This window comes from Streptomyces sp. NPDC088354 (assembly GCF_044753585.1).
Taxonomy (GTDB): domain Bacteria; phylum Actinomycetota; class Actinomycetes; order Streptomycetales; family Streptomycetaceae; genus Actinacidiphila.
Genome location: NZ_JBIVNJ010000030.1, coordinates 56,673 through 106,641, shown reverse-complemented (window position 1 = coordinate 106,641; position 49,969 = coordinate 56,673). Strand labels below are relative to the sequence as shown.

At 69.5% G+C, this 49,969-nt stretch carries 41 protein-coding genes, 1 tRNA gene and 2 pseudogenes (1 of these 44 running past the window's edge); 17 read left to right on the top strand and 27 right to left on the bottom strand.

Annotation, left to right across the window (positions count from 1 at the left end; genetic code table 11):
• Positions 1 to 692 precede the first annotated feature (692 nt).
• Positions 693 to 989 carry a hypothetical protein gene (locus ACIP98_RS31720; protein ID WP_401979160.1) on the bottom strand — a complete coding sequence of 99 codons (297 nt, stop codon included), beginning with the start codon at positions 987 to 989 and terminating at the stop codon, positions 693 to 695.
• Positions 990 to 1,051: 62 nt separating this feature from the next.
• Between ACIP98_RS31720 and ACIP98_RS31715 the strand changes: the two are divergent.
• Positions 1,052 to 2,173 (top strand): annotated as a pseudogene (locus tag ACIP98_RS31715) (IS630 family transposase).
• A gap of 148 nt (positions 2,174 to 2,321) precedes the next feature.
• Here ACIP98_RS31715 and ACIP98_RS31710 read toward each other — a convergent pair.
• From ACIP98_RS31710 to ACIP98_RS31690, 5 genes are all read right to left on the bottom strand, one after another.
• Positions 2,322 to 2,858, bottom strand: a complete 537-nt coding sequence (locus ACIP98_RS31710; protein ID WP_319663631.1) for a DinB family protein — start codon at positions 2,856 to 2,858, stop codon at positions 2,322 to 2,324.
• Positions 2,859 to 3,131: 273 nt separating this feature from the next.
• Positions 3,132 to 3,962, bottom strand: a complete 831-nt coding sequence (locus ACIP98_RS31705) for an oxidoreductase (RefSeq protein WP_401979158.1) — start codon at positions 3,960 to 3,962, stop codon at positions 3,132 to 3,134.
• A 15-nt stretch (positions 3,963 to 3,977) separates the two neighbouring features.
• Positions 3,978 to 4,112, bottom strand: a complete 135-nt coding sequence (locus tag ACIP98_RS31700; protein ID WP_401979156.1) for a hypothetical protein — start codon at positions 4,110 to 4,112, stop codon at positions 3,978 to 3,980.
• Positions 4,061 to 4,855, bottom strand: coding sequence for an NmrA family NAD(P)-binding protein (locus ACIP98_RS31695; RefSeq protein WP_401979154.1), 795 nt, complete (start codon positions 4,853 to 4,855; stop codon positions 4,061 to 4,063). The genes ACIP98_RS31700 and ACIP98_RS31695 overlap by 52 nt, the downstream gene beginning before the upstream one ends.
• Before the next feature lie 305 nt (positions 4,856 to 5,160).
• Complete coding sequence (locus ACIP98_RS31690) at positions 5,161 to 5,430, bottom strand: hypothetical protein (RefSeq protein WP_401979153.1); 270 nt, start codon at positions 5,428 to 5,430, stop codon at positions 5,161 to 5,163.
• Between the two features lie 111 nt (positions 5,431 to 5,541).
• Between ACIP98_RS31690 and ACIP98_RS31685 the strand changes: the two genes are divergently transcribed.
• Both ACIP98_RS31685 and ACIP98_RS31680 read left to right on the top strand, forming a co-directional pair.
• The gene (locus tag ACIP98_RS31685; protein WP_401979151.1) at positions 5,542 to 6,168 is read left to right on the top strand and encodes a TetR/AcrR family transcriptional regulator; all 627 of its coding nucleotides are present in this window, start codon (positions 5,542 to 5,544) and stop codon (positions 6,166 to 6,168) included.
• A 464-nt stretch (positions 6,169 to 6,632) separates the two neighbouring features.
• Positions 6,633 to 7,475 carry a phosphotransferase family protein gene (locus ACIP98_RS31680; RefSeq protein WP_401979150.1) on the top strand — a complete coding sequence of 281 codons (843 nt, stop codon included), beginning with the start codon at positions 6,633 to 6,635 and terminating at the stop codon, positions 7,473 to 7,475.
• Positions 7,476 to 7,828: 353 nt separating this feature from the next.
• On the opposite strand, the gene ACIP98_RS31675 is transcribed toward ACIP98_RS31680, so the two are convergent.
• The 4 genes from ACIP98_RS31675 to ACIP98_RS31660 form a co-directional block, all read right to left on the bottom strand.
• Positions 7,829 to 9,280: a GH1 family beta-glucosidase gene (locus ACIP98_RS31675; RefSeq protein ID WP_319663624.1), complete on the bottom strand. Its 1,452-nt coding sequence runs from the start codon at positions 9,278 to 9,280 to the stop codon at positions 7,829 to 7,831.
• A 444-nt stretch (positions 9,281 to 9,724) separates the two neighbouring features.
• On the bottom strand, positions 9,725 to 10,639 hold the full coding sequence (locus ACIP98_RS31670) for a carbohydrate ABC transporter permease (protein ID WP_319662285.1): 915 nt from the start codon (positions 10,637 to 10,639) through the stop codon (positions 9,725 to 9,727).
• 15 nt (positions 10,640 to 10,654) lie between these two features.
• Positions 10,655 to 11,659 carry a sugar ABC transporter permease gene (locus tag ACIP98_RS31665; protein WP_319662286.1) on the bottom strand — a complete coding sequence of 335 codons (1,005 nt, stop codon included), beginning with the start codon at positions 11,657 to 11,659 and terminating at the stop codon, positions 10,655 to 10,657.
• Between the two features lie 198 nt (positions 11,660 to 11,857).
• On the bottom strand, positions 11,858 to 13,186 hold the full coding sequence (locus ACIP98_RS31660; protein ID WP_319662287.1) for an extracellular solute-binding protein: 1,329 nt from the start codon (positions 13,184 to 13,186) through the stop codon (positions 11,858 to 11,860).
• Between the two features lie 466 nt (positions 13,187 to 13,652).
• Here ACIP98_RS31660 and ACIP98_RS31655 point away from each other — a divergent pair, with 466 nt between their 5' ends.
• Positions 13,653 to 14,720: a LacI family DNA-binding transcriptional regulator gene (locus ACIP98_RS31655; protein WP_319662288.1), complete on the top strand. Its 1,068-nt coding sequence runs from the start codon at positions 13,653 to 13,655 to the stop codon at positions 14,718 to 14,720.
• 623 nt (positions 14,721 to 15,343) lie between these two features.
• On the opposite strand, the gene ACIP98_RS31650 is transcribed toward ACIP98_RS31655, so the two are convergent.
• Both ACIP98_RS31650 and ACIP98_RS31645 read right to left on the bottom strand, forming a co-directional pair.
• The gene (locus ACIP98_RS31650; RefSeq protein WP_401979147.1) at positions 15,344 to 15,697 is read right to left on the bottom strand and encodes a hypothetical protein; all 354 of its coding nucleotides are present in this window, start codon (positions 15,695 to 15,697) and stop codon (positions 15,344 to 15,346) included.
• 269 nt (positions 15,698 to 15,966) lie between these two features.
• Positions 15,967 to 16,989 carry a helix-turn-helix domain-containing protein gene (locus ACIP98_RS31645; RefSeq protein ID WP_401979146.1) on the bottom strand — a complete coding sequence of 341 codons (1,023 nt, stop codon included), beginning with the start codon at positions 16,987 to 16,989 and terminating at the stop codon, positions 15,967 to 15,969.
• Positions 16,990 to 17,206: 217 nt separating this feature from the next.
• On the opposite strand from ACIP98_RS31645, the pseudogene ACIP98_RS31640 reads away from it, so the two are divergent.
• Positions 17,207 to 18,052 (top strand): annotated as a pseudogene (locus ACIP98_RS31640) (IS5/IS1182 family transposase).
• Between the two features lie 262 nt (positions 18,053 to 18,314).
• Here the strand turns inward: ACIP98_RS31640 and ACIP98_RS31635 are convergent.
• The 3 genes from ACIP98_RS31635 to ACIP98_RS31625 all read right to left on the bottom strand — a co-directional run bounded on the left by ACIP98_RS31635 (position 18,315) and on the right by ACIP98_RS31625 (position 21,139).
• Positions 18,315 to 18,569 (bottom strand): hypothetical protein, encoded by a 255-nt coding sequence (locus ACIP98_RS31635; RefSeq protein WP_401979144.1) that lies wholly within the window; start codon positions 18,567 to 18,569, stop codon positions 18,315 to 18,317.
• 380 nt (positions 18,570 to 18,949) lie between these two features.
• On the bottom strand, positions 18,950 to 20,056 hold the full coding sequence (locus ACIP98_RS31630; protein WP_401979143.1) for a trypsin-like serine peptidase: 1,107 nt from the start codon (positions 20,054 to 20,056) through the stop codon (positions 18,950 to 18,952).
• An 810-nt stretch (positions 20,057 to 20,866) separates the two neighbouring features.
• Positions 20,867 to 21,139 (bottom strand): hypothetical protein, encoded by a 273-nt coding sequence (locus tag ACIP98_RS31625; protein ID WP_401979142.1) that lies wholly within the window; start codon positions 21,137 to 21,139, stop codon positions 20,867 to 20,869.
• A 151-nt stretch (positions 21,140 to 21,290) separates the two neighbouring features.
• Between ACIP98_RS31625 and ACIP98_RS31620 the strand changes: the two genes are divergently transcribed.
• Positions 21,291 to 21,764, top strand: coding sequence for a hypothetical protein (locus ACIP98_RS31620; RefSeq protein ID WP_401979141.1), 474 nt, complete (start codon positions 21,291 to 21,293; stop codon positions 21,762 to 21,764).
• Positions 21,765 to 21,955: 191 nt separating this feature from the next.
• Positions 21,956 to 22,033: transfer RNA gene (locus tag ACIP98_RS31615), tRNA-Met, on the top strand.
• Between the two features lie 622 nt (positions 22,034 to 22,655).
• Here the strand turns inward: ACIP98_RS31615 and ACIP98_RS31610 are convergent.
• Entirely contained in the window at positions 22,656 to 23,870 is a 1,215-nt protein-coding gene (locus ACIP98_RS31610) for an FAD-dependent oxidoreductase (RefSeq protein ID WP_401979139.1), read from the bottom strand.
• Positions 23,871 to 23,934: 64 nt separating this feature from the next.
• Here ACIP98_RS31610 and ACIP98_RS31605 point away from each other — a divergent pair, with 64 nt between their 5' ends.
• On the top strand, positions 23,935 to 24,540 hold the full coding sequence (locus tag ACIP98_RS31605) for a PadR family transcriptional regulator (RefSeq protein ID WP_401979137.1): 606 nt from the start codon (positions 23,935 to 23,937) through the stop codon (positions 24,538 to 24,540).
• A gap of 402 nt (positions 24,541 to 24,942) precedes the next feature.
• Here ACIP98_RS31605 and ACIP98_RS31600 read toward each other — a convergent pair whose 3' ends face one another.
• The 7 genes from ACIP98_RS31600 to ACIP98_RS31570 form a co-directional block, all read right to left on the bottom strand.
• Entirely contained in the window at positions 24,943 to 25,365 is a 423-nt protein-coding gene (locus ACIP98_RS31600) for a peptidoglycan-binding protein (protein ID WP_401979135.1), read from the bottom strand.
• A 220-nt stretch (positions 25,366 to 25,585) separates the two neighbouring features.
• On the bottom strand, positions 25,586 to 26,149 hold the full coding sequence (locus ACIP98_RS31595) for a hypothetical protein (protein ID WP_319662298.1): 564 nt from the start codon (positions 26,147 to 26,149) through the stop codon (positions 25,586 to 25,588).
• 34 nt (positions 26,150 to 26,183) lie between these two features.
• Entirely contained in the window at positions 26,184 to 26,630 is a 447-nt protein-coding gene (locus ACIP98_RS31590; RefSeq protein ID WP_319662299.1) for a hypothetical protein, read from the bottom strand.
• A 142-nt stretch (positions 26,631 to 26,772) separates the two neighbouring features.
• Positions 26,773 to 27,483 carry a class I SAM-dependent methyltransferase gene (locus ACIP98_RS31585; protein WP_319662300.1) on the bottom strand — a complete coding sequence of 237 codons (711 nt, stop codon included), beginning with the start codon at positions 27,481 to 27,483 and terminating at the stop codon, positions 26,773 to 26,775.
• A 116-nt stretch (positions 27,484 to 27,599) separates the two neighbouring features.
• Positions 27,600 to 28,385 carry a GNAT family N-acetyltransferase gene (locus ACIP98_RS31580; protein ID WP_401979133.1) on the bottom strand — a complete coding sequence of 262 codons (786 nt, stop codon included), beginning with the start codon at positions 28,383 to 28,385 and terminating at the stop codon, positions 27,600 to 27,602.
• 131 nt (positions 28,386 to 28,516) lie between these two features.
• On the bottom strand, positions 28,517 to 29,185 hold the full coding sequence (locus ACIP98_RS31575; protein ID WP_319662302.1) for a hemerythrin domain-containing protein: 669 nt from the start codon (positions 29,183 to 29,185) through the stop codon (positions 28,517 to 28,519).
• 490 nt (positions 29,186 to 29,675) lie between these two features.
• Entirely contained in the window at positions 29,676 to 30,542 is an 867-nt protein-coding gene (locus tag ACIP98_RS31570) for an oxidoreductase (RefSeq protein WP_319662303.1), read from the bottom strand.
• Positions 30,543 to 30,844: 302 nt separating this feature from the next.
• Here ACIP98_RS31570 and ACIP98_RS31565 point away from each other — a divergent pair, with 302 nt between their 5' ends.
• Positions 30,845 to 31,960, top strand: coding sequence for a hypothetical protein (locus tag ACIP98_RS31565; RefSeq protein WP_319662304.1), 1,116 nt, complete (start codon positions 30,845 to 30,847; stop codon positions 31,958 to 31,960).
• Between the two features lie 295 nt (positions 31,961 to 32,255).
• Here the strand turns inward: ACIP98_RS31565 and ACIP98_RS31560 are convergent, their stop codons facing one another.
• Both ACIP98_RS31560 and ACIP98_RS31555 read right to left on the bottom strand, forming a co-directional pair.
• Positions 32,256 to 32,924, bottom strand: a complete 669-nt coding sequence (locus ACIP98_RS31560) for a DUF2238 domain-containing protein (RefSeq protein WP_401979132.1) — start codon at positions 32,922 to 32,924, stop codon at positions 32,256 to 32,258.
• Between the two features lie 172 nt (positions 32,925 to 33,096).
• Positions 33,097 to 35,568 carry a phosphatidylserine/phosphatidylglycerophosphate/cardiolipin synthase family protein gene (locus ACIP98_RS31555; protein WP_401979130.1) on the bottom strand — a complete coding sequence of 824 codons (2,472 nt, stop codon included), beginning with the start codon at positions 35,566 to 35,568 and terminating at the stop codon, positions 33,097 to 33,099.
• A 415-nt stretch (positions 35,569 to 35,983) separates the two neighbouring features.
• Here ACIP98_RS31555 and ACIP98_RS31550 point away from each other — a divergent pair, with 415 nt between their 5' ends.
• The 7 genes from ACIP98_RS31550 to ACIP98_RS31520 all read left to right on the top strand — a co-directional run bounded on the left by ACIP98_RS31550 (position 35,984) and on the right by ACIP98_RS31520 (position 46,954).
• Positions 35,984 to 38,569, top strand: coding sequence for a hypothetical protein (locus ACIP98_RS31550; RefSeq protein ID WP_401979129.1), 2,586 nt, complete (start codon positions 35,984 to 35,986; stop codon positions 38,567 to 38,569).
• Positions 38,570 to 38,600: 31 nt separating this feature from the next.
• Entirely contained in the window at positions 38,601 to 39,833 is a 1,233-nt protein-coding gene (locus ACIP98_RS31545; RefSeq protein ID WP_401979128.1) for an SGNH/GDSL hydrolase family protein, read from the top strand.
• A 657-nt stretch (positions 39,834 to 40,490) separates the two neighbouring features.
• Positions 40,491 to 41,408 (top strand): sugar ABC transporter permease, encoded by a 918-nt coding sequence (locus ACIP98_RS31540; protein WP_319662309.1) that lies wholly within the window; start codon positions 40,491 to 40,493, stop codon positions 41,406 to 41,408.
• Between the two features lie 2 nt (positions 41,409 to 41,410).
• Complete coding sequence (locus ACIP98_RS31535) at positions 41,411 to 42,349, top strand: carbohydrate ABC transporter permease (RefSeq protein WP_319662310.1); 939 nt, start codon at positions 41,411 to 41,413, stop codon at positions 42,347 to 42,349.
• A 113-nt stretch (positions 42,350 to 42,462) separates the two neighbouring features.
• Complete coding sequence (locus ACIP98_RS31530; RefSeq protein WP_319662311.1) at positions 42,463 to 43,806, top strand: sugar ABC transporter substrate-binding protein; 1,344 nt, start codon at positions 42,463 to 42,465, stop codon at positions 43,804 to 43,806.
• Between the two features lie 218 nt (positions 43,807 to 44,024).
• Complete coding sequence (locus ACIP98_RS31525) at positions 44,025 to 45,017, top strand: LacI family DNA-binding transcriptional regulator (protein ID WP_319662481.1); 993 nt, start codon at positions 44,025 to 44,027, stop codon at positions 45,015 to 45,017.
• Between the two features lie 188 nt (positions 45,018 to 45,205).
• Positions 45,206 to 46,954, top strand: coding sequence for a beta-galactosidase family protein (locus ACIP98_RS31520; protein ID WP_401979126.1), 1,749 nt, complete (start codon positions 45,206 to 45,208; stop codon positions 46,952 to 46,954).
• 196 nt (positions 46,955 to 47,150) lie between these two features.
• On the opposite strand, the gene ACIP98_RS31515 is transcribed toward ACIP98_RS31520, so the two are convergent.
• Both ACIP98_RS31515 and ACIP98_RS31510 read right to left on the bottom strand, forming a co-directional pair.
• A complete protein-coding gene (locus tag ACIP98_RS31515; protein WP_319662482.1) occupies positions 47,151 to 48,020 on the bottom strand; it encodes a serine hydrolase in 870 nt (289 codons plus the stop codon).
• Between the two features lie 499 nt (positions 48,021 to 48,519).
• A complete protein-coding gene (locus ACIP98_RS31510) occupies positions 48,520 to 49,791 on the bottom strand; it encodes an MFS transporter (RefSeq protein WP_401979124.1) in 1,272 nt (423 codons plus the stop codon).
• Between the two features lie 59 nt (positions 49,792 to 49,850).
• On the opposite strand from ACIP98_RS31510, the gene ACIP98_RS31505 reads away from it, so the two are divergent.
• Positions 49,851 to 49,969: the start of an ArsR/SmtB family transcription factor gene (locus ACIP98_RS31505; protein ID WP_401979123.1), read on the top strand. The gene runs 871 nt beyond the window's last position; the window shows 119 of its 990 coding nt (coding positions 1-119); the start codon lies at positions 49,851 to 49,853; its stop codon lies off the right edge, out of view.

Below are 49,969 nucleotides of genomic sequence, written 5' to 3'. Positions count from 1 at the left end.
GAGCGTAGAGAACTCCATGATCACGCAGGCCCGTGCCCGTGCCGCATCCAGACCATCTCCCAGACGCACAGCGGCCACCTATTGCCGGTCGGTCTTACCCGACCAACAACTAGCCGGTCGGTCGACTACCAAGGTAGACGACCGGTCGATTAACGTCAAAGTCCTGGATCGGGAGGACCCCACCCGATCGCGACCCCGGGCCGGGGGGTAGGGGATGCCGGAAACCGGTGCAGCACGCCCGCTCGGCGACTTCTCACGCCGGTCCGGCCGGCCCGGCGGTGCGTGGCCACGGGCACAGCGCAAGCCGGTGACGTCTGCGAGGAGCCCGTGACCTGCGACGGTGAGCGGACCCTTGCTCCTCACCGGTGATCAGTGGCCACTCACCGACCCCAGATGATGCTGCTGGATTGTGACTTTGACCCCTGATTTCGGTGAGTGAATCGGTGAGTGCCACCGGGCTCCCAGCGCCCATCAGCCCGGAAGCCGACATCAACACACCTCGGCATCCGTCCGCCACCCCCGCCGTTCCTGCCGCCTTCGCTGAAGCAGGCACGCCTGAGCAGGACGTGTCCGTCCCGCACCGGCAGCGGCCACACCGCCGGAGACAGCAGTCACGGCCAGACACCGGACTCGCCCGCACTCCACGGCCCACATTCCCAGGCCACGGGCACAGCCCGGCCGGTGACGCCCGCTCAGCCGGTCATGCCACAGCTTCGGCCCGCCCCGGACAGCCTGCAACCGTCCGATGCAATCCGGCACGGGAATGCCGACTGCCTCCTCGGCCGGGGCGCCCAATACATCGTGATCGTCAAGGACAACCAGAAGAACTCGCCCGCGACCACGGGAAGACCGATGTCGTGCACCATGTCCGAGACACCACCTTCGCCGAGGACGCCGCCCAGAGGCGGACCGGCAACGCGCGTCGCGCGATGGCCGTCTGGCGCAGCATCGCCATCGGAGCCCGCCCACGCGGACAGCGTGAAGAACATCGAGGCCGGCCTCCGCCGACGGCTGGATATGGGCGACGTCCGATCCGACCGCTGCAGGTGCGGTGGCCGAGCCTGTCCGCGTGCGCAGACTGACCGACCAGGAAGGGCAGAAGCTGCAGCAGATCGTGCGCCGGGGCAGCACCAGCTCGGTGCGCAATCGGCGCGCGATGATGCTGCTGGCCTCGGCCGGTGGGAACCGCGTGCCGGTGATCGCCCAGCTGGTGCAGGCCGACGAGGACACCGTGCGCGATGTGATCCACCGCTTCAACGAGATCGGCCTGGCCTGCCTGGACCCCAAGTGGGCGGGAGGCCGTCCCCGCCGACTCAGCTCTGACCACGAGGAGTCGTCATCCAGACGGCCACCACCCGCCCCACCAAGCTCGGCCAGCCCTTCACCCGCTGGTCACTGCGCAAGCTCGCCGCTTACCTGCGCAAGGTCCACGGCAGGGTGATCCGCATCGGCCGCGAGAGCTTACGCGGCCTGCTCGCCCGCCGCGGTGTCACCTTCCAGCGCACCACGACCTGGAAGGAATCCCCCGACCCCGAGCGCGACACCAAGCTCGACCGCATCGAGCACGTCCTTGACCGCTTCCCCCGACCGCGTCTTCGCCTTCGACGAGTTCGGCCCACTGGGAATCCGGCCCACCGGCGGCAGCTGCTGGGCCGAACAGACCCGGCCCGACCGGGTGCCGGCGACCTACCACCGCACCCACGCCGTGCGGTACTTCCAGGGCTGCTACTCGGTCGGCGACGAGACCCTACGGGGCGTCAACCGGCGCAAGAAGGGCGCCGGGAACACGCTGGCCGCGCTGAAGTCGATCCGCGCCGCCCGTCCCGACGGTGCTCCGGTCTACGTGATCCTGGACAACCTGTCCGCCCACAAGGGCGCCGACATCCGTCGCTGGGCGAAGAAGCACAAGGTCGAGTTGTGCTTCACCCCGGCGTACGCCTCGTGGGCCAACCCCATCGAAGCCCACTTCGGACCGCTGCGGCAGTTCGCCGTCGCCAACTCGAACTACCCCAACCACACCGTGCAGACCCAGGCGTTGCACGCCTACCTGCGGTGGCGCAACGCCAACGCCCGCCACCGCGACATCCTGGCCGCCGAACGCAGGGAACGCGCCCGCATCCGCAGCGAGAAAGGTATCCGCTGGGGCGGTCGGCCCCTCGCCACGGCGGTGTGACCGCCGGAGATATGTGGCCAGGGGCGGTCGCAGGACCCCTGGTGACCAGCCTGTACCCACGGGTGGTTGGCTATCTTGCCGCTGGTCGGTACGGTAGCGATTCGTCGCATGCCGGGCCGAGGCACGCTTCGTGGGGCGCAGCGGTCGGCTACTCGCCGGTGGCGCCATCGATGGCCTCGCGGAGGAGATCCGCATGGCCGACGTGGCGGGCGTACTCCTCGATCACGTGTTCAAGGACGAACCGCACATCGGTGTCACCGAACTCCTGATTCGGCACGATGCGCGCGAGGTCGACGGTCACCTTCGCGAACACCTGCCGCGACTCCTCGCACGCCTTCAGGTAGTCCTCGTGGACGTCCCTGGCCGGCGTAGCGTCCGACTCGTCGTACCACTCGCCACCGTCAGCGGTGACGTAGGTCTGATAAGGGAAGAAGCGAGGCGTCGTGCCCGCCAACGTCCGCTGGAACCAGGCACGCTCAACCCCCTGCAGATGGCGCATGAGCCCCAGCAGGGTCAACGCCGACGACCGCACAGGACGCAGCCGCAGTTGTGCATCCGAGAGGCCCTCGCACTTCCACAAGAAGGTCGCTCGGTGGTAGTCGAGATTCGAGGCGATCACCTCCAGCCACGGGCCCGATACTGCGCGCTCAGGCCGGACGATCTTCTGGACCACAATGTCGCTCACGCTGGCTCCTCCTTACGGGTCATCAGGCTTGGTCGAGTCCGTACGTGCCCACGATCCGAGGACTGGGCGGCGTCTTTACTGGCGCCTCGCGAGCACGTCCGCCCAAGAAGACCTCTGTTCGTATCGGAACTCATCGCTCGATGCCGCGACGGGAGTGGCCATCCACGCCTGCGAGTGGCCAGGTATCGCTGCAAGTCAGGGCGGCCTCAACGACCCGGCGAACCTATGCGGTCAGAGCACTACGCCGGAGCCCTGACCGTACAGGGCGCAGCCTTATGCGTGATCGGTGGAGAGGGCGACGTGACGCCAGGCGTCCATCTCCTTGCGGAAGGTGTCCAGTTTGGCGTCGAAGGCGTGCAGGGTGTCTACGCCGAGCGGAAGGCGCAGGGGCGGTTCGGGGGTGGCGGCGATCTCGACGATGGCGTGGGCGGCCTTGGCCGGGTCGCCGGGCTGGGCGTGGTTCAGGCTCGCGGCGGCCGCGCGCATCGCACCGACGGTGGGCGCGTAGTCGTCGATCGCGTCGGGTCCGGTGTGCAGGCTGGCGGGATCGAGGAAGTCGGTGCGGAAGAAACCCGGTTCCACGAGTGTCACGTGGATGCCCAAGGGTGCCAGTTCGGTGTGGAGGGTCTCGGTGAAGCCTTCGACGGCGAACTTGGTGGAGGCGTAGATGCCCCAGCCCGGCGCGGTGGCGAAGCCCACGATGGAGCTGATGTTGATCACGTGGCCGGCGCGCTGGCGCCGCAGTACCGGCAGTACGGCGCGCTGTACGGCCAGCGGGCCGAACACGTTGGTCTCGTACACCGCGCGGACCGCGGCGTCCTCGGACTCTTCGACGGCGGCGAGCAGGCCGGTGCCGGCGTTGTTGACCAGGACGTCGATCCGGCCGAACCTGCCGACCGCGTCGTCGACGGCCGCTTGGATGCTTCGCGGGTCGGTCACGTCCAGCGGCGCGGTGAGCAGTGCGTCGCCGGCGTCGGGAAACCGCTCGCGGACGGTTTCGGGGTTCCTGGCGGTCGCGACCACCTGGTGGCCGGCGGCGAGGGCGGCACGGGTGATTTCCCGGCCGAAGCCCCGCGACGATCCTGTGATGAACCAGACGCTCATGGTGTTCTCCGGTATTCAGGCGGTGGGCAGGGTGAAGGCAGCGCGGTTCTGGGCGATGAAACCCTCGACGTCGAGGGGGTCACTGCCGCCGATCGTCCTCACCAGGTCGTTGGTGCCGGCGAAGACGCCGTTGCGGTAGTCGACGGCCACGGCGAGCAGGTGCTGGACGAGGTGGTCCGGCGGGCGCCGCGCCCGTGCAGGATGGCGGCGAATTCGTCGAGTTCGACGGGGACGTAGGTGACTTGGCACTCCAGCGCCTTCGACATCTTCTCGGCGATCTCGTAGTGGTCGAGCTCCTCGGCTCCGTGCAGCGGGTAGATCTGGCCGGCGTGGGGGGCGGGGTCTTCCAGGATGGCCGCGATCACCTTCGCCTGGTCGCTCTCCGCGATGGGGGCGTGGCGTCCGTCGGCGAACGGCAGGCGCAGTTCGCCGGTGCCGTCGGCCCAGGTGTCGACCAGCCACTGGGCGAAGAAGGTCGGGCGGATGTGGGTGACCGGGACCGGGGCCCGGTCCAGGACGCGTTCGGCGACCCAGTGCTGGCGGGCGGCGTTGCTGGCGGTGTCGCGGCGGGCGGATATCTGCGACATGTTCACGATCGCCTGGACCCCGTTCTCCTCCGCCGCCCGGGCCACGTTCACGGTCGCGTCCATCAGGCCGGGGCGGATCGGATAGGTGAAGTAGAGGGCGTCGATCCCCTTGGCCGCCCGGGCCAGAGAGTCCAGGTCCAGGACGTCGCCTTCCACGACGTCCGCCCCGAGGTCGGCGAGCCGCTCGGCGCGTGCGTCGAGGCCGCGGACGAGTGCGCGGACGCGGTGACCGCGCCGGAGCAGGAGTTCGGTGGTGCGGCCGCCGGTCTTGCCGGTGGCCCCGATCACGAGGAGGTTGCGTTCCATGAGGGAGATCTCCGTTTCTTCAGGGGCTGACGGGAACCGCGGCGCCGGTCCTTTCGGGGCCGATGCCGCAGATGACGGGGGCGCTTCCGCCCCCGTCAGGAGGCCGTGATCGCTTGCGCTCCGGCCCCCCAGTGGCTGCGGCCGTGCGGTCAGGGGTGTGCGGCGGGACCGGAGGGCGAGCAGCGCGGCGGCTGCGGCGACCCCGGCGCCGGGCCCGGGCCGGCCCGGGCAGGGCCGAACCCGGCGGCCGCGGGCTGGGGGTGACAGCAACCGGGGCCACACCCACGCACTGCCGACCTGCCGGCTCATGTCGCGCACGGCGCTGCCCGGGGTGGGGCGTTGGGGTGCGAGGGCGGCAGAACCCACCAGACGCCCACGGTACTCACGCGCGGGAACGACCGGCCGATCCCGGCCAGGGCGACGTCCACGGCGAAGGAGTCGAGCTGCGCCGTGCAGGCGGCGGCACCCGGCACCGTCATGACGCTCCGGCGCCGCGGACGGCCCTCCTCCGCGGCTGCCACGGCCGGGCCGGCGGGCCGCGCGGCGGCTGCCTGCGGTGAAGCCTGTGCGGACACGTCGTCCACCCCTTTCCCTAAATGGGCTTGCCAGCCCTTTTTTGGGCCGGACCTCATGGAACACCACACGAAAGAGGCTGTCAAGCCCCTTTTTCGTGGTAGGGTCGGCCCATGACTGCGAGCAGCGAAGCGTCGGCCCGGAAGCTGACCCCCAAGGGTCTGGCCACGCGCGAACGCATCATCAAGGCGGCCGCGGATCTGATCTACGAGCACGGCGTGCAGAACACCAACAACGAGCAGATCCGCGCCGCCACCGGGGTCAGCGGTTCCCAGCTGACCCGGCACTTCCCCACCAAGGAGTCCCTGGTGCGTGCGGTGCTCGCCTGGCAGGCCGACACCATCGTCGCCCGCCATCAGGTCCCCGCTCTGGGCGGGCTGGACAGCTTCGCCGCGCTGCGCCGCTGGGCCGACTCCTACATCGCCTCGCAGGACATGGTGCGCGGCGGGTGCACGTTCGGCTCCCTGGCCGCCGAAGTCGTCAAGGCCACCCCCTCCCACCGCGACGCGGTGGCCGACGGCTTCGAGCGATGGCAGGAGCTGTTCCGCAACGGTCTGAGCGCGATGCGCGAGCGCGGCGAGCTGCGGCCGGAGGCCGACCCGGTCGCTCTCGCCCACCTGCTCACGGCCGCATTCCAGGGCGGAGCCCTACTGGACCAGGCAGTCGACGACGTCACGCCGCTGCGCGACGCACTCCACGGAGCCCTGGCCTACATCGAGTCGTTCGCCGTGCAGGGGTGAGCGGCCCGGCAGCGGTCCGGCACCCGGCGGCAACCGGTGGGATCGCACGCTGCCCCCGGGGGCCGGGGCTCCGGCGTACGCGGCGGGCGTTTGTTTCCCGGTCGGCCGAGCCCGGCGAGCGGGGCAACCGGGCGGTCCGCGCGGCGGGCGTCCGTGCCGCAGCCGGGCGGCGAGGCTGTTCGCACCGGCCGGCCGCAGCGCCCCGATGACAAGGTCGCACCACGCGGCCATCGCGCGGTGCCGGTCCGGTGTCGCGAACGCGGCGGCACACCTGCGTGGACGTCGACGATTGCGGCGCGGACGCCTCCCGTCACGGCCGGGTATCCTCCTCGACCCGGCCGCCCCAGGAATCGCCCCCCTCTCCTGCCAGGCCCCCCGGGCGGCAGAGCCGCTGCTCGGTCGCCGGCGGGCGGGTGCGTACCGGGGCCCGGTGAACGGGCAGACCATCGGAAGGGAATGACGGCGTGGGCCACGAAGTACCCGCGGACCTGCTGGAGATCGTCGACGCACTCCTGCCGGGCACCCGGCTGGACCGGGCCCGGCTGGCAGCCGACGGCAACATCCACCACGTCGTGCTGCTGCCCGGCATCGCGGCCGTGCGGATCAGCCGGCGACCGTCCGGGGCGCAGGCACTGCCGCGGCGCACGGAACTGCTGCGGGCCATCGGGGCCGCCGGCCTGCCGTTCGCCGTGCCGCAGCCGCTCACAGCGGTCACCGACTTCGACGGGCGCGCCGCCGTCGCCGTGTCCTGGATCGACGGCACGGCATGGCCCGAGGGCGAAGGCGACCCGCGGCAGATCGGCGAACTCCTGCGCGCCCTGCGCGAAGTACCGCTGACGGCCGGGCTGCGCCGCGCCCTGGCCGCCGGCCAGGAGCCGGCCCCGGTACGGGGCTGGGCCGCCGTCCTGGCCGAGGACGTCATCCCCCGCCTGCCCGCACGCTGGCGCGACGAAGGCCGCCGGCGCCTGGACCACGCGATGGCCCTGGACCCCGTCCCGGGCGCGCTCGTGCACGGCGACCTCGGCGGCTCCAACGTCCACTGGGGCCCCGACGGGAAGCTGATCGGTGTCCTGGACTGGGATGCGGCCCTGGCCTTCGACCCCGCCGTCGACGCGGCCTGCATGGCCTGGCACGGCTGGGACACCCTCCGCCGCGCCGTCGACCCCGACACCTACCGGCGCGCCCGCATCTGGGACCAGACCTTCGGCATCGGGCACCTCATCGCGGTCCTGCCCGGCACATCCCTGGCGAACGTGGACAGCTACGTCGACCACATCGTGCCCTGGCTCGAACACCACCCCCACTGAACGGACGTGGACGGCCCCGACCCGCCCGGCCCCCTGTGCGGCGCCGCGCTCGAGGGCGTTCTTGGGGACCGGCCGGCTGGAGGGCGGTGTCGGCCGCCAGCCACTGCCGGCCTCGCCCGCTTCCCGGCCGACCCACGCCCACACCTACCGCGCTTCGCAGCGCGGTCGCCCTCGGTCAGGTCACCAGTGACGCCACCCCATGACGCACCAGCAGTCCCCGGGAACGGCGATGCGCGATCCCCCGCCCCGGGCATCAGCCACTGCCGGGCCGGCCGCGGGTCCGGGAACAGGCAGGGGCGCCGCCGCACGAAGGCGGCGGCGCCCCTTTCGGGCCGGACGGGTCCGGGCCCGGGTCAGGCGTCGGTGGCCGGCAGCGCGTTCTGGCGGATCACGCCCGCGTACCAGTGGGCGCTCGCCTTCGGGATGCGGCGCTGGGTGGCGTAGTCGACGTAGATGGTGCCGAACCGCTTGGAGTAGCCGTAGGACCACTCGAAGTTGTCCAGCAGGGACCACAGGAAGTAGCCGCGCACGTCCGCGCCGTCGGCGACGGCCTGGCGGACCGCGTCCAGGTGGGCGTGCAGGTAGGCGATGCGCTGCGGGTCGTTGACCACGCCCTCGGGCGAGGCGTAGTCGTCGAAGGCCGCACCGTTCTCGGTGACCATCAGCGGCAGTTCGGGGTGCGAGGCCGCCAGGTCGGTGAGCAGGGTGTGCAGCCCGCTGGGGTCGATGGCCCAGTTCATCGCCGTGAGGTTGTCGTTGGCCAGGTGGAAGGCGATGTGCTCCGAGCCCGTCCACGGCGAGTGGTCGCTCGCGCCGTGGCCGTCGTTCTTGGTGGTGCCGGCGCCGTCGGCGGGCAGCGAGACCACCGTCGGGGAGTAGTAGTTGACGCCCAGGACGTCGATCGGGCGGGAGATCTCCGCCAGGTCGCCGTCGTGCACCAGACGGTCCCAGTCGACCAGGTGCCGGGTGTCCTGGCGCAGGTCCTCGGGGTAGACGCCGTCCAGGATCGGGGAGGTGAAGATCCGGTTGCCGACGGCGTCGATCCGGCGGGCGGCCTCGGCGTCACCGGCACTGTCGGTCAGCGGCCGCACCTGGTGCAGATTGAGCGTGATCGAGGTCTGCGCGGACGCCGGCAGCGCCGCACGCAGCGCACCGATCGCCAGCCCGTGCCCCAGGTTCAGGTGATGCGCCGCGCGCAGCGTGGCGGCCGGGTCGGTACGGCCCGGGGCGTGAACGCCCGAACCGTAGCCCAGGAACGCCGAGCACCACGGCTCGTTCAAAGTCGTCCACACCCCGACCCGGTCACCCAGCGCGCCGGCCATGATGCCCGCGTACTCCGCGAAACGCAGGGCGGTGTCACGGTGCGGCCAGCCCCCGGCGTCCTCCAGCTCCTGCGGCAGGTCCCAGTGGTACAAGGTCGCGACGGGGGTGATGCCCGCCTCCAGCAGCTCGTCGGTCAGCCGCCGGTAGAAGTCCAGACCCCGCTCGACGGCCGGCCCGCGGCCGGTGGGCTGCACCCGCGACCAGGAGACGGAAAAACGATAGGCCTGCAGGCCCAGGTCCTTCATCAAAGCGACGTCGTCACGGTAACGGTGGTAGTGATCGGCGGCGATGTCACCGGTGTCACCGTTGCGGACCTTCCCCGGCGTGTGACTGAAGGTGTCCCAGATCGAAGGGGTCCGGCCGTCCTCGGCAGCGGCGCCCTCGACCTGGTACGCGGCAGTGGCCGCTCCCCAGATGAAACCGGGCGGGAAAGAAGTGGCCGAGGCCGGCCGGGGGCTCGCCTCGGGTCGTACGGCGGTCATCGTGAGAACGCTCCCAAAATATCGGCTGAACGAACCGGACAGCAGGATCCGGCCCAAAGGAAGGACAACAAGCGACAAACAGCCCCGAGGAGTGCACCCCGGACGGCGAGTACAGGCCCGCCGGGCGAAGACCCGCCCCCGAAGGAGACGAGCCCCAGCGGGCGGATGCGGGCCCCGAAGGAGACGGGGCCCCGGGGCGGGCGGGGCGGGTACGGGTGCCGGGCGGGTGCCCGCCGCCCGGAACGGTCCGTCCGGGGCCCGGGGTCATCGGTGGGCCGGCCGCACCGGGCCGGACCGTCCGGCCGGCCGGCCGCGCCGCCCGCGGCCGGCGGATGCGGGCCGGGTGCAGCGGCAGGCGGCCCGGCCCACCACCCACCGGGCCGGCGGGGCCCGGTGCGCACCGGGCCCCGCCCCCCGGGGGCGCACCGGGCGGAACCGGCGGGGTCAGCCCTTCACGGCGCCCGCCATGATGCCCCCGACGATCTGCTTGCCGAAGATCACGAACACCAGGAGCAGCGGCAGCGTGCTGATCAGCGCGCCGGCCATGACGATGCTCTGGTCGGGCGTGTAGGAGGCGCTGAGCTGGCCGAGGGCCACCTGGATGGTGGGGTTTTGCTGGTTCAGCGCGAGGAAGGGCCAAAAGAAGTCGTTCCACGCCTGCACGAAGGTCAGCATGCCCAGCACCATCATCGCGGGCCTGGCCACCGGCAGCACCACGCTGCGCACGATGCGCAGGTTGTTCGCACCGTCGACCTTGGCGGCCTCGACGAGTTCGTAGGGCAGCGCCTCGATGAGGTACTGGCGCATGAAGAACACACCGAAGGCACCGACCAGGGTCGGGAAGATCACCGACTCCAGCTTCCCGCCCCAGCCGATGTCCGACATCATCATGAACAGCGGCACCACGCTGAGCTGCGGCGGGATCGTCAACGTCGCGATCACCGCGGTCATCAGGACACCGCGCCCGCGAAAACGCATCTTGGCGAACGCGTAACCGGCCAGCGTGCAGAAGAACAGCGTGGCAGCCGTGATGCAGCCGGACACCACGATGCTGTTGACGATCGCCTTGCCCAGGTTCGCCTGCTCCCAGGCCGCCTGCAGGTTGCTCCACAGCCGGCCGCCCGGCAGCAGCGGCGGCGGGGTGTCCAGCACTCGCTGCTGGTCGTGCGAGGCCGCCACCAGCGTCCAGTAGAGGGGGAAGATCGAGCCCAGGCCGACAACGACGAGCGCGGCGTAGGTCAACGGGCCGGCCTTGAGCTGCTGGCCCGCGCCGAGCCGCAGCCGGCTGCGGCCCCTGCCCTGCGGCGAGTCGGCAGGAAGGAGATCGGTTGCGGTGCTGAGGGGACTGGTCGTGGTCATCGAATTCCGCTCCCGTCAGGCCGCGCGTCCGCGCACGAACCGGCCGACGATCCAGTTGATCAGAGCAATGAGCAGCAGCAGGACGAGCATCGCCCAGGCCACGGCCGCGGCCGGACCCAAGTGCCCCAGCTTCCAGCCGTAATTGAACAAGTAGATGCTGAGGGTCTCGTACTGGTGCTCGTTGCCGCCGATGGACCCGAGCGTGCCGCCCTGCAGCAGCAACGGCTCACCGAACAACTGCATCGAACCGATCGTGGAGATCACGATCGTGAACAGGATCGTCGGGCGCAGCGAGGGAATGGTCACCTTGCGGAACTGCTGCCACCGCGAGGCACCGTCGATCGAGGCCGCCTCGAACAGATCGGCCGGCACCGCCTGCATCGCCGCGAGATAGATCAGCGTGTTGTAGCCGGTCCACCGCCAGATCACGATCACCGAAATGGCGATCTTCGAGGTCCACTCGCCGTTGCCCCAGTCGGTGTTGCCGAACCCGACGAAGTGCAGCACCCAGTTCAGCAGACCCCCGTCGGCCCGGAAGACCAGCGCGAACACCAGCGCCGCGGTCGCCACCGACGTGGCGTACGGGGTCAGGATCACCGTTCGCCACACCGTGCTGGCCCGCAGCTTGTAGTTGAGCAGGTGCGCCAGGCCCAGGGCGACCAGCAACTGCGGGACGGTGGAGATCACACCGATCACGAAGGTGTTGGCGACCGCCGTCCAGAACTCGGAGTCCTGGAGGATCTTGGTGAAGTTGTCGAAGCCCACCCACTGGGACTGGCTCAGACTCGTCATCTCCACCCGGTGCAGGGCGATCCACCCGGTGTACAGCAGGGGGTAGAGCCCGAAGGCACCGAAGATCAGGAAGAACGGCGCGATGTACGCGTACGGCGAGGCCGCGTCGTCGAAACGCCACAGCCGGCTGCGCCATGCCTGCCGGCTGCCCGACACGGCGCCGGAGCCGGGTCCGGGGTTGCCGGGCGGCGGGCTGTAGGCATCCGGGGTGGGGGTCGTTGTTGCCACGGAGGAGGTCCTTGTCTGGGGTTCGACCGGGTGGGTACGGGACCGGCGTCGCATCCTCGCGCCGGGCGCCGTCGCCGGCCCGGGCGACCCCGGGCCGGCGCGACGGACCCCGCCACAGCAGGCCCCCGCCGCCCCGGCCCCGAACGGGTGCCCGGACCGGTGCGGGCGGCCGTCACCGCCGCCCGCACCGAAGGTAGGTCAGCCGATCGCCTTGTCGATCGTGTCGGTCGCGGCCTTCCACGCGTCGTCGGGCTTGGTGCCCCGCTGCTCCATGTTGTTGATCTGCGTGGAGATCGTGTCCTTGATCACGCCGTCCTTCGGGCCGAGCACCGCCTCGGGGATCGACTTGGCCTCCTCGGCGTAGATCTGCCCGATCGGCGCGTCACTGAAGTACGGCAGCGTCGCGTTCTTCACGTCCGGGAGCTCGTAGGCCTTCTGGTTCGACGGGAAGATACCGGCCGCCTTGAACACCGCCGCCTGCTGCTCCGGCGCCGTCAGCCACTTGACGAGGTCGGTGGCCTCCTTGACGTGCTTGCCGCCCTTGGGAACCGCCAGGAACGACCCGCCCCAGTTCGCCGCGGTGCTGCCCGGCGCACGGGAGATGTCCCACTTGCCCTTGTAGGCGTCACCGGAGTTGTTCGAGATCTGGTTGGCCATCCACGCCGGGCACGCCACCGTCGCCACCGAACCCTTGCGCAGCGCCGCCGTCCAGGCATCGGTGAACTGAGGCAGGCCCTGGCTCAGCTTCTTCTGCGCGGCCTCGGCGGCCAGGTTCCAGCCCTGCTGCACGGCCGCGCTGTCCTTGTAGACCGCGTTGCCGTCCGCGTCGTAGTACTGCTTGGCGTCCGAGCTGACCACCGCGTTGTACATCGCGCTCGCGGAGTCCATGAAGAACGTCCCCGCCGGGGCCTTCGCCTTGTACTGCTCACCGAGCTTGAGGTAGTCCTCCCAGCCACCCGCGACCGCCTTCGCCACGGCCTCGCGGTCCGAGGGCAGACCCGCCTGGGCGAACAGGTCCTTGCGGTAGCACAGCGACATCGGACCGATGTCGGTACCCGCACCGATGACCGCGCCGTCCTTCGTCGTGGCCTGCTTCTCCTTCCACGACACCCAGTCGTTCACATCGATCGACTTGCTCAGATCGGCGAACTTGTCCGCCTGGGTGTCCACGACCTCCTTGATCCGGCCGACCTCGACACCCGTGACGTCCCCCAGACCGCTGCCCGTGTTCAGCTGCTGCAGAAGCTTCGGGTAGTAGTCCTGCTCGTTGGCCGTGACTTCTTCCTTCACCGTGATGTTCGGGTGAAGCTTGTGGTACTGGTCGAACAGGCCGGCCTCCTTGTAGCCGAACTGCCCGAAGTCAGCCACGGTGAGAGTGATCCCGCCGCCGGAGCCGGCAGCATCCGAGCCACCGTCGTCGCTACTGCTGCTGCATCCCGTCAGCACGAGCGCCGAGGCCGCCAGGACCGACCCGGTCACCACCGCCACACTGCGGCCGCGACCGCAGCCGGTGCCAGTTATGCGCATTTCCACTACTCCTTGTTCCAGTGGGGGAACGGACCTCAGGAAACGGACCGCCAGCGCTCGACAGCCCGCACCCCTCCCCCCACCGCCGCACAGCACCCGCACCCCACACGAAAATCCGTGCAAAAGCTCAGGTCACACCACGTGCGATCCGCAATCGGAGGAAAGGCCTTCGGTTCTACGGAGCCGCGCGGGGCGCCCCCGGCAAACCGTGGGACCGCTCCCATGCGGCATGCCGGAAGACTCGTTGCTCACCCGCCCCGATGTCAAGACTTGAAGACGACGTCGTTGCGTAAGCGTGTCCAACACGTCACGGCCACGTGTTGCGCCACCACCGCGTGATGCACAATCCTCGCAGGTCACGACGGACGCGCCACAGCGGCAGGCCGCCACCGGACCCCCGGGAACACCCCTACCCGATTCCCGGGCCACAATGAAGCAGCCCACGCGCACCGCCGGAAGGTGAAAGATGACCCCCGCCCCGCAGCCACCCGGGCCCACCACCCGCACCAGACGCCCGACCCTGGACGCGGTCGCCGCCCGGGCCGGCGTCGGACGCGGCACCGTCTCCCGCGTCATCAACGGCTCGTCCCACGTCAGTCCCCAGGCCCGCGCCGCCGTCGAACGCGCCATCGCCGAACTCGCCTACGTTCCCAACCGCGCCGCCCGCTCCCTGGTCACCCGCCGCACCGACTCCATCGCCCTGGTCATCCCCGAATCCGAAACCCGGCTGTTCTCCGAGCCCTATTTCTCCGCCATCATCCGCGGTGTCAGCGCCGGCCTCACCGACGCCGACATGCAACTCCTCCTCGTCCTCGCCCGCGACGAGCACGAACGCAACCGCCTCGCGAGCTACCTCACCGCACAACGCGTCGACGGGGCCCTCATGGTCGCCGTCCACCGCGACGACACCCTCCCCGACCTCCTCACCGAACGCGGCATCCCCACCGTCCTCGCCGGACGCCGCACCCCCGACGAACCCCTCCCCCACGTCCACGCCGACAACGAAGGCGGAGCCCACGCCGCCGTCCAACACCTCATCGACCAAGGCCGCCGCACCATCGCCACCATCACCGGCCCCCTCGACATGGAAGCCGCCCAAGCCCGCCTGACCGGCTACCGCACAGCCCTCCACCACGCCGGCATCACCGTCGACGAACACCTCATCGCCCACGGCGACTTCACCGAACAACGCGGCCAGACCGCCATGCACGAACTACTCAACCGCCGCCCTCACCTCGACGCCGTCTTCGCCGCCTCCGACGTCACCGCCACCGGCGCCATCCTCGCCCTCCGCACCACCGGCCATCACATCCCCCACGACATCGCCATCATCGGCTTCGACGACTCCACCATCGCCCGCCACACCGACCCGCCCCTCACCACCATTCGCCAACCCACCCAACACATGGGCCACACCATGGCCACCCTCCTCCTCCACCACATCAACCAAACCCACACCACCACCCCCAACCACACCACCCCCAACCACCACGTCACCCTCCCCACCCAACTCATCATCCGCCACACCACATAAACCCGCCCAAACCGCCCACCTCGGCAACCCACGCACCACCACCCCGCGCGACACAGGCCTCCGCCCGCCGATGCCGAGTCGCCCCGCCGGCGGGGAATGACGCCGGCATCACGCAGCCACACCCACGACGGAGACCATCACGCTCCGAACACCCGCGAACGACCATCGCGGACGGGACCGAGGACTGGGCAGCAGCAGTTCGACGATGGCGCACTGGATCAGGCGATCCCGTTCGAAGCAGGCGTGCACGTGACGGTCCGCACAACACCTCCCCGCTGGCGCAAAGGATCGACAGGCTTCCGTCGCCGCCACGGACCTCGCCTCCCGGCGACCGATCCCAGAGCCTGTCGCATCGCCCGGGATGCCGCAGCCCGAATCGCTCACGGACAGGGCGGGGCTTCGCCGAAGCAGCAGTATTCGCCGACAGGACTCCCGAGCCCCCCGCCTGGCCGGCCGTCATCCACGACCCCGGATTCACCGCTGTCCGGTGCGCCGCCACCCTCCCTGTCACCATTGCCGGAGGGCGCGGGTGAGTGCAGGAGTGCCCGGCGGGCAGACCCGGCCGCACACCTCCCGCGCCCCTCGCAAACGGAACTTGCAGAGCGACGGGGCCTACACACGAATCAGCGGGAACTCGGACGGCCGGGTCTGCCGGTCGTCCTCACCACCAGCCGCGACTGGGGTCCGAACGGGGCGCTGCTGCCCGAGTTGACCTCGCTGTTCCCCGAGACCGAGGTCATCCGCCGCGCTACCTCCTGGACGCTGACATGGCCTATGGGACCGGGAGGACGGCCGGGCCGGAATGGTTCGAGGAGGGTCTTCGCGGCCCGGGCGAGGCCGATGACATTGCTCTTGGCCGTCTCCAGGGCCATGTCGTCGATCAGTTGCATCAGCCCGATCTGGTGATCGATAAACAGCACGACCGCGTTCTCTGGCGTGAGGCTGTCACAGGGGCCGGCGTTCGGCGTGTACGGCACGGGACACTCTTCGTGGTCCGTGCGCGGAGACGAACAAGCGACGGCCGACACCTGCGTCACGACGCGTAAGACACCGGAGTCGCCGGAGTCGCACACCGCCTGTCCCGACTTCCTGGAGCGCCTGCGGCGCGCCGGCCTCGGCCTCCGCGACCCAGCGGCGCCGCGGTGTCGAGGTCAACGACACGGGCCTCTCCCTGACGTGCCGAGCATCCGGGCTGCCGCCGTAGCGGGTCGGCGCGGGGACGGATCCGCTGACGCGTCAAAGCCGCTCATCGATGGGCAGCACTACGCAGTTTTTCCAAGTATGCAGTCGGCGTGGTTCCATACATTTTCTTGAAGGTCCGAGTGAAATGACTTGCGTCAGAGAAATGCCATTTTGCTGCAAGTTCGCCGAAGCTGACCGTGGCGCTGGATTCGATTATTTCCCTCTGCGCTTCTTCGGTGCGCCGTCGCCGGACATAACTCATTACGGAGTCGTCACCCGCAGTGAAGCACCGATGCAGCGTCCTCGTCGAGACACCCAAAATCTGTGCGACCATCAGGGGACTCAGATCGCGCTCCTCCAGGTTCTCATCGATCACCTTCTTGGCCGCTATGACGAGAACGTCTCCCCGATCCGTTATCCCCTGTGCGGCATTGGCGGAAATCACTCCTCGCAGAAGCCCTATTGTCGCGTCTGCGACTGCCGCTTTCCCCGACATGGAAATAACTGAAGAGGCGTGATCATTTACCATTTCAAGGTATGCGATCAGAAGCTTGACTTCTGGATTTGACCTGGTCGCCACGAGCGGCCCTCCACTCAACTGCAGAGGACTTACGCGACTTCGCGGTACAGTTACCCAGCGATAAGCGGTTCCGGGGTCGTACCAGAAACGCCAGCGCTTGCGCGAGTCGCGAACACACATCTCCCCGGGATTTATGGTGATCTTGCTGTTCTCGCCCTCGAATTGAACCTGCCCCGACAGGACATAGTGGACGACCACCGGGTCACTCTCATCCCCGTTGCCGGATGTCCCACTCACGGCGCCGGAACGATGTTCCGCATGCACTACGTCGTTAAATCTTTGCCCATGCGCGTCAAATCGGAATCCGCGCCACAGCGACTGTGGTGACAGAGTAAGATCTGTTACGTGATTCAGGATATTGGAACTCCAGGCACGAGCCAGCCTCTGCATTTCCGGAGCGGGCCCAGGCGGAATTCGCGCAGATGCAAGCAGATGTGAGTGGTGCGACACGCCGTATTCACCGGCCCCCCCTTCACCCGTACCCACCTTCGGGAATTCGCTTGGCATGACTTACTCTTTCCGGTTGAACGCTGCACGTTGCACGTATCGTGTGCCCTTTTTGCCGAGTCACCGACAGGGCCCGACTGAATTCGCTTTTCGCCGTTCCGTCATTCTACAGAACCCCAGGAGCACGGGAAGGATTTTGCGGCCATATTGACACTCCTGTCCCATTTTCGTGGCACGGATGTTCCATTGCCTTGTCGCGCAATTCTCTCCGGGCGATATGTCCTATTGTAACGGTTGGTGCAATGGGGTGGATCGGCCCCGATGGCCTTGCTCTGGGCAAGCGTTGAGTGCTCGATACACCGAGGGAGCTCAGCGTGGATCGTTTCGGATGAGTTGTGGAACCGCTGCAGCCGCTGCCGCCGCAGCGCGAGGGGCCTTCCGGTACCCGGACAGCAAGCTGTCGGCCGACCGGGAGGCACTGGGCCGCATTGCGCACACCAGCACCTGAGGGACGCCGGCGTCTGGCATCGGCTGCAGGAGGTCCTGCTGGTCGGGCTGCACGAGGCTTCCCGGCTGGGCTGATCGCGGTGTGTGGCCGACTCCTCCCACGTCAGGGCACCAGAAGGGGATGCTCACAGGCCCCTCGCCAGTCAACCGGGCCGAGCTGGATCGGTGTACCACCTGACGCCGACGAACACCGCACCGCGCTCGTGGTCCTGCTGACCGGCGGCAACCGCAGCGACGTCACTCGACTGCTGCCCCTGCTCGACGCGGTCCCGCCGGTCCGTGGCCGGGCCAGCCCTGTCGCATGCCGGACTCGATGTGCACCGACCGGCGATACGACCACGACTTCTATCGCTACCAGGTCCGTCGCTCGCGGAATCATGCCCGCGATCGCCCGCCGCGGGGCCGCCACGGCACAGGATGGTCCCACCCGTAGGTGGTCGACTGGACCTTTGCTTGGCTCCACGGCTTCCGAGGCCTTCGCATCCGGTGGGAACACAGAGCTGACATCCACGAAGCGTTCCTCAAGCTCGCTAGTTGCCTCATCACCTCCCGACAGATGGGTCTTCTTCACCTGTCCGAAAGCCGGCCGCTCACCAACAGGCATCCGACAGAATAGGCCTGTGATCCGCAGCGGCCTTGAAGCCGCTCTCGCCCGGGACGACAGCCCCTCCGGACGAGCCGCCCGCCTCACGCTTCAGGCCGGCGCGGACTTCGAGCTGTCGTCCGAAGGGCATCAGTCCATCTCCACCCGGCGATTCCGGCACTCCTGGGCATTCAGGCACCAGATCTGCTCAAGACCGGTGTCACCCCGCGACCGGGACTGGCCGAAGCCGTTGACACCCTCCGAGCCGCCGGCGTTTACCTCTCACACTTCAGGGTCAGCGGGATTCGTGCCGGTTCAACACCCGGAGGCCATCCACACCGGAAACGATGAGAGCAATCCCCACCAGGCCGAGGAAGACACCGAAAACAGTTTGCCCGGCGGAAGAACGATCCACCAGCACGATCATCATCTGGACCACCAACAGGATTCCAGCGACGAGGCCCAGGACGCCCGTCCACCGATTTCTGGGAACAAACCGCCACCAGGGCCCGTCCACTGAGCGCCCCCAAGGACGCTTGCTCTCGGTCATACCAGCCTCCACAGTGCACGTTTACAAGCGTACGCATATCGTTTCCCGCCTTCGCCTCCTCATGCACCGTCCAACCGGACACAGCGATCACACGAAGACCGCCCAGAGCAGGGCGATGCGGGGGCAAACTTTGGGCGCGTCGGCCCGTTCGCAGCGCCTGGGACGGGACCAGCCGCTGCGTGACGTTGCCTCAGCGAAGTCATCCACGCAAAGGGGCGCCAACGGCTCGTGTTCAGACAGGATGCGATCTGCCGATGGCGTGCCGCTCGGCCTTGCGGGCGGCGCGGCGCCGTTCGGCTGCGGTGGCGGCAGGCTTCTGGGGCCCGCCCACTGCGCGGGTTGCGGCGGCGCGCGAGAAACCTCCTTTTCAGGGGCGGGTCTTAGCGCGACTGTGCCCAGTTGTAGAGGCGGTGCGCGCTGTCACCGAGGCGTGTGGCGTAGAGCGTGGGGGTCTGCCCGCCCGCGAGTTCCTGGTCGGAGGTGGTGATGCCGACGACGGTGCCGGTGCCGGTGCGGGTGTCGAAGTGGGCCAGGTGGGGCCCGCCGCTCGAGCCGGAGGACATGTCGCAGGTCTCACCCCACAGCAGGGGGACCACCGGGCCGGGGTGGCTCGGGCCTGCGCAGTGGATCATGCGGGACCCGACGTATGTGTCACTGGGGACGTTGAGTCCGTAGTTCGGGTACCCGAAGGTGTGGACGAACTCGTCCTGGACGGGCCGGCCGAACCCGATGTGCTGGCTTCCGGTGATGTCTGCGATCGGATTCCCTTCGGCAGTGGGGTTCGCCACGAGGAATCCCGTGTCGTAGCCGGCGGCTGCGACGTCCGACGATTCCGTGGTGTCCGGATCGGCGTTCCAGCGGGATGAGGTGGCCATGGTCCTGACGGTGAAGCCGCCGAGCGGTTTCGTTCCGTTGCGATAGCCGGGCACGAAGTAGAAGTTGTGGTTCCAGGTGTCGTCGGCGGAAGGAGACCCGACGCTTCTCAGGCAGTGCGCCGCCGTGATGACGGTACTGCGATTGGCGCCGGCGACGACCGTCGCGGTGCAGCTCCCGTCGTAGCCGTCGTCGAAGGTGAAGAACAGGCGGCCGACGTTCCTGTCCACCGCCCCGCCGTGTGTCCACACGCTCCCGGAGTCCGGCGTGTTCGCGGGAAGCGGCCGCGAGTCGTCCGGCGTGTTGTCGTCCTCGGGCACGGGGGTGATCTCGGGGACCATGGCCCCTGCCAGCTTCATGCGCTCGGGGGTCCAGTACACGCTGATCCGAGCGCGCTCTCGTGCGGTCGTGGCGCCCACGTGGGTGGTGGTGTCCTGTCGGGCAGCGCCGCCAACGGTGGAGGACAGGTTGCGCGGTGCGGCATCGGCAGCCGCGGTCGGCGTAACCAGTGCGACGACGGCTGCCGACACCGCGACGGTCGCGCCGACCGCGTAGCGGAGGTTTCTACGGGTGCTGTACGGGTGACCGCATAGGCGATGAGGAGGTGTACGCATGCGCGGGACGGTAGTCACGCGATGTCAGGTAGCGGTCAGGAAGATGTGCGCAGGCGATGTTTGTACGTCTGGTGAGCCCCGCCGGCCACAGGGTGACGGAGTGCGCGTCCTGCTCTCGGTACATCGCTTCATCCGCGGTGCGCGCTCCGCACGGGCGATCGTCAAGAGTTGTGGGTACGGCCCCCCGGTTCGGACGCGGTGACGCCGGCTAGTGCGACCAGGGCTTTTCACACAGCTGCGGGGCGGAGTGGTCGAGGTACGGCTCGATCGGCCGACCGGCTCGTGGGTCATGAGTGGCGCCACGGAGGCGGAACGTGTGGGCGAGGAGCTCGGGTCCATCGTCGGCATGCGCCCGTGCCCGGTGTGGTGCGGACCGGGCCGGGCCGGGCCGGGCCGGGCGGGATACTGCCGCGAAAGATGCTGGGCTCGGCGCGCTGTTGGGCATGAGGATCCCGGGCCGGACGACATCCACGAGCAACGGCCGGAGCATCAGCCATTGCGCTTGGGGCACCACTTCGGCGGCAGTCTCCGGGCGCGGCTGTTCGGCAAGCCACAGACTGGCCGTTCCCCACCGAGCATCGAATCATCGGGGCGGCGAACCGCGGTTTCCGTATACGGCTGGATCAGGTCCGCGTGAGGCAACCAGCCGGATGCTCCAGTCCCGGCCGCCCACCCTGTGGGCCGCCCACCCCGATCGAACGGCTCCGGCGCCCTTCAGGTCTCGCGGGCCTTCGAGCCGGCCCGGCCCCGAGGGAAGCCGCCCAGCAGCCTGTTCGGCCGTGCTGTTCCCCCTCCGTCTCAAAGCCGTACTCATCCGTCATGTTCCAGGCCCAGCAAGGACGCCCATTCCTGCATGAGCTTGTTGATCATCTGTGCTGTCTGATCGGGATCAATGATCATCTGCAGGTGATCGCCCTCGATCATGGCGACCGGCCGGTCCCAGAGCGCGGCCTGTCCACGTTCGGCCCTGGGGGCGGACTCTGGGAAACGAGTCGTCGGGGTGAGGGTGGTCAGGCTCGACACCGACAGGCCAACCCCGTCACCGCCGAGTCGCCCCTGGACCGGCTCGTCGACACCAGCCACGAGGTGATGGTGAACAGGCCCGGTTGCCGTCCCAACGAGCACCACAGGACTCGACCGACAAGGGCCACCGGAATCCGTCGTCCCGGCTTCCCCTTCCGGCTTTTGGGCGGCACGGGCCGGCTTGTCAGAGGCATCCACTAGCTTGCTGACCATGGGAAACTCAGGCGGATCATTGGCGACCCGGTCCCCAGGGGAACTGCAGCAGCTCATGCGGGAAGCCGGGTTCACGGGCATCGACGGCACGGAGGCGATGGCGGAGGGCTGGCAGGTGATGGACTTCGCCGGCGCCGGACGGCGCAGCCTGTCAACCCTCGTGCAGAGAACGGGGACGCCGGCGGTCATGGTGTCCTTCCTCGACAGCGATGTGGGGTTCATCGAGGCCCTCACACCGGACGGCAACAGCTGGAACGGCCTCCTGAACCGCGACATGGCGAAAGGCTACGAGATACCCCTGGAGCACTTCCCCATCGAACCTGCCGTGGCAGGCGCACTCTCGTGGTCGGCCGCTGCCGGGCTGACGCCCGATGAGGAAGCAGTCCGGCAGACGCTCACCGGATCGGCTCTGTTCGCGGAAGAGCTCTCCTCAGCACTCTGGGTTGCTCTCGGACTGCCCGGCGCTACCTAGCCTCTCAGGCCAGGACCTGGGGAATGGCGTGAACTTACCCTGGGGAATGACGCGATCGTCCGCGGTAGCCGACGCGGGCACCCGGCCCGAGCGCAGGAGAGGGCAATGTCGGCAGAAACGCGGTACAGCTAGGAACCTTCGCGGTAAATCCCAGCGCAGCCCGCCCGAGGAGCGTAAGCTGAGTGCACCGACGCGGGGTGGAGCAGCTCGGTAGCTCGCTGGGCTCATAACCCAGAGGTCGCGTGGTTCAAATCCCGCCCCCGCTACCAAGATCCGGCCCCGGCCCGACGGCACGTCGAGCAGGGGCCGGAGTCGTGTGCAGGCCGCTTGAGCCGACGCAGGCTCCGAGGACGGGGTTCCTCGCCTCGTCAGCGCCAGGATCACGGAGAGCCTGCCAGAGGCGGAGTAAAGGCGTCGACAAGGACCCGTACCTGCAGCAGGGTTCCGTCGGTGGTGGCACCTGGCACCTTCGCCATGGCCCGAACCACAAGTGCCTGAGCTCACGCAGGCCCCCCGCGGAGACTCTTCGCTCCACGGGTACGGGCCGGAACGTCGGTGAGGTCCCGTTCCCTCGGACGCCGGATCCTGGGCCTGGAATGGGTCCTCGAACAGGAACTGCGCGGACTCATGGCGTCGCCCGGAGGGTCAGACGCCAAAGGATCAACTGACGTCTCCGAGGCCGCCGAGACGCGACTCGAGATCCTCTCATCGAGGCCGATACTCAGCCGCCCACCGGTCCACCGGTGAAACCGCCGACGTCGGCCTCCACGAGGCGAAGGACGAGCAGCGCCGGGCGGTCACGGGCAGGTCGCCGCCGGCGGCGGCCACGTCGTGCCTGGCAGGTATGTCGTGGACCGCGGTCGGCGGGCGGATCGATCCTGTGTCCGGCTGTCACGCCACCGGGGCGTCGAATTCGATCGGGTACCGGAACTGCCAGGCGTTCTTCTCGGGCTTCATCAGCTTGAACATCGCCGGCAGCAGCGCGTCGCGGATGACCCGCGCGACCGGGCCCGCCGCCTTGCGGGCGTTGGTACGGGCGGTCTCCTTGATGATCCGCTCCACCCGGGGCCTGCGCAGCTCCTCGTAGCGGGTCAGCGCCTGAGGCAATGGCAGGTCGCGCAGGCAGCGGGCGAGTTCGACGGCGCTCTCCGCGGCGAGTGAGGCGCCCTGGCCGGAGCTGGAGGAGGGCGCATGGGCCGCGTCCCCCGTCAGGACCATCCGGCCGCGGCTCCAGCGCACCGAGCGCGGCATGCTCTCGGTGCTGCCGGCGAAGAGCATCGCCTTGGGGTCGGTGGCCGCCAGCATCGCCTCGGCGGGCGTGGCGTCGCCCTCGCAGACCTTCGCCAGGTGTGCCAGCCAGTACGCGCCGCCGCGCTCGCGCTGCTCGTTGACCGAGAGCGGCCGCGTCACCGGCAGGTTGATGAACCACAGGCCCGTGCCGTCGGCGAAAACCTGCCAGGCGAAGAAGCACCGCTTGCCGAAGGCCATGTGCATCATGCCGTCGGTGGGCGAGACGCCGGCGTCGGCGACCATCGCGCCGAACCCGGCCGTGCCCGCGAACTGCGGCACGCCCGCCGTCGGCTCGATCAGCCGGCGCACCGTGGAACGCAACCCGTCCGCGCCGATCAGCACGTCCGCGGTCGCCGTGCTGCCGTTCTCGAAGTGTGCGGTGACACCGTCGGCGTCCTCGCTCGCGTCGACGATGCGCCTGCCGTAGACGGTGGTCACGCCCCGCTCCCCGGCCGCCTCACGCAAGGTGCGAAACAGCTCCGCGCGGATCACGAAGCGTGTCGGATCGATACCGGGCAGCGTGCCGAACTCGGCCAGCCTCTTGCCGTTCCAGCTCTGCAGCACGATGCCGTTCATCTCGGTGCTGACCGCGCGGATCGCATCACCCACGCCGATCGCGTCGAACGCCTGGAATCCGTTCGGCGCCAGTCCCATGCCGCCGCCGACCTCCTCGGCCGGGCCGTCGTACGCCTCGAAGACCGTCGCCTCGATGCCCGCCCGCTGCAGCGCCATCGCGGTGACCGGACCGGCGATGCCGCCGCCGATGACCAGTGCGGAGCGAACCTTGCCGTTCGTCGTGCCAGTCGAGTTCGTCATGACGGAATAGTCTCACTGTAACTAGTTGCGCGTCAACTAGTTCGACGGTGGGTAGCATCGGGTCATGAGTACCGCGCCCCGCAGCTCCCCCTTGGCCCTGACCGTCCTGGCCCTGCTGCACTACAAGCCGCTGCACCCCTACGGCGTCCAGCGCCTGCTGAAGGAATGGGGCAAGGACCAGGTCGTCAACGTCGGCCAGCGGGCCGGGCTCTACCGGACCATGGACCGCCTGCTCACCGCCGGACTGATCGCCGTCCGCGAGACCGGCCGGGACGCCCAGTACCCCGAGCGCACCGTCTACGAGGTCACCGACGCGGGCAGCCGGACAGCACACCGCTGGCTCGACGAGATGCTCTCCACGCCGAAGCAGGAGTTCCCCGAGTTCCCCGCCGCCCTGTCGCTGCTCATGATGCTCACGCCGGAGGCGCTGCGGGACGCGCTCGGCCGCCGCGCCGAGGCGCTGGAGGCCGCCCTCGCCCAGCACGACGCGGACCTCGCCCGGGAGGCGGACAGCGGGCTGCCACGCATCGCGACGCTGGAGCTCGGATACGTGCGGGCGATGACGGCGGCCGAACTGGCCTGGGTCCGGGGCGTGCTGGCCGATTTCGCCGACGGGCGCCTGGCCTGGTCACCCGAGGAACTGCTCGCACACGCGGGCGAAGACGGATGACCGGCCTGCCGGCCGTCACCGGCGGACCGGCACACCCGTGCGCGGCGGCCGCAGCCGCGGCAGGCCGTCACCGCGCAGGAGGGTACCGGCTCCACCTGATCGGCGATTCCACACCACCAGGCGCGCGGGAAAGGCGGAAGGCCCCCGCTCCCCGTGGGAGTGAGGGCCTTCGGCGCGCCGCAGAGCGGTTGGCGTCAGGGGCGATAGCCCCGCCACCTGAAGCGGTCGGACTCATCGCCGACGCAGTACGGGCCGGCGTGGACGGCATGACCGTGGCGTTTCCGCAGGGGCCCGTCCGGGTGGTGCGCCGGCCGTGAGGGGGCGCCGGCACCGAACCGGCCCGGCACGCCCCTCACACCCTCGCGCCGCCGGGTCGTGACGTTTCGACCCGGGCGCCGTCGATCAGCTCCAGCCGTCGTGCGACCACTTCTGGCGGCCGTTGACGGTACCCGCGTGCAGCATCTTGCCGCGCGTCTCGGTGCCGTATCCGCCGTCCTGCGCGGCGCCGATGGTCTTCTGGACCGACAGCAGCGCGGTCCTGGTCGCCGGGCCGAAGTCCCCGTCGAGCGACAGGCTCTTTCCGTAGCAGCGATTCATCGAGTACTGCAGCGCGCGGACCGCTTCGCTGTTGTCGCCCTGCTCGAGAAAACACTTCGAGCTTCCGGACGACGTGCCGGGCACTTCGAGCCACAGCCCGCTCACGCCCGTGGCTTCCACATCACTGGTGCAGATCGGCACCGAGACCGCGGCAGCGGTCGTAGGGCCGACAGCGACGACACCGCCGGCGGCCAGCACCAACGCCGCCGCAGGTAAGGCGAATCGCATCGGCCCAGTCTGGTCGAGGTCATCAGACTCCACACAAGGGGTGCACGCTCAAGCGATCGACGCGGCACGCTATTACGCGAACCGAAGCCCAGGGCACCACCTCACCTGCATTTGGCGTGCCTTGATGCCCGAGCGGCAGGCTTCGAGGCCAACGGTCCCACAGCGTCACTGCGCGACCGGGCGGGACACCTCCGGCGGCGCCGGCCCGTCCCCCGGCCGCTCAGGACTGCTGGGCGACGTCCTTCACCGAGGACGGCCCCAACTGCTTGGCGCTGGCGTACTCCGGCATCGTCATCGGCTTGTCGAACAGGAAGAACGACTGGTTCGTGCCGACCGTGAACTCCATGTACGCGCCCGTCGTCGCGTCGAAGCCGTAGTAGGCATTGCACGTGGAACCCGACGTGTACGTGCCGTCCATTCCCGGCTGCGCGAGGACCGCGACGCCGTCGGAGCGGGACTCCACCCTCTCCGTCGGAGTGAGCATCTTGCACCGCGGCACCGGCAGGCCCTTCATGATGAAGTACCCGTACTCGCCCTTGGCGTTCTGAATGTAGACATAGGAAAGCTTCCCCCGCTTCCCCCACGTCTTGATCCACTGGTTGATCGCCTCACGGGTCGGCGAGTACTCCATCCGGCCCGCCGGTTGCTCGGCCACCAGGTGGTCATAGTTGTCCTGCTTGGCCTGGTTCTCCTTGTCCTGGCTGGACTCGGTGCAGGACGTCAGCGCCAGGCCCACGACGAGCGCGACGAGTGCGGCCAGAATGATGCGTGCGGACTTCTTCATGCGGTGCTGCCCTCTTCCCGGGACGAGACGCGGATCAGTTGGCGCACGTCGTGCGCTTTGCGGCGACATCCAGCCGGTACGGCAGATCCTTGTCGCGGAACGGTGCCCGGTGTTCCTGGGCGGCCTTGGAGTTGTAGGTGTTCACCGACTCGATCCGGGTGGCCCTCAGCGCGGTGATCGACTGGTCGATCTGCGTCGCGCGGGTCTCAGAAGCGGTCTTGCGTTCCTCCTGGAGCACCTGGATCGTCCCCTCGGCGTCCTGCACCGCCGCGCACAGATCGAAGAACTCCTCGTACGTCGTCTGACGGAACTCACCCGAACCGACGGTGTTGTCCCGCTGCTCCTCCGCCCCCCGGAACGGAGCGGTGACCCACGCCGCGCCACCGAACGCGAACACCCCTATGAGGTACAGCACCGCCAGGCCGATGACGCCGCCGACAGCCCATGTCCCCCACCGTGCCCCCTCGCGGATCTTCCCCATGGCCCTCCCCCTCCCAGCCGGCACCCCGGCGTGGAACCACTTGTGAAGGAGGACACAGCACCCGGCGAAACGGTTCCGCCCGCGCCAGCGTCAGGGGCATCGGCACAGTCCCGCCCCGTCCACCTCGATCCGGGGCCGGTCGTCACGCCTTGCGGGCCAGGACCAGACGACAATGAGGGGCGCCGTCCGGGCGGCGTCCGAACTCGGGCACCGCGGCGGTCCGCACGGCGAAACCGGCCGCGGACAGTTCGGCGCGCACCGCGCGAAGCGGGAATGTGCGGTAGTACATGACGAATCGCGGCCGCCAGACCGCGTTCCGGACCCGCATCGCCGCGTCGAACCCGGCGGGCACCCAGTAGCCGCGGGAGGCGATCCGGGGCGGTGCGAAGACCGGGAAGGCAAACAGCCCGCCGGGCCGAAGAGCCTGGTGCACCCCGGCGAACAGGGCCGGCCGCTCGGAGGCCAGGAAATGCCCGAAGGCACCGAAGCTGACGGCCAGGTCGAACTCCGCGCCGAAGACCGCGGTGCGCGCGTCGGCACGTATCCACTCCGCGTCCGGGTGAGCACGGCGCGCCTGCGCGAGCATGCCGGCGCTGAAGTCCACGCCCGCGACCCGGCCCCCGCACAGCGGCTGCAGAACGCGCAGACCCGCTCCCGTTCCGCAACACACGTCCAACCCGTCACCGAAAGGCCCGTACGGGCGGAGCGCCGCGGCCGTCGCGTCGAGGATGCGGTCCGAGGTACGGAACGGCGTGTGGTCGAACCTCGGGGCGAGCAGGTCGTAGCCACGCTCGACGGACGACAGTGCCTGCACGGCCAGGTCACGCAACGAAGGTCCCTCGGGTGAGAACACCCCGCCAGAATAGAGCCGTTGAGCCGGCGCGCCGACGTGGCCGCAGCCCCGCGGCGGCACGACTTCCTCGAATCGGCGTAGGGCCGCCTCGTACGACTGGGGCAGGGCGACGGCGGCTACGCGCCCTGCGCGGGGATCAGGTACGTCCAGGTCTCCGCGGGACGAAAGCCCAGCGATTCGTACAAGGGACGGGACATGGGCGAGGTCTGGGTGAAGGCGTGGCGGGCTCCCGATGCGACGGCGTGCCGCAGGCGTGCCGCGACGAGGGCACGGTAGTAGCCATTGCGCCGGTGCTCGGGCGAGACCGCTCCATTGAACAACCCCACGTGGTCACCTACGAGCACATTGAGTCCGGTGGCCACGGCCTCACCTTGCCGGTCGAGTACGAACCCGGTCGCATTGGGGGCGTCCAGCAGCGCCGGCAGGGAGAGCGCGCCGGCGATGTCCCGTGGCATCCCGAACGCGGCGACCAGCACACCCGCCATGAGCTCGCTCTCCTCCCCCGACACCGTGCGGACCGCGGTGCCCTCCGGGACGACGTCGGGAAGTGTGGCCACTTCGGCATCCCACAGAAGCAGGGGAAGCGCGGCGGTCGACACGTCACCGAAACCGCGGGCGAGTTCCATCAGTTCCTCGTCGACCTCCCCACGGAACCGGACGGACCACGGCAATCCCTCTGCCGACAGTTCCTTGGCGAAAGCCTCCGCAACACCCAAATCCCGCTCATAGTCGACATACACGGCATTGAGTGTGGCGACGGGAAGAGTCGTGAAAACCGATCGCGTACCGTCGGGCGCCTGCCTCGCATACGCTCCCGGTATGTGCGCCGCCAACTGGGACATGGTGCCGTGGAAAGCCGTTGTCGCGGCATCCGCCGCGAAATCACGATCCATTTGCGTCATTTTATGATGATAAGGGGCGGGCTCCGTAAAGTGCCGAGCTGTCCGATATCCGAGACCTGGGTGCTGTCCCGCATCGTCGACGTCGTGCACGCGCTCACGTGGTCACTTTCTCGGCCACGCCTACCCGCGATTCAGAAACCGCCGGCCCCATAGATCTTCCTGGCGTGCGACGCGAAGGCCCGCGGTCCCAGCAGGGGCATGATGATGCGCGGCACGAGGGGAGCGCCGGCCAGCATCAGCGTGACGACCGCAGGTTCGGCAAGAGAAGCCAGCATGCCGAACACGATGGGCAGCTTCTTCTTGGGAAGGCCGTTGATGGCGTGGTCTCCCAGCTCGTGCCACTCGGCCGCGGTGACGTACCGGTCGACCATGGGCAGCACCTCCGCCTCCTCGACGGCAAGGTGCGCTGTCAGTGCCTCACCGAGCGCCCGCAGCGCCGCGGCGAGCTGGTCGCGGTCGGATGCGGCGGCATTCCTTCTCCACCGCGCAAGGCCGGCGGAGCATGTGGCGATCAGTGCGTCGATCCGAGTGTGTTGCTCTTCCATGAGCGCCAGTTTCGGGGCCACGTCCTGCGTCGCCCGCGCCATGAGCTTCGGCCACAGCAGTTCGTCCTCGCCCTTGTGATGCAGATGCAAGAACTCCTTGATCAACTCGATGTGGTCTGCCACGTCGGCCGCCCTGGCAGTGTCGCCAGGGGACACGGCCAGGACGAGGCCGGGCATCTTGCCGTAGGCCCTGCGGAAGGCCTCATGGACGACGAGCATGTCGCGGATGTCGGCACGGCCGTGGGGGTTGGTCATTGTCTTCCTTCGGGTGTCGGCGTCGTCCGGTCGGCCTGCATGGCGCCGGGAGACACGCCCAGGTCGACCGCAACCGGATGCCGGACTTCAGGGGATGACAGCGCTCGGCGTCGAGGAGATCGGGACGGGGTGCGGACCTCCTCCGAGCCGCACGACAGGGCGCGATTGCGCGCGATGCCTGCACGCTTCTGGGATGTGGGGGCGGGCTCGGTGCGCACCATCGCCTCTCCGCCCCTCCACCGCTCAGGCACCTGCCGCCCGGCCGCGCGAGGGGCGCAAAATGTGCGGACGGAAAGTGGAGCAGGCCGCGGGCACGCCGGTCCTCCCCACCACGACGGCCGTGGCCTTCCTTCCATGGGGCCTCGGCGACTCCGATCACGGCCGCTTCCGCGACCGCGTAGTACATCTCCGCCGATGCAGCGGGCTGCATCCCGCGAGCTGTTCCGCGTGAGGGACAACGCGGCCCGCTGCGGTCAGTGCCCGCGCCTGGTCACGAAAAGTCTGTCGAGCGGCTCAGTGCGTCCCAGGTGACCATGTCGGACAGCAGGGCCTGGTGGTGCTCGCGCATGGCGTCCACCGCATCACCGCCGAGTACGAGACGGAGGGGCGGGTGCTCGGCGTCGAGCACCTCGAGAATGGCCGCCGCGGCCTTCGCGGGGTCACCCGGTTCATTGCCCTCCACTCCGGCGACCATCTGGCGGAGGCCACCCGAAGTCGCCGCGTATGCCGGGTTCTCGGGAGCCAGGACCATATTCTTGGTGATCTTGGTGCGGAACATGCCGGGTTCCACGATCAGTACCCGAATGCCCAGAGGCGCCAGCTCACTCGACAACGACTCGCTGAGGGCCTCAACCGCGTGCTTCGACGCGTCGTAGCCGCCCAGCCCCGGGTGGGTCATCCGGCCACCCTGGGAGCTCATCTGCACGATCGTCCCGCTGCCCTGCTCGCGCATCATGGGGACCACCGCCTTGGTGACCTCCGCCATACCGAAGAAGTTGACCTCCATCAGCGATCGCAACTGGTCCATCGAGGTTTCCTCGACGGCGCCGAGCATGGTGAACCCGGCGTTGTTCACCAGGACGTCGATGCGGCCGAAGACGGCCTGTGTCGCCTTCACCGCGGCCTGGACGGATGCCGGATCCGTCACGTCGAGCGCCACCGATCCGACCCGGTCGCCGCCGGCCTGCTCGAGGTCGGCGAGCGCTTCCGGACGGCGCGCGGTGGCCATGACCCGGTCGCCGGCGGCCAGCGCCGCCAGCGCGATCTCCCGGCCGAATCCGGTCGAGCAGCCCGTGATCAGCCAGACGCGGCCGTGCGTGTCGTTCGTCATTCCCATGCCTTTCGAAGGGGTGTTCACCGCGTCAATCGTTGTCGCGGCGCCCAGCGCCGTCCAACATCGACTACCTGTCGCAGGTGCAGGCTCTGCCTGTGACCCCCGACTCCGGCATTCGAGAGCCCCGTGCCATGACGCCGGCACCGCAGGTCACACCACCTGGCGGCGGCGCCGGGGTGAACGGCCGGGGCCGCCGGAGCGACGGCTGGGCGGTGTTGTCTCGCGGACGTCACGGTTGGGCAACCACCGGGTCGGCGGAGCCGGAAACGGGGCGTGCCGGGCCGCACCATGGGTGCCGGGCGGGATGGCAAGCGAGGGGACGGGCAATGGAATTCACAGTTGAGCGGACGCTGAGACGGCGCGGCCGACAGTTCTTCGTCGTGGGGACGATCCTGATGGCAGGCGCCTTGGTGTGGCTGGCCGCCATCGCGCCGAACGGCCGGGTGACATCGGGCAACGACGCCGGCGACAGTTGGATGGCCGCGTTGTTCGTCCTGTTCATGTCCGTGGTCGCGGCCCTGCGAGGGTTGCACGACCTGCGGAAGGCGAAGCGGCCCTTCCGGCTGCGGATCGACGGGTTCGGCATCACGCTGCACGACGCCGAGCTCGCCTGGGAGCAGATCGACGCCGTCTCCCTCTGGCACGTCTCCAACGCCGGCGAGAACGTCGACGAGCACATCGCGCCGCCGAAGGTTCGGCTGGCCCTGTGGACCGCGCCGGGGGTGACGCTCCCCCGCAAGGCCGACATCAGCTGGGGCGACGACCGGACCCGCTACACCCTCGTGCACTGCAGGGACCTGGACCAGAGCGTCGCCGAACTGACCACCGCACTCGCCGAGTACGCGGGCGCCCGCTTCGAGACGGCGCCGCGCTCGGTGCGCCCGCCGATCCCGGTGACCGTGTCGGGACCGGAGCGGAGCGTGCCGGGCGGCGAACAGGTCTTCGTCGACGCGCGTCAGGCCGGCACCTGGACGCTGGTGTGGGCCGCGGCGGCCGTGGTCCTCGCCTACTCCTTCTGGCAGTTGATCAGCAGCCTCACCTCGGGTCTCGGGTCCCTCGTCGCGATCTGTGCGCTGTTCGGCGCCGTTGCCTGCTTGCCCCTCGCGGGCCGGTCCCTCTTCCGATGGCTCCGGCCGTTGCGCCTGCGGATCGGTCCCTCCGGTATCGGCATGCGCCAAGTCACGGAGGACGAGCAGTACTTCCGCTGGGCACAGATCGCGGCCGTGTCGGTCGGCCCCCTGTACCCGGGCAGCAAGGACACGCGGCCCTGGCTCGTGGTGTGGCCGCTGCCCGGCACCGCTCTGGACCTCCCGCACAGCTACCTGCTCGACGGCCACCAGGCCTACGCCCTGGTCCGGCTGGACCGCCTGCCCGGAGGCCCGGATGCGGTGGTCCCGGTCATCCGGGCGTACGCGGGAGAGCGCTACGCCGAAACGGCCTGACGGCGGCAATCCCCGGAGGTCGGGATGCGGTGGGGCCCGTCACCTTCCCCGACCCCACCGACCCGGCGGTCGTCGACGCTCGCTGCTGGGCCGGAGGGCGGGAGAGTGGAGTGGCCGTCGACCGCCGCCGGCGCGCCCCCAGGCCCGCGGGCCGAGTGCGACTCCGCACGGAGACCGGCCTGTTCCGCAGGGCCCGGGGCACGGCGACGGCGTCGGCCCACGATCTCGGGCCGGGCGACCCGGCGTGACGGATCACGAAACGTGGGGGACGGCGTGCCGCTTACTCCACCGCCGTTCACGCTTCAGCAACCGGTGCCCTGGCCTCGCGCGGCGCGAGAGTGTCCAACTGACGGTCGTGCACCCTGCTGAGCAGCAGCAGCGACAGGACAGCGCCGACGAGGGCACAGAACATGTCCCACTGGGTGTCCCAGACGTCCCCCTGGGTGGCGAGGAACGAGTCCGCGGCGTCGCCGCCGATCAGCGAGGCCCACCATTCCAGTAGTTCGAAGAACGCGCTGAACGCCAGACAGGCGCACACGGTGAGCGGCGCGAGCCACCGGCTGCCGCGCAGCGGGGAGGTTCGGGCGAGGATCTCGCGGACCAGCACGGCCGGCACGAAACCCTGCATCAGGTGCCCGATCCGGTCGTACGGGTTGCGCGACAGGCCCAGACTGTCGCGCAGCCAGTCCCCCAACGGCACCTGGGCGTAGGTGTAGTGACCGCCCACGGACAGGACCAGGGCGTGCAGGGCCAGCAGGACGCACAGCAGTCCGGTCAGCGGGAACCGGCGCCGCGTGGCGACCGCCAGCGGCAGTCCGATCATGATCCAGAAGGTTTCCAGTACCCAGGTGCCGCGTTCACGAGGATGAATTCCGGAGACCACCAGTACGGCGAGCGCGAACGTGAAGGCGGCGACCGGCAGGACCGGTCGGGCGCGCCGGACGGGGGCGGTGACGTCTGTCATGCGCCCAGCGTCGCAGTACCGGTACGGGAGCGCATGAGTACGGCTACTCAACCGCATCAAGCCGACGCGCGCTCCGGACAGGGCGCGACTGCCCCGTCGCGCGCCGGGCGCCCCCCGGCGGGGACGCCCGGCGGCACGGCGCAGGCGGCGGGGCAGGGCCACGCAGTACGGGCTACGCGTTGCGGAACGCGTCGCGCAGCCGCAGCTCGTTGTGCAGGTTCTGGTCGTAGTCGTCGGAGTACGTCAGGGCGAGCCGGCCACTGGGCGCGACCGCCACGGCCGGGCCGCCCTGGCCTCCTCCGGTGACCACGTTCATACGGGTGGCGGCGAGCCGGCCGGTGGTCGTGCCGTCCGCGTTGAAGCCGCGCGCCCACACGTCGTCGAAGCCGTCGACGAACGTCTCCTTCCACGCCACCACGAAGGTGCCGTCGTCGGCCGCCGCCACATCGGCGTCGGCCTGCGCGCCGATGGGCCGGTCGGCGTCGACGTAGGGGCCACTGGCGGTGCCGTCGGGGGTGGTGCGCTGCTCGGCGGCGAGCGCCGTGCCCGTGGCGGACCAGATCCGGTGGTACACGCGCTGCGGACGGACCGGCGTGCCGGTCCCGGTGGTGTACTCGTCGGTCCACGCGGCGACCGGTCGTCCGTCGGCGGTCAGCGCCACGGCGGGCTTGGTCTGCTGGCCGTCGGTGAGGGTGTTGGCCACCCGGCGGGTCAGCTCGAACGTCCCGGTCGGGGTGAGTTCGGCGAGGCCGATGTTGAGCCCGCCGTTGCCGTCGGCGTCCTCCTCCCAGACGATCGCGGCGTTGCCCGACGCGTCGATCGCCACATCGGGCCGCCGGTTGGAACCTGCCGCTCCGGCGTTGATCGTGCTGACCTGCACGTCGCGGTAGCGCTGAGTGCCCGCGGCGTCCCAGCTGCCGGCGAATACCTGGTTGAGCGTCGCGCCGTCGGCGCTGCTCTCCCAGGCCACGGCATAACTGCCGTCGCCGGACACCGCGACCGTCGGACGGAGCTGGTCCCCGTCACCGGAGGCGTGCGGGCGGGGCAGGGTGGTCACCGTACCGGCCGGCGTCACCTTGCGGACGGCGATGTCGCCGTACTTGTTGCCGTCGTCGTCGACCGTCCACACCACGACCGCGTTGCCGTTGTCGTCCACGCCCACGTCGGGCTTCTGGTGCGACCACGTGGCGTTGCCCGCCGTCCCGCTGTTGCTGAGCTTCTTCTCGTCCCACAGCGGCACGCCGTCCTTGTACATACGGATGTACACGTCGGTGCCCAGTTCGGGGTCCGAGGCGTCGTGCCGGTCGCCGCTCTCGTACACCACGGCGGTGTAGGTGGCACCGGAGGTGCCACCCGAGGCGACGGCGCTGTAGTGCTGGTCGCCGTCGGCGGTCACGTTGACCCGCGAGTAGTGCTGGGCGGTACGGCCGTACTTGGCGGTGTCGATGTCGACGAGACCGGCCCGCACACTGGTGAAGTTGGCGACGTACGCCTGGTAGATCGCCGGGTCGTCGATGCGCAGCAGCGTCTCGTCGTTGCGGGCCAGGGAGCCCTGGGTCCAGTTGTGCGAGCCGGTGTACACGTGCTGGACCTGCGTGCCGTCTGCCGTCTTCCACTCGGTCAGCAGGTACTTGGAGTGGACGGTTCCGCGGTTGCACGACGCCCCGGCGGCGGGCTTGTACCGGCAGCCGCCGGGCCGCGCCCCGTACGCGGGGATGTCGAGCCCGGTGAGCTCGTTGATGCCGCGGTTGTCCCCGCCGTCGCTGAAGTCACGGCTGTTCGTGTCGATCGCGCAGCCGTCGGCCTTCTTGCGTTCCAGGGACGCGTAGATCGCCGGGCGGGTGGCGCGCTGGTCGAGCTCGGCGGAGGAGATCCGGATGCGTCCCTCGCGGCTGCAGTCCACCTGGTCGATGAAGGAGGCCAGGATGTCGGAGTTCCCGTAGTGCGCGGCGTCGGACGCGGTGTCGCGGGGAAAGAAGAACGCCTCCACGGACGCGGCGGGATTCCCGGTCGCGTAGGTGTACTTGGTGTGGAGCGAGTCGCCGGCGTGCTTGATCTGGTCGGCCTGGTGCGCGCGGTAGCGGTCGGCCAAGGTGGCGTCGTCGGACACCACGATCGCGTTGTTGACCTCGCCGTCCTGTCCGCCGGCCATGTTCTGCGAGGTCTGCCAGACGACGTTCTTGCGGCCGTCGGACAGCGAGTCCAGCACCATGTACTTGTCGTGATCGATCGCCGACTCGTTCCCTGGGCCGTTGCCGAGGCAGCTGTGGTCGCACACCGTCAGTGTGCTGTTCCCGGTGAGCCGGGAGGCGAAGTTGCTCAGGGCCCCGGAGACACTGCCCTCCACGACGACCTTCACGGTGATGCCACGCGCCTGTGCGGCGATCAGCTTGTCCTGGATGGTCGCGGAGTTGAGCCAGAACATCCCCATCCGGATGGTGCCCGAGTCGGCGAGGTCGATGAGGCCGGCGGCGCCGTCGGAGATGGTGGTGTCGTACGCCCCGTTGGGCGTGGGGTAGTTGAAGTACGCGGTGAGGTTCCCCGCCGTGACGACCTCGGCGGATGCCGGAGCCGGAGTGAACAGGGAAAGCCCCAGCACGGCGGGAAGCAGCGCGGTCGCGGCGCCGCGTATGCGTCTGAGCATGTGACATCCAGGTGTTGCCGAAGTGACGGAACGGCGAACTCTAACGCGCCACTTGCCCGGTCACAGCGGTTCCCGGCCACTCATGATCTCCGCCGCCGGGGGCGCTACGACGCGGCCCGCCCGCGCCTCGGCCGCGCCCTGCGGTCCGTCGCCGGACTTGCGCATGCACCGGACCCGCGGGCCGGTCCCCCGTCCCTTGACGTCGCGGGCGGCTGCCCGGCTGATGGTGGGTGTCGACGGAGCCCGGTAGGGCCTCGCCCGAGCGGGCCGGCCAAAGGTCCGATCTCCTCACGGAAAAGACGGACGAGATCTAGGAAGCAGGGGGGTTGTCCCGTACATTCATGGGACGTCTGGCCCACCTCTGTCGCCCGCCGTCTGGAGAACTGTCATGCGCAGGGCTGTTGTTGCATGTCTTGTGGCCGTCGCCGCCGCCTTCGGTGTGTCCAGCGCCGGTCCGGTCGAGGCCGCTTCGCACACCGATGTGCTGCACGTCGCGCCCGACGGGCACGGGACCGCCTGCACGGCGCTCAGTCCGTGCACGCTGGACACCGCGCGGGACCGGGCCAGGCCGCTGGTTCCCGGTGCCACGGGGGACGTCGTCGTCGAACTGCGGGGCGGCACCTACCGGCTCACCGGCCCTTTCCGACTCGGGCCCCAGGACTCCGGACGGCCCGGCCACCCGGTGGTGTACCGGGCGGCCGCCGGACAGACCCCGGTGCTCACCGGCGCCGTCAAGGTCACCGGGTTCAGCAAGGTCGACGCGGGCAGGAACATCTACCGCGCCAAGGTGCCCGCGGGCACGGCCGCCCGCGAACTGTTCGTCAACGGGGTGCGGGCCGAACGCGACCGGGGCCCACGCGACCCGTCCGGGTTCACCCCCACCTCCACCGGCTTCACCACCGCCGACGCGTCGTACACCACCTGGACCGACCCCGCCCGGGTCGAGGTCGTGCGCAACAGCGGCTGGAAGCAGATGCGCTGTCCGCTCGCCTCCATCAGGGCGTCGGCGTCGGGCGGTTCGGACCTGACCGTGGATCCCGCGTGCTGGAGCAACAACCACACCTCGGTGCCCGACCCGGGCTTCCCCTTCAACGGTGCCGGGCTGCCCACGCTCGACGGCATCACCTGGCTGGAGAACGCCTACCAACTCCTGGGCACCCCCGGCCAGTTCTACATCGACCAGAACGCCGGCAACCTCTACTACGTGCCACGGCCGGGCGAGAATCCGGCCACGGCCGACGTCGAACTGCCCGTGGCATCACAACTGGTGGACCTGTCGGGCACTCCCGGCCACCTCGCGCCGCTGAACGACACCGACTGGCGCGCGGTCTACACCGGCTCATGGGCCTACTCCAACGGCCGGCCCCTCGGTGACATGAACGCGGACGTGCACTACACCTCCAACGACGGCGACGCCGTCAGCTACACCTTCAACGGCACCGGGATCCAGATGCTCTCGGAGACCAACGACGACGAAGGCAGCGCGGACGTCTACATCGACGGCAAGAAGACGTCCACGGTCTCCGGAAACGGGCCGGTGCGGCTCGCCCAGCAGGCCATGGTCTCGGTCACCGGGCTGCCCAAGGGCACCCACACCCTGCGCGTGGTCAAGACCGGCGGGTCCTACCTGCTGGTGGACGGCTTCACGGTGATCCCGGACGCGATCGCACCGGTGCACGATGTCACCTTCTCGGGCATCACCTTCTCCGGCACCGCCTGGACCGCCCCCACCGCCGAGGGCTACGTGGACAACCAGGCCGGTGTCGTCTGGGACCCGACCACACGCACCCCGGCCCGTATCCCGGCCGCCGTTCAGGTGCACCGCGGACAGCGGATCACCTTCGAGGGCGACACCGTCACGCACACCGGCACCAGCGGCATCGACCTGGCCGACCAGACCCAGGACTCCGCGGTGACCGCGAGCACCCTCACCGACACGGCCGGAATCGGCGTCGCCATCGGCGAGGTCGACGACTACTACCAGACCGATCCGGCGCTGATGACCAGCGGCAACACCGTCTCCCGGAGCGTCGTGCAGTTCCCCGGCCAGGAGTACGCCGACGCGGTCGGCATCTGGGTCGGGTACAGCCGCGGCACCACCTTGTCGCACAACGACGTCGGCTACACGCCCTACTCCGGCATCTCCATCGGCTGGGGCTGGGGCTGGGCCTCGGACTGCGCCCTCCAGGCCAAGCAGGGCCTGCCCACCCCGTGCGCCCACGGCACCACCTACGCCGGCGGCCAGCACATCGTCGGCAACCATGTGCACAGCGTGATGGGCGCACTGTTCGACGGCGGTCCGATCTACACCCTCGGTGGCCTTTCATCGCCTTCGGAGTTCGACGGGAACGTGCTGTCGGAGTGCATCGACGGATGCAACATGATCTACCACGACGAGGGCAGCTCGCAGTGGAACACCCACGACAACGTGGTGCGCTTCAGCAACGGGTCGCTCTGGACGAACCTGTGGACGCCGAGCATCCATGACAACGCGATCCACGACAACTACAGCGACACCGCCTCCTACAACAACAGCGGCACGGACATCACGTTCCAGCAGGCCACCGTCGTGACCGACGGCACCTGGCCGGCGGCGGCGCAGGCGATCGTCAAGGCGGCGGGGCCCGGCACCCTGCCCGGGGCGACGGTCGACGACGACGACCTGCGGGTGTCGTACACCGGCACATGGTCCTCCAGCGGGTCCCGCGGCGACGGGGACCTCGACGACGGCGTGCACTACGCCCAGCAGGACGGTGCCACCACGACGATCTCCTTCACCGGCACCGGCATCACCTTCCTCACCGAGACCAACTCCGACGAGGGCGACATCGGCATCACCCTCGACGGGACCCCGAAGGGGACGGTCAGCGCGAACAGCCCGCAGCGGCACGCCCGGCAGAGCGTGTACACGGTGTCGGGCCTGACCGGCGGCCCGCACACGCTCACACTCACCAAGGTCAGCGGCGCCTACCTCCTGGTCGACGGCTTCACCCTGAGCTGACCGGTCGTCGTCGTTCGAAGAAGGGCAGACAATGTTCCTCCTCAAGGCAAGAACCATGCCGGTGCCGGCGACGGTGGCCGCAGCCATGATCGTCCTGATGGTCGCCGCGCCGGCCGCACCTGCCGCGGGCAGTCGAGCGCCCTCCGGCCGGCAGGTGTCGGCCTGGTCGCCCAGCATGACCGTCGGCGGCCCGAACTTCGCCAACCGCACCATCAGGATGGTCGTCCACTCCAGCGTCAACGGGCACGGACTGCGTATCCACCTGTCCAACCTGCGCGGCACCACTCCGCTCACCGTCCGGGCCACGAACGTGGCCGCGCAGGCGGACCGTGCCACCGCCGTCCCCGGCACCCAGCACTCGGTCACCTTCGCCCACCGCACCTCGCTGACCATCGCCGCCGGATCCGAGGCCGTCAGCGACCCGGTGCCCATGGCCGTGTCCGCCGACCACAGCATCCTGGTCAGCATCTATCTCCCGAACGCCACGAGTTCCGCCACCTGGCACTCCGACGCGTTCGACACCACCTACCTGTCCACGGCGGGCGACCACACCGCGGACACGGCGGACGGCAACTACATCGCGGCCACCACTTCCTGGTACTACCTCTCCGGGCTGGACGTCATCTCCCCCGACGCCCGCGGCACCGTCGTCGCCTTCGGCGACTCCATCACCGACGGCTACAACACCCCGCCGGGGGTGTACCACCGCTGGCCCGACGACCTGGCCAGGCGGCTGGCCGGCACCCGGCCGATGGGCGTGGTGAACGCCGGCCTCGGCGGCAACCGCGTCCTGACCGACGTCCCCAACATCTGGCAGGGCATCAGCGCCACCCAACGCTTCGCCCACGACGCGCTCGGCCAGCCCGGAGTACGAGACGTGATCCTGATGGAGGGCATCAACGACATCGGCAACAACGCCGTGCCCGGCGGCAGCCCGCTCACCGCTCAGGACCTCATCAACGGCTACCGCGACCTGATCGGCCAGGCCCACGCCGCGGGCGTCCGGATCATCGGCGGCACCATGCCCCCCGACAGGGGCAACACCTACTACAGCGACTCCGCCGAGTCGATCCGGCAGGCGGCCAACCAGTGGATCCGCACCGGCGGTGCCTTCGACGGCGTCATCGACTTCGACAAGGCCCTCGCCGACCCCTCCGACCCCTCCACGCTCGACCCCGCCTATGACTCCGGCGACCACCTCCACCCCAACGAGGCCGGCATGCAGGCGATGGCCGATGCCGTCGACCTCGACCTCCTGCACTAGCCGCGCGCACTTCACCGCGACACGACGTCACCGTCCTGCAGGGGCAGTCGCAAGGAGTGAGGAGTAAGGAGTAAGGACAGGAGCCGACTGCCCGGGCCGGCGATCGGGGGCCGGACCCCAGGCCCGGGTGCGTCCGCGGTGACGCGGTGCGCCGAGCCGGGACGGTCGAGCTCCAGGGCACGATGGGCCACCGGGCGTGCACGCCGCTGGGAGCCGGCACACGAGCGTCGCCGGGAGTGCTCCCGCCCCCGTCGTCGCACGGTACGCCGTGATGCCCGGCCGGTGTGTCACGCGTCGCTGTCGCCGCCCCGGCCGGACGGCAACCCGGCGATGCTATCGCGCACCGCGCGGCCGGGAGCCCGGGGGCCCGGCCACGACGCCTCGGTGCCCTGCGAACTGCGGGAAGACCCGGGCCCGTCGGCCCTCACACCGGCATCCGTGCGGCCGGCCCCGCGCCGGCCTGCGCGGACGGGTTCGTCACCACACGCCGGAGAATAACCGCCGAACACCTCTTGACGCCTCGCGACAGCCGGTGCCAACATCCCCTCATCCAAATGTTTGCGTAAACGTGCGACCGAGCGGCCGATGATGTTTGCGCAACCATCCGGGGCTCCGTCCATACGCGGGGCCCCGCACGACGACGTGAGGGATGGGAACATGGCAGCCATATCGCCGCCGTCCGGTACCGGCAGGGCGGCCCCCCGGGGACCCAGGGGCCGACGCTGGCTGGGATGGGGCTTCGTGGCGCCATTCATGATCTTCTTTGCGCTGGTCTTCCTCGCGCCGATCGGCTACTCGATCTATCTGAGCCTCTTCCGTGACCGGCTCATCGGCGGCACCTCGTTCGTCGGCCTCGACAACTACACGCAGGCCTTCCAGGACAGCCAGTTCTGGTCCGGGCTGGGGCGCGTCGCCCTGTTCCTCGCCGTCCAGGTGCCGATCATGCTGGGCATCGCCCTGTTCGTCGCCCTGGCGCTGGACAGCGGCCGGCTCCACGGGCGGAACTTCTTCCGCATCACGATCTTCCTGCCCTACGCGGTCCCGGCCGTCGTGGCCACCTTGATGTGGGGCTTCATGTACGGCGACCGCTTCGGCCTGGTCGCCAACATCAACGACACGTTCGGGACCTCCCTGCCGAACCCGCTCTCGCCCAGCCTCGTGCTGGCGAGCATCGGCAACATCGTGACCTGGGAGTTCGTCGGCTACAACATGCTGATCTTCTACTCGGCCCTGCGGGTGATCCCGCACTCCCTCTACGAGGCCGCCGAGATCGACGGCGCGACCCAGCTGCGGATCGTCACGGCCATCAAGATCCCCGCGATCCGCGGCGCGCTGGTCATCGCGACGATCTTCTCGGTCATCGGCAGCTTCCAGCTGTTCAACGAGCCGAGCATCCTCAAGTCCCTGGCGCCCAACGCCATCACGACGTACTTCACGCCGAACCTCTACACCTACTCGCTGTCCTTCTCCGGCCAGCAGCACAACTACGCCGCGACGGTCGCGATCGTCATGGGAGTGGTCACGATGATCGTCGCCTACGTCGTGCAGCTGCGCGGCATGCGGAAGGAGGCGTGACGATGGCCCAGTCCAGCACCAGCACCCTCGCGCCCGTACGGCAGCACTCCGGTTCCGCGACATCCGCGCGCGGCGCGAGCCGGCGGCGCTCCTCCGACCGGCCCCGGCGCAACGTCCTGCTCACCGTGCTGACCGCGCTCGTCGCGGTGTACGCCCTGATCCCGCTGGCCTGGCTGCTGATCAGCGCCACGAAGACGCAGAAGAACCTGCTCGACTCCTTCGGGCTGTGGTTCAGCGGCGACTTCGCGCTGTGGGACAACATCCAGCAGACCCTCACCTACAACGACCACATCTTCGTGCGGTGGTTGCTGAACACCCTGCTGTACGTGGCGGTGGGCGCGGGCGGGGCGACCTTCCTCGCCGTGCTGGGCGGCTACGGCCTGGCGAAGTTCGACTTCCCGGGCAAGCGGGCGGTGTTCGCGGTGGTGATCGGCGCGGTCGCCGTGCCGGGTGCCGCGCTGGCCGTGCCGACGTTCCTGATGTTCAGCAAGATGGGTCTGACCAACACACCGTGGGCGGTCATCGTCCCCTCGCTGATCTCGCCCTTCGGCCTCTACCTGATGTGGGTCTTCGCCTCCGAGGCGATCCCGGGCGAGCTGCTGGAGGCGGCCCGGGTGGACGGCTCGGGCGAGATCCGCACCTTCTTCAGGATCAGCCTGCCCCTGCTCGCCCCGGGCATCGTCACCGTCCTGCTCTTCACCGTGGTCGCGACGTGGAACAACTACTTCCTGCCGCTGATCATGATCAAGGACCCCGATTGGTACCCCCTCACCCTGGGGCTCAACGCCTGGAACGCCCAGGCCGCCACCGCGGGTGGGCAGCCGGTCTTCAATCTCGTGATCACCGGGTCGCTGCTGACCATCGTCCCGCTGATCGCGGCCTTCCTCTTCCTCCAGCGCTACTGGCAGTCCGGACTCGCCGCCGGCAGCGTCAAGGAATGATCACCCGGCGCCGCGCAGGCGCCGTGTCCACCCTGCGGGCCTCTCCCCGGCACACCCCTGCGGTGGGCCGGCGGACGACGCCGCAGTTCATCACCACAACGAAGTGAGATGCGATGACGAACAAGCCACTTCGGCGCACGGCGCAGGCGGTCGCGGTGCTCTGCGCGGCGGCCCTGTCCCTGACCGCCTGCGGTTCCTCCGACGACTCCGGATCCGGGGCCAAGGCCGCCGACGCCGGCAGCGTCGAGGCGGCGCTCAACAAGGGCGGCACCCTGACGGTGTGGGCATGGGAGCCGACGCTGAAGCAGGTGGTCAGCGACTTCCAGGCCAAGTACCCGAAGGTCAAGGTGAAGCTGGTCAACGCCGGTACCGGCAACGACCAGTACACCGCGCTGCAGAACGCGGTCCAGGCCGGCTCGGGCGCCCCCGACGTGGCGCAGATCGAGTACTACGCGCTGAGCCAGTTCGCGCTCGGCAAGTCCGTCACCGACCTCAGCCCGTACGGCGCCAAGGACCTGTCCAAGGCGTACTCCCCCGGCCCGTGGAACGCCGTCTCCATCAACGACGGTGTGTACGCGCTGCCCATGGACTCCGGGCCGATGGCGATGTTCTACAACAAGAAGGTCCTCGACAAGTACAAGATCAAGGTGCCCACCACCTGGGACGAGTACCTCACCGCGGCCCGCGCGCTGCACAAGGCCGACCCCAAGGCGTACATCACCAACGACACCGGCGACGCGGGCTTCGTCACCAGCCTGATCTGGCAGGCCGGCGGTCACCCGTACACCGTGGACGGCACCAACGTGAAGGTGAACTTCACCGACGCCGGCACGAAGGAGTTCACCGCCGTCTGGCAGAAGCTCATCTCGGAGAAGCTGCTCGCCCCGATCAGCTCCTGGAGCGACCAGTGGTACAAGGGGCTGGCGGACGGCACCATCGCGACCCTCAACACCGGTGCGTGGATGCCCGCCAACTTCTCCTCCGGCGTTCCCTCCGCCTCGGGTGACTGGCGTGCCGCCCCGCTGCCGCAGTGGCAGGCCGGGCAGACCGCCAGCGCGGAGAACGGCGGCAGCTCGCTGGCGGTGATGGAGGCGAGCAAGGACAAGGCCCTCGCCTACGCCTTCGTGAAGTACGCGGACAAGGACGCGGGTGTCCAGGCCCGCATCAAGGGCGGAGCCTTCCCGGCCACGACCGCGGACCTGAACTCCGACACCTTCCTGAACACCGAGTTCCCCTACTTCGGCGGTCAGAAGGCGAACCAGGTCTTCTCCGAGTCGGCCAAGAACGTGGTGCCCGGCTGGTCCTACCTGCCCTACCAGGTCTACGCGAACTCGATCTTCAACGACACCGTCGGCAAGGCCTACGTGTCCTCCACGCCGCTGCCCGACGCCCTCGCCTCCTGGCAGGACGCCTCGGTGAAGTACGGCAAGGACCAGGGCTTCACCGTCGGCAACTGACGGACCGGCACATCCCCTGGCCGGCCCGGCCGTTCCGCGACGCGGGACGCCGGCGCCGGCCCCCCCTGGGGGCCCGCGGACCGGCGATCCCGGCGTTCCGCCCCCATAGACTGCAGACCAACCAGCGGCTGTGACGTGTGACGAGGTGTACGACGGACGTGGACGGGACCGGACAGAACTCGGTGGCCGGCGCGCAGCGGCGACGGCGCGGCGCGTCGATGGCCGACGTCGCCAAGCTGGCGGGCGTCTCCGCGCAGACCGTCTCCCGGGTCTCCAACGGTTTTCCCGGCGTCCTCGAGGAGACCCGGCAGCAGGTGCTCTCCGCGATGAAGCAGCTCGGCTACCGCCCCAACAGCGCGGCGCGGGCTCTGAAGAGCGGTGAGTTCCGCACCATAGGCGTCATTCTCTTCAGCCTGTCCAGCACGGGCAACATGCGCACCCTGGAGGCCGTCGCGTCCTCCGCCGCGCGCGAGGGGTACGCGACCACCCTGCTGCCGGTCACCGCGCCCACGCAGGACGGCGTGCGCGGTGCCTTCACGCGGCTCGGCGAACTCGCGGTGGACGGCATCGTCATGATCATGGAGGTTCACCTCCTGGACGCGATGACCGTGGCGCTGCCGCCGACGGCCCCTGTGGTCGTCGTCGACTCCGACGCCGGCGACCAGTACTGCGTCGTCGACACCGACCAGGCCAGTGGCGCGCGGGCGGCCGTCGAGCATCTGCTGGACCTCGGCCACGGCACGGTGTGGCACGTCGCGGGCCCCAAGGAGTCATTCGCGTCCGAACGCCGGGTCGGCGCCTGGCGGGAGGCCCTGGAATCCGCCGGCCGTGACGTGCCGCGACTGCTGCGCGGTGACTGGTCGGCGGAGTCCGGCTACGAGGCCGGGCTGCGGATCGCGGCGGATCCCGACTGCACCGCGGTCTTCGTCGCCAACGACCAGATGGCCCTCGGTGTGCTGCGCGCCCTCAACGAGCGCGGCAGGCGAGTGCCGGAGGACGTGAGCGTGGTCGGGTTCGACGACATCCCGGAGGCCGCCTCCTTCATGCCGCCCCTGACGACGATCCACCAGGACTTCGCCGAGGTCGGCAGGCGCTGCGTCGAGGGCGTGCTGCGCCAGATCCGGGACGACGTCGCGGAGCAGGGCACCACGTTGGTGCCCACCAGGCTCGTGGTCCGCGGCAGTACCGCCCCGCCCCCCGCCGACGGCTGACCGCGACCGTGTGATCTCCAACCTGTGAACTCGTGAACCTGTGAACCGACAGAACCTCGCCATCGCTCCCGCGCTGCGCGATGGCAACGCAAACATCCCACCCCGGCCTCCCTCGCGGACCCGCCCGCGAACACCCCGTGACCGCACCGCACGCACATGATCCCGACTCCACTGGAGGAGCCCCCGCCATGCCCCTACTGCGGACCGAAGGGAACGAATTCCGCCTCGACGGCGAGCCGTTCCGCATCATCTCCGGTGGCCTGCACTACTTCCGTGTCCACCCCGAACAGTGGCGGGACCGGCTGCGCAAGGCGCGCCTGCTCGGGCTGAACACCATCGACACCTACGTGCCGTGGAACCTCCACCAGCCCCGGCCGGACGAGTTCCACGCCGACGGCGGCCTGGACCTGCCCGCCTTCCTGGCGCTCGCCCAGGCCGAGGGGCTGCACGTCCTGCTGCGCCCCGGACCGTACATCTGCGCCGAGTGGGAGGGCGGCGGCCTGCCCTCCTGGCTGCTCGCCACGCCCGACATCCGTCTGCGCACCGCCGACCCGCGCTACCTGGAGGCCGTGGACGCCTTCCTCGACCGGCTGCTGCCGCTCGTCACGCCCCACCTCGCCACCAACGGCGGCCCCGTCCTGGCCGTGCAGGTCGAGAACGAGTACGGCGCCTACGGCGAGGACCCCGTCTACCTGACGCATCTCGAGGCGAAGCTGCGCCAAAGGGGTGTCGACGTCCCGCTGTTCACCTGCGACCAGCCGGCCGATCTCGCCCGCGGCAGCGTCCCGGGCGTCCTGAGCACGGTCAACTTCGGCAGCCGGCCCGCGCAGAACCTGGCGGCGCTGCGCGAGCACCAGCCCGAAGGCCCCCTGATGTGCACCGAGTTCTGGAACGGCTGGTTCGACCGCTGGGGTGGCGTGCACGTCGTCCGCGACGCCGCCGGCGCCGCCGCCGACCTCGACGACCTGCTCACCGCCGGCGCCAGCGTGAACCTGTACATGTTCCACGGCGGCACGAACTTCGGCTTCACCAACGGCGCCAACGACAAGCACACCTACCGGCCGACGATCACCTCCTACGACTACGACGCGCCCCTGGACGAGGCCGGCGACATCACCCCCAAGTACCTCGCCTTCCGCGACGTCCTCGCCCGGCACACCGCCGTCCCCGACGGCCCCCTGCCCGAGCCGTCGAAGAAGCTCAACCTCCTCGGCGTCCGGCTCACCGGGACCGCGCCCCTGCTCGGCTCCGCCGACCGGCTGGGCGAGGCGGTGGCCGGCCCCCGCCCGCTGACCATGGAGGAGCTGGGCCAGGACTTCGGCTTCGTCCTGTACGAGACCGAGCTCGCCGAACCCGGCCCCACCCTGCTGCACTTCGACGGGATCAAGGACCGCGCCCAGGTCTTCCTCGACGGCACCCCCGCCGGGACCCTGGAGAGGGAGCAGCACGAGAGCGCCCTGGCCCTCACCGTCCCGGCCGGAGGCGCGACCCTGACGGTGCTGGTCGAGAACCAGGGCCGGGTCAACTACGGCCAGGGCATCCACGACCGCAAGGGCCTGACCGGCGCCGTCACGGCGAACGGCAGCGTGCTGACCGGGTGGCGCAGCAGGCCCCTGCCGCTGGACGACCTGTCCGGGCTCGCCTTCGCCACCGGCGCCCCGCAGCCCGTGGGGCCCGCGTTCCACCGCGGCACCTTCGAGCTGGAGGCCGCCGCGGACACCTTCCTCGACCTGACCGGCTGGACCAAGGGCAACGCCTGGGTCAACGGCTTCGCGCTGGGCCGCTACTGGTCCCGCGGCCCGCAGCGCCGCCTCTACGTCCCGGCACCCGTGCTGCGTCCCGGCACCAACGAGCTGGTGGTCCTGGAACTGCACGCCACCGCCCGGACCGCCGTCGACCTGTGCGACACCCCGGACCTCGGCCCGCTGGAGGAGTAGCGGGGGCACCGGAGAGTCCGGTTGCTCCCGGGGACGGGCATCCGTCCCCTGTGGACGCGGGCAGCACATGACCGAGGGGCACGACCGGGATGTCCCGGTCGTGCCCCTCAGCTGTGGGACGTCCCCGCCGCCGCCGGTCGCGACCACGATCGATCACGACGGCGTCGCGGGCAGACCCTTCGTCATGCCGATGTGACTACTTCTTGAAGCCGTAGTTCATCAGCTTCGTCGCGTCCGACGCACGGCTGGTCGCCGAGGGGGCCGCGAGAACGGTGCCGATGACCGTCTTGCCGTTGCGGGTGGCCGCAAAGACCAGGCAGTACTTGGCGACCGAACCGGAACCGGTCTTGATCCCGATGGTTCCGGAGTAGCTGCCCAGCAGCGTGTTGGTGTTCGCCCACGACATGTAGCGGTAGCCGCCGGTCTTCGTGGTGACCTTCTGCTTCGTCGACTTGGTCTTCACGACGGTGCGGAAGGTCGCGTACTTCATCGCGTTGCTGGCGAGCTTGGTCAGGTCGCGGGGGGTGGAGTAGTTCGCCCCGTTCCCGATGCCGTCGAACGAGTCGAAGTGGGTGTTCTTCAGACCCAGGCTCTTGGCCGTCGAGTTCATCTTGCCGATGAACGACTTGACCCGTGCGGCCCGCGAGGTGCCCGTGCCGTACTTGTCGGCGAGGGCGTACGCCGCGTCGCAGCCGGACGGGAGCATCAACGCGTACAGCAGCTGACGGACGGTCACCTTGTCACCGACGATCAGGTGGGCCGACGAAGCGCCCTTGGAGACGATGTAGTCGCTGTACGCCTTCTGGATCGTCACCTTGGTGTCAAGGTTCAGATGCGGCTGGGCGAGCACGACACGAGCCGTCATGATCTTGGTGGTGGAACCGGTGGAACGACGGGTGTCGGCGGCCTTCGAGTAGAGGGTCTTGCCGGTCCCGTTGTTCATCACGAAGCCGCCCTTGGCGGTGATCGTGGGCGTCGCGATCGTCGCGGCGTGAGCCGGGGCGACGAGCGCTCCGGCCGACATCACTGCTCCCGCAGTGATCGTCACCGCGGAGACGCGGGACATGTTCTTTATGCCGTTTTTCAAAGCGTATACCTCAAATGCTCCTATGGGTTGATGGCATGACGAGGCCATCCCCCTAGAGACTCCTGAGGCGGGTAAAAGGATGCCCATATCATCGTGAGAAATTTCTCAGTTCTTTCATGATGTACGCAGGTGGAAATACCGAATCATCCTGTTAGAGGGGATTTGCGGCCGATGGACTCCCCGGCCCACTGCCGAACCCCCCGTCGCCACCCGACACCTCACATCCGGTGGGCAGTTGCCTCCCGGCAGACGACGGAGCGTCCACCTCGCACGGCGCCTTCGGGGCGTGTCACACATGCGGCAGCCATAAAGCCTTTCCGCCGGGAGGACGGAAGCAGTTTCATGCGCCAGCGGTCCGATCGGACCACGCCGCTGACGAGCTGAACCGCTGACGCTCCGCCACTCACCCGGGACGTTCCCGCCGACGGTGCCGCCCGGCGGTGGGGACACACCTCCTTCGCGCCGCCGGAGCAGCCGGCTACCGGCCGACGGGCTCGGGAGGCGTCGTCGGGGCGGCGGCATCGGCGGCCACGGTTGCCTGGGCTCCGAGGCCGTGGGGCAGGCTGCGTACCGCGGCGGAGGCCAGGGGAGCCAGGACCGCCGCGGCGTAGACCACGCCCGCGACCGCGGCCACCTGGAACCCTCCGAAGCGGTCGGCGAGCGGCGCCACGCTCAACTGCCCGAGCGGGATGGCGATGTAGGACAGCAGGTCGTCGAAGGACGACACGCGCGACAACGCGTGCGGCGGGACGTGCTCCTGCAGCGAGGTGTCCCATCCGACGGACGCGACGGAGGAGCCCAGGCCGGCGGTGAAGGCGGCGGCGATCAACCAGGGCGCGTGCAGATGCGCACCCAGTGCCAGGAGGGGCAGTGCACCCAGTACGCTCACGAGCTGGCCCAGCCGGAGCAGGTGCCGGACGGTCAGCCGGTACATCAGTGCGCTCATCACGAGCAGGCCCGCGCCGCGGGCGCTGAGCACGAAGCCCCAGGCCGCTTCGCCGTCGGCCTGCCGGGTGAGCTCGGGACCCAGGATCTGCCAGGTGCCGACCTGCACCAGGTTGACCACGCAGAAGGCGAGCGACACCGTCCAGACCCAGCGGATCCGGCGGTAGGCGTCCCAGCCCTCGCGGATGTCGGTGATCAGACTCGCGGAACGGCGGCTGCCGGACGGACCGTCGAGGGGAGCCAGGTGGGTGAGGCAGGCGGCGGCGAGCAGGTAGGTCAGCGCGTCGAAGGCGATGGCCGGGCCTCCGCCCGTGGCCGCCACCAGCACGCCCGACAGGCTCGGCCCGAGGATCTTGGTGGCGTTGCGTACTGATCCCAGCAGCGCGTTCGCCTGACGGAGCCCGTCGCCCGGGACGAGTTGGGGCAGGATGCCGCGCAGGGCCGGCGTGGTGAAGGCGGCGAGGACGCCGTTCGCGAATCCCAGCGCGGCCACCGGGACCAGGGCGTAGCGGCCGGTCAGCAGCAGGGCGGCCACACCGCCCTGGGTGAGGGCCGAGCCCAGGTTCGCGGCCACCAGCAGGGTACGGCGCGGAAGGCGGTCGGCCGTGGCTCCGCCCACCACCAGGAACACGAGCAGCGGCACCATGTAGACGGTGAGGACCACGCCCAGGTCGCCGGGGCTTCCCGAGGCGTCCAGGACGGCGAAGGCCAGCGCGACCGGGGCCATCGCGCTTCCGAGCAGGGACACCGACTGCGCGGTGAAGAACCAGCGGAAGCCCTTGTTCAGCAGGAGGGGTGAGAGCACGCACCGCAGTCTGCGGAAGGAGCCGGCCCGGGCACTATCGTTTCGGCAGGAGGCGAAAGATGACCCTGCTGCGGATGAGTTCCCTGGCCCTGTCGCGGTCCCGGTTCGCGCTGTCGCCGCTCGCCGAGACGCTCGCGTCCATGATGGTGCTGGCCGCCCCGTACGCCGACCCCTGGCT

Bases quoted from the DNA above. Each gene is read 5' to 3' on its own strand.
- ACIP98_RS31535 (WP_319662310.1), top strand. From the start codon at position 41,411: ATGGCCCAGTCCAGCACCAGCACCCTCGCGCCCGTACGGCAGCACTCC.
- ACIP98_RS31660 (WP_319662287.1), bottom strand. From the start codon at position 13,186: ATGCGCATAACTGGCACCGGCTGCGGTCGCGGCCGCAGTGTGGCGGTG.
- ACIP98_RS31605 (WP_401979137.1), top strand. From the start codon at position 23,935: ATGAGTACCGCGCCCCGCAGCTCCCCCTTGGCCCTGACCGTCCTGGCC.
- ACIP98_RS31555 (WP_401979130.1), bottom strand. From the start codon at position 35,568: ATGCTCAGACGCATACGCGGCGCCGCGACCGCGCTGCTTCCCGCCGTG.
- ACIP98_RS31655 (WP_319662288.1), top strand. From the start codon at position 13,653: ATGACCCCCGCCCCGCAGCCACCCGGGCCCACCACCCGCACCAGACGC.
- ACIP98_RS31720 (WP_401979160.1), bottom strand. From the start codon at position 989: ATGTTCTTCACGCTGTCCGCGTGGGCGGGCTCCGATGGCGATGCTGCG.
- ACIP98_RS31520 (WP_401979126.1), top strand. From the start codon at position 45,206: ATGCCCCTACTGCGGACCGAAGGGAACGAATTCCGCCTCGACGGCGAG.
- ACIP98_RS31675 (WP_319663624.1), bottom strand. From the start codon at position 9,280: ATGACCGCCGTACGACCCGAGGCGAGCCCCCGGCCGGCCTCGGCCACT.
- ACIP98_RS31645 (WP_401979146.1), bottom strand. From the start codon at position 16,989: ATGCCAAGCGAATTCCCGAAGGTGGGTACGGGTGAAGGGGGGGCCGGT.
- ACIP98_RS31670 (WP_319662285.1), bottom strand. From the start codon at position 10,639: ATGACCACGACCAGTCCCCTCAGCACCGCAACCGATCTCCTTCCTGCC.
- ACIP98_RS31600 (WP_401979135.1), bottom strand. From the start codon at position 25,365: ATGCGATTCGCCTTACCTGCGGCGGCGTTGGTGCTGGCCGCCGGCGGT.
- ACIP98_RS31635 (WP_401979144.1), bottom strand. From the start codon at position 18,569: ATGACCGAGAGCAAGCGTCCTTGGGGGCGCTCAGTGGACGGGCCCTGG.
- ACIP98_RS31580 (WP_401979133.1), bottom strand. From the start codon at position 28,385: ATGACGCAAATGGATCGTGATTTCGCGGCGGATGCCGCGACAACGGCT.
- ACIP98_RS31590 (WP_319662299.1), bottom strand. From the start codon at position 26,630: ATGGGGAAGATCCGCGAGGGGGCACGGTGGGGGACATGGGCTGTCGGC.
- ACIP98_RS31565 (WP_319662304.1), top strand. From the start codon at position 30,845: ATGGAATTCACAGTTGAGCGGACGCTGAGACGGCGCGGCCGACAGTTC.
- ACIP98_RS31545 (WP_401979128.1), top strand. From the start codon at position 38,601: ATGTTCCTCCTCAAGGCAAGAACCATGCCGGTGCCGGCGACGGTGGCC.
- ACIP98_RS31560 (WP_401979132.1), bottom strand. From the start codon at position 32,924: ATGACAGACGTCACCGCCCCCGTCCGGCGCGCCCGACCGGTCCTGCCG.
- ACIP98_RS31595 (WP_319662298.1), bottom strand. From the start codon at position 26,149: ATGAAGAAGTCCGCACGCATCATTCTGGCCGCACTCGTCGCGCTCGTC.
- ACIP98_RS31540 (WP_319662309.1), top strand. From the start codon at position 40,491: ATGGCAGCCATATCGCCGCCGTCCGGTACCGGCAGGGCGGCCCCCCGG.
- ACIP98_RS31530 (WP_319662311.1), top strand. From the start codon at position 42,463: ATGACGAACAAGCCACTTCGGCGCACGGCGCAGGCGGTCGCGGTGCTC.
- ACIP98_RS31705 (WP_401979158.1), bottom strand. From the start codon at position 3,962: ATGAGCGTCTGGTTCATCACAGGATCGTCGCGGGGCTTCGGCCGGGAA.
- ACIP98_RS31525 (WP_319662481.1), top strand. From the start codon at position 44,025: ATGGCCGACGTCGCCAAGCTGGCGGGCGTCTCCGCGCAGACCGTCTCC.
- ACIP98_RS31695 (WP_401979154.1), bottom strand. From the start codon at position 4,855: ATGGAACGCAACCTCCTCGTGATCGGGGCCACCGGCAAGACCGGCGGC.
- ACIP98_RS31620 (WP_401979141.1), top strand. From the start codon at position 21,291: ATGGGAAACTCAGGCGGATCATTGGCGACCCGGTCCCCAGGGGAACTG.
- ACIP98_RS31575 (WP_319662302.1), bottom strand. From the start codon at position 29,185: ATGACCAACCCCCACGGCCGTGCCGACATCCGCGACATGCTCGTCGTC.
- ACIP98_RS31630 (WP_401979143.1), bottom strand. From the start codon at position 20,056: ATGCGTACACCTCCTCATCGCCTATGCGGTCACCCGTACAGCACCCGT.
- ACIP98_RS31515 (WP_319662482.1), bottom strand. From the start codon at position 48,020: ATGTCCCGCGTCTCCGCGGTGACGATCACTGCGGGAGCAGTGATGTCG.
- ACIP98_RS31610 (WP_401979139.1), bottom strand. From the start codon at position 23,870: ATGACGAACTCGACTGGCACGACGAACGGCAAGGTTCGCTCCGCACTG.
- ACIP98_RS31685 (WP_401979151.1), top strand. From the start codon at position 5,542: ATGACTGCGAGCAGCGAAGCGTCGGCCCGGAAGCTGACCCCCAAGGGT.